The 56,207-nt window shown below is 60.7% G+C and carries 55 protein-coding genes and 1 pseudogene; 23 read left to right on the top strand and 33 right to left on the bottom strand.

From position 1 onward, the window contains the following. The 11 genes from AC1DNW_RS31945 to AC1DNW_RS31895 form a co-directional block, all read right to left on the bottom strand. Positions 1-464, bottom strand: a 464-nt coding sequence (locus AC1DNW_RS31945; RefSeq protein WP_477855425.1) for a F0F1 ATP synthase subunit B, incomplete at its 3' end; no start/stop codon positions are given. Positions 465-467: 3 nt separating this feature from the next. Continuing rightward, positions 468-1,088, bottom strand: a complete 621-nt coding sequence (locus tag AC1DNW_RS31940) for a F0F1 ATP synthase subunit B (protein ID WP_113308191.1) — start codon at positions 1,086-1,088, stop codon at positions 468-470. Between the two features lie 78 nt (positions 1,089-1,166). Continuing rightward, positions 1,167-1,394: a F0F1 ATP synthase subunit C gene (locus AC1DNW_RS31935; RefSeq protein WP_015338972.1), complete on the bottom strand. Its 228-nt coding sequence runs from the start codon at positions 1,392-1,394 to the stop codon at positions 1,167-1,169. A 66-nt stretch (positions 1,395-1,460) separates the two neighbouring features. After that, positions 1,461-2,213, bottom strand: coding sequence for a F0F1 ATP synthase subunit A (locus AC1DNW_RS31930; protein ID WP_113295156.1), 753 nt, complete (start codon positions 2,211-2,213; stop codon positions 1,461-1,463). A gap of 59 nt (positions 2,214-2,272) precedes the next feature. Continuing rightward, positions 2,273-2,611, bottom strand: a complete 339-nt coding sequence (locus AC1DNW_RS31925) for an AtpZ/AtpI family protein (protein WP_113295155.1) — start codon at positions 2,609-2,611, stop codon at positions 2,273-2,275. Positions 2,612-2,894: 283 nt separating this feature from the next. Continuing rightward, positions 2,895-4,073 carry a cell wall hydrolase gene (locus AC1DNW_RS31920; protein WP_113308190.1) on the bottom strand — a complete coding sequence of 393 codons (1,179 nt, stop codon included), beginning with the start codon at positions 4,071-4,073 and terminating at the stop codon, positions 2,895-2,897. A 217-nt stretch (positions 4,074-4,290) separates the two neighbouring features. Beyond that, the gene (locus AC1DNW_RS31915) at positions 4,291-6,189 is read right to left on the bottom strand and encodes a potassium transporter Kup (protein WP_477855424.1); all 1,899 of its coding nucleotides are present in this window, start codon (positions 6,187-6,189) and stop codon (positions 4,291-4,293) included. A gap of 18 nt (positions 6,190-6,207) precedes the next feature. Continuing rightward, a complete protein-coding gene (locus AC1DNW_RS31910; protein ID WP_113295179.1) occupies positions 6,208-7,185 on the bottom strand; it encodes a magnesium transporter CorA family protein in 978 nt (325 codons plus the stop codon). Positions 7,186-7,543: 358 nt separating this feature from the next. After that, positions 7,544-8,698 carry an Mrp/NBP35 family ATP-binding protein gene (locus AC1DNW_RS31905; RefSeq protein WP_113308189.1) on the bottom strand — a complete coding sequence of 385 codons (1,155 nt, stop codon included), beginning with the start codon at positions 8,696-8,698 and terminating at the stop codon, positions 7,544-7,546. 559 nt (positions 8,699-9,257) lie between these two features. Beyond that, positions 9,258-9,989, bottom strand: coding sequence for a helix-turn-helix transcriptional regulator (locus tag AC1DNW_RS31900; protein ID WP_113308188.1), 732 nt, complete (start codon positions 9,987-9,989; stop codon positions 9,258-9,260). 257 nt (positions 9,990-10,246) lie between these two features. After that, positions 10,247-11,059 (bottom strand): IclR family transcriptional regulator, encoded by an 813-nt coding sequence (locus tag AC1DNW_RS31895; RefSeq protein ID WP_477855426.1) that lies wholly within the window; start codon positions 11,057-11,059, stop codon positions 10,247-10,249. Positions 11,060-11,193: 134 nt separating this feature from the next. Between AC1DNW_RS31895 and AC1DNW_RS31890 the strand changes: the two genes are divergently transcribed. From AC1DNW_RS31890 to AC1DNW_RS31870, 5 genes are all read left to right on the top strand, one after another. Beyond that, a complete protein-coding gene (locus tag AC1DNW_RS31890) occupies positions 11,194-11,955 on the top strand; it encodes an SDR family NAD(P)-dependent oxidoreductase (RefSeq protein WP_477855423.1) in 762 nt (253 codons plus the stop codon). Next, complete coding sequence (locus AC1DNW_RS31885; RefSeq protein ID WP_113308186.1) at positions 11,955-12,872, top strand: 2-dehydro-3-deoxygalactonokinase; 918 nt, start codon at positions 11,955-11,957, stop codon at positions 12,870-12,872. Before AC1DNW_RS31890 ends, AC1DNW_RS31885 begins: the two co-directional genes overlap by 1 nt. A 14-nt stretch (positions 12,873-12,886) precedes the next feature. Beyond that, positions 12,887-13,519 carry a 2-dehydro-3-deoxy-6-phosphogalactonate aldolase gene (locus tag AC1DNW_RS31880; protein ID WP_113308185.1) on the top strand — a complete coding sequence of 211 codons (633 nt, stop codon included), beginning with the start codon at positions 12,887-12,889 and terminating at the stop codon, positions 13,517-13,519. A 4-nt stretch (positions 13,520-13,523) separates the two neighbouring features. After that, positions 13,524-14,411, top strand: a complete 888-nt coding sequence (locus AC1DNW_RS31875) for an SMP-30/gluconolactonase/LRE family protein (protein WP_113295147.1) — start codon at positions 13,524-13,526, stop codon at positions 14,409-14,411. Between the two features lie 223 nt (positions 14,412-14,634). Continuing rightward, on the top strand, positions 14,635-15,264 hold the full coding sequence (locus AC1DNW_RS31870) for a PRC-barrel domain-containing protein (RefSeq protein ID WP_113308184.1): 630 nt from the start codon (positions 14,635-14,637) through the stop codon (positions 15,262-15,264). Between the two features lie 64 nt (positions 15,265-15,328). On the opposite strand, the gene AC1DNW_RS31865 is transcribed toward AC1DNW_RS31870, so the two are convergent. Together AC1DNW_RS31865 and AC1DNW_RS31860 are read right to left on the bottom strand one after the other, a co-directional pair. Then, positions 15,329-16,696 (bottom strand): EAL domain-containing protein, encoded by a 1,368-nt coding sequence (locus AC1DNW_RS31865; protein WP_113295145.1) that lies wholly within the window; start codon positions 16,694-16,696, stop codon positions 15,329-15,331. A 128-nt stretch (positions 16,697-16,824) separates the two neighbouring features. Next, positions 16,825-18,540, bottom strand: a complete 1,716-nt coding sequence (locus AC1DNW_RS31860; RefSeq protein ID WP_113308183.1) for a response regulator — start codon at positions 18,538-18,540, stop codon at positions 16,825-16,827. A gap of 183 nt (positions 18,541-18,723) precedes the next feature. Here AC1DNW_RS31860 and mutL point away from each other — a divergent pair, with 183 nt between their 5' ends. Beyond that, a complete protein-coding gene (mutL, locus tag AC1DNW_RS31855) occupies positions 18,724-20,538 on the top strand; it encodes a DNA mismatch repair endonuclease MutL (protein ID WP_113295143.1) in 1,815 nt (604 codons plus the stop codon). Between the two features lie 67 nt (positions 20,539-20,605). Then, the gene (locus AC1DNW_RS31850) at positions 20,606-20,833 is read left to right on the top strand and encodes a DUF2093 domain-containing protein (RefSeq protein ID WP_113308182.1); all 228 of its coding nucleotides are present in this window, start codon (positions 20,606-20,608) and stop codon (positions 20,831-20,833) included. 97 nt (positions 20,834-20,930) lie between these two features. Here AC1DNW_RS31850 and lpxK read toward each other — a convergent pair whose 3' ends face one another. The 6 genes from lpxK to AC1DNW_RS31820 all read right to left on the bottom strand — a co-directional run bounded on the left by lpxK (position 20,931) and on the right by AC1DNW_RS31820 (position 26,784). After that, complete coding sequence (gene lpxK / locus AC1DNW_RS31845; protein WP_477855422.1) at positions 20,931-21,974, bottom strand: tetraacyldisaccharide 4'-kinase; 1,044 nt, start codon at positions 21,972-21,974, stop codon at positions 20,931-20,933. A 105-nt stretch (positions 21,975-22,079) separates the two neighbouring features. Beyond that, entirely contained in the window at positions 22,080-22,802 is a 723-nt protein-coding gene (locus AC1DNW_RS31840) for an HAD family hydrolase (protein WP_113295140.1), read from the bottom strand. A gap of 9 nt (positions 22,803-22,811) precedes the next feature. After that, the gene (waaA, locus tag AC1DNW_RS31835) at positions 22,812-24,131 is read right to left on the bottom strand and encodes a lipid IV(A) 3-deoxy-D-manno-octulosonic acid transferase (protein ID WP_477855421.1); all 1,320 of its coding nucleotides are present in this window, start codon (positions 24,129-24,131) and stop codon (positions 22,812-22,814) included. A gap of 167 nt (positions 24,132-24,298) precedes the next feature. Then, complete coding sequence (locus tag AC1DNW_RS31830) at positions 24,299-24,547, bottom strand: DUF4170 domain-containing protein (RefSeq protein ID WP_113295138.1); 249 nt, start codon at positions 24,545-24,547, stop codon at positions 24,299-24,301. Positions 24,548-24,608: 61 nt separating this feature from the next. Continuing rightward, positions 24,609-25,418 (bottom strand): 3'(2'),5'-bisphosphate nucleotidase CysQ, encoded by an 810-nt coding sequence (locus tag AC1DNW_RS31825; protein ID WP_477855420.1) that lies wholly within the window; start codon positions 25,416-25,418, stop codon positions 24,609-24,611. A gap of 16 nt (positions 25,419-25,434) precedes the next feature. Continuing rightward, positions 25,435-26,784, bottom strand: a complete 1,350-nt coding sequence (locus AC1DNW_RS31820) for a TldD/PmbA family protein (protein WP_477855419.1) — start codon at positions 26,782-26,784, stop codon at positions 25,435-25,437. A gap of 114 nt (positions 26,785-26,898) precedes the next feature. Here AC1DNW_RS31820 and AC1DNW_RS31815 point away from each other — a divergent pair, with 114 nt between their 5' ends. After that, positions 26,899-28,710, top strand: a complete 1,812-nt coding sequence (locus AC1DNW_RS31815) for a monovalent cation:proton antiporter-2 (CPA2) family protein (protein WP_113308180.1) — start codon at positions 26,899-26,901, stop codon at positions 28,708-28,710. Positions 28,711-28,725: 15 nt separating this feature from the next. Here the strand turns inward: AC1DNW_RS31815 and AC1DNW_RS31810 are convergent, their stop codons facing one another. The 3 genes from AC1DNW_RS31810 to AC1DNW_RS31800 are packed head-to-tail and all read right to left on the bottom strand — an operon-like array spanning position 28,726 to position 32,337. After that, positions 28,726-29,607 (bottom strand): patatin-like phospholipase family protein, encoded by an 882-nt coding sequence (locus tag AC1DNW_RS31810; RefSeq protein WP_113295135.1) that lies wholly within the window; start codon positions 29,605-29,607, stop codon positions 28,726-28,728. 20 nt (positions 29,608-29,627) lie between these two features. Next, complete coding sequence (gene rsmD / locus AC1DNW_RS31805) at positions 29,628-30,188, bottom strand: 16S rRNA (guanine(966)-N(2))-methyltransferase RsmD (RefSeq protein WP_113308179.1); 561 nt, start codon at positions 30,186-30,188, stop codon at positions 29,628-29,630. Further along, positions 30,169-32,337: a pseudouridine synthase gene (locus AC1DNW_RS31800; protein ID WP_477855418.1), complete on the bottom strand. Its 2,169-nt coding sequence runs from the start codon at positions 32,335-32,337 to the stop codon at positions 30,169-30,171. The genes rsmD and AC1DNW_RS31800 overlap by 20 nt, the downstream gene beginning before the upstream one ends. Before the next feature lie 90 nt (positions 32,338-32,427). Here AC1DNW_RS31800 and AC1DNW_RS31795 point away from each other — a divergent pair, with 90 nt between their 5' ends. After that, positions 32,428-32,865: a nucleoside deaminase gene (locus AC1DNW_RS31795; RefSeq protein ID WP_113295132.1), complete on the top strand. Its 438-nt coding sequence runs from the start codon at positions 32,428-32,430 to the stop codon at positions 32,863-32,865. Between the two features lie 27 nt (positions 32,866-32,892). Beyond that, on the top strand, positions 32,893-33,168 hold the full coding sequence (locus tag AC1DNW_RS31790) for a hypothetical protein (protein WP_113308177.1): 276 nt from the start codon (positions 32,893-32,895) through the stop codon (positions 33,166-33,168). A gap of 51 nt (positions 33,169-33,219) precedes the next feature. On the opposite strand, the gene AC1DNW_RS31785 is transcribed toward AC1DNW_RS31790, so the two are convergent. Both AC1DNW_RS31785 and ileS read right to left on the bottom strand, forming a co-directional pair. Continuing rightward, positions 33,220-33,849, bottom strand: a complete 630-nt coding sequence (locus AC1DNW_RS31785) for a hypothetical protein (RefSeq protein WP_113295130.1) — start codon at positions 33,847-33,849, stop codon at positions 33,220-33,222. Positions 33,850-33,980: 131 nt separating this feature from the next. Then, entirely contained in the window at positions 33,981-36,887 is a 2,907-nt protein-coding gene (gene ileS, locus AC1DNW_RS31780; RefSeq protein WP_477855417.1) for an isoleucine--tRNA ligase, read from the bottom strand. A 68-nt stretch (positions 36,888-36,955) separates the two neighbouring features. Here ileS and AC1DNW_RS31775 point away from each other — a divergent pair, with 68 nt between their 5' ends. Continuing rightward, complete coding sequence (locus tag AC1DNW_RS31775; RefSeq protein ID WP_162747013.1) at positions 36,956-37,252, top strand: hypothetical protein; 297 nt, start codon at positions 36,956-36,958, stop codon at positions 37,250-37,252. Positions 37,253-37,312: 60 nt separating this feature from the next. Continuing rightward, positions 37,313-38,527: an MFS transporter gene (locus AC1DNW_RS31770; protein ID WP_113308175.1), complete on the top strand. Its 1,215-nt coding sequence runs from the start codon at positions 37,313-37,315 to the stop codon at positions 38,525-38,527. A 60-nt stretch (positions 38,528-38,587) separates the two neighbouring features. On the opposite strand, the gene AC1DNW_RS31765 is transcribed toward AC1DNW_RS31770, so the two are convergent. After that, complete coding sequence (locus tag AC1DNW_RS31765; protein ID WP_113308206.1) at positions 38,588-39,571, bottom strand: bifunctional riboflavin kinase/FAD synthetase; 984 nt, start codon at positions 39,569-39,571, stop codon at positions 38,588-38,590. 14 nt (positions 39,572-39,585) lie between these two features. Further along, complete coding sequence (locus AC1DNW_RS31760; protein WP_113308174.1) at positions 39,586-40,434, bottom strand: TIGR01459 family HAD-type hydrolase; 849 nt, start codon at positions 40,432-40,434, stop codon at positions 39,586-39,588. A gap of 410 nt (positions 40,435-40,844) precedes the next feature. Between AC1DNW_RS31760 and groES the strand changes: the two genes are divergently transcribed. From groES to AC1DNW_RS31745, 3 genes are all read left to right on the top strand, one after another. Further along, positions 40,845-41,141: a co-chaperone GroES gene (groES, locus tag AC1DNW_RS31755; protein WP_007814205.1), complete on the top strand. Its 297-nt coding sequence runs from the start codon at positions 40,845-40,847 to the stop codon at positions 41,139-41,141. A gap of 56 nt (positions 41,142-41,197) precedes the next feature. Next, on the top strand, positions 41,198-42,835 hold the full coding sequence (groL, locus tag AC1DNW_RS31750) for a chaperonin GroEL (RefSeq protein WP_477855416.1): 1,638 nt from the start codon (positions 41,198-41,200) through the stop codon (positions 42,833-42,835). 774 nt (positions 42,836-43,609) lie between these two features. Beyond that, complete coding sequence (locus AC1DNW_RS31745; RefSeq protein WP_477855415.1) at positions 43,610-44,056, top strand: hypothetical protein; 447 nt, start codon at positions 43,610-43,612, stop codon at positions 44,054-44,056. A gap of 66 nt (positions 44,057-44,122) precedes the next feature. Here AC1DNW_RS31745 and AC1DNW_RS31740 read toward each other — a convergent pair whose 3' ends face one another. Then, positions 44,123-44,833 carry a glutathione binding-like protein gene (locus tag AC1DNW_RS31740; protein ID WP_477855414.1) on the bottom strand — a complete coding sequence of 237 codons (711 nt, stop codon included), beginning with the start codon at positions 44,831-44,833 and terminating at the stop codon, positions 44,123-44,125. A gap of 204 nt (positions 44,834-45,037) precedes the next feature. Between AC1DNW_RS31740 and AC1DNW_RS31735 the strand changes: the two genes are divergently transcribed. Next, the gene (locus tag AC1DNW_RS31735; protein ID WP_113295123.1) at positions 45,038-45,487 is read left to right on the top strand and encodes a DoxX family protein; all 450 of its coding nucleotides are present in this window, start codon (positions 45,038-45,040) and stop codon (positions 45,485-45,487) included. A gap of 128 nt (positions 45,488-45,615) precedes the next feature. On the opposite strand, the gene hisG is transcribed toward AC1DNW_RS31735, so the two are convergent. From hisG to hisS, 3 genes are all read right to left on the bottom strand, one after another. Further along, positions 45,616-46,311: an ATP phosphoribosyltransferase gene (gene hisG / locus AC1DNW_RS31730; protein ID WP_477855413.1), complete on the bottom strand. Its 696-nt coding sequence runs from the start codon at positions 46,309-46,311 to the stop codon at positions 45,616-45,618. After that, positions 46,308-47,429, bottom strand: coding sequence for an ATP phosphoribosyltransferase regulatory subunit (locus AC1DNW_RS31725; protein ID WP_477855412.1), 1,122 nt, complete (start codon positions 47,427-47,429; stop codon positions 46,308-46,310). The genes hisG and AC1DNW_RS31725 overlap by 4 nt, the downstream gene beginning before the upstream one ends. 144 nt (positions 47,430-47,573) lie before the next feature. Continuing rightward, positions 47,574-49,097, bottom strand: a complete 1,524-nt coding sequence (hisS, locus tag AC1DNW_RS31720) for a histidine--tRNA ligase (protein WP_477855411.1) — start codon at positions 49,095-49,097, stop codon at positions 47,574-47,576. Between the two features lie 136 nt (positions 49,098-49,233). On the opposite strand from hisS, the gene AC1DNW_RS31715 reads away from it, so the two are divergent. From AC1DNW_RS31715 to copM, 3 genes are all read left to right on the top strand, one after another. Beyond that, complete coding sequence (locus AC1DNW_RS31715) at positions 49,234-49,992, top strand: hypothetical protein (protein WP_477855410.1); 759 nt, start codon at positions 49,234-49,236, stop codon at positions 49,990-49,992. Positions 49,993-50,032: 40 nt separating this feature from the next. Further along, positions 50,033-50,398, top strand: coding sequence for a hypothetical protein (locus AC1DNW_RS31710; RefSeq protein WP_477855409.1), 366 nt, complete (start codon positions 50,033-50,035; stop codon positions 50,396-50,398). 71 nt (positions 50,399-50,469) lie between these two features. Continuing rightward, on the top strand, positions 50,470-50,829 hold the full coding sequence (gene copM, locus AC1DNW_RS31705) for a CopM family metallochaperone (protein ID WP_477855408.1): 360 nt from the start codon (positions 50,470-50,472) through the stop codon (positions 50,827-50,829). Positions 50,830-50,896: 67 nt separating this feature from the next. Here the strand turns inward: copM and AC1DNW_RS31700 are convergent, their stop codons facing one another. Next, on the bottom strand, positions 50,897-51,946 hold the full coding sequence (locus AC1DNW_RS31700) for an aldo/keto reductase (protein WP_477855407.1): 1,050 nt from the start codon (positions 51,944-51,946) through the stop codon (positions 50,897-50,899). A gap of 247 nt (positions 51,947-52,193) precedes the next feature. Here AC1DNW_RS31700 and AC1DNW_RS31695 point away from each other — a divergent pair, with 247 nt between their 5' ends. Next, complete coding sequence (locus tag AC1DNW_RS31695; RefSeq protein WP_113308168.1) at positions 52,194-52,898, top strand: HAD family hydrolase; 705 nt, start codon at positions 52,194-52,196, stop codon at positions 52,896-52,898. Between the two features lie 69 nt (positions 52,899-52,967). Here AC1DNW_RS31695 and AC1DNW_RS31690 read toward each other — a convergent pair whose 3' ends face one another. Then, a complete protein-coding gene (locus tag AC1DNW_RS31690; protein WP_477855406.1) occupies positions 52,968-53,453 on the bottom strand; it encodes a hypothetical protein in 486 nt (161 codons plus the stop codon). Beyond that, on the bottom strand, positions 53,450-54,079 hold the full coding sequence (locus AC1DNW_RS31685; RefSeq protein WP_477855405.1) for a DNA-3-methyladenine glycosylase I: 630 nt from the start codon (positions 54,077-54,079) through the stop codon (positions 53,450-53,452). Before AC1DNW_RS31685 ends, AC1DNW_RS31690 begins: the two co-directional genes overlap by 4 nt. A 210-nt stretch (positions 54,080-54,289) precedes the next feature. Between AC1DNW_RS31685 and AC1DNW_RS31680 the strand changes: the two genes are divergently transcribed. From AC1DNW_RS31680 to AC1DNW_RS31670, 3 genes and pseudogenes are all read left to right on the top strand, one after another. Beyond that, complete coding sequence (locus AC1DNW_RS31680; RefSeq protein ID WP_113295114.1) at positions 54,290-55,042, top strand: L,D-transpeptidase; 753 nt, start codon at positions 54,290-54,292, stop codon at positions 55,040-55,042. Positions 55,043-55,179: 137 nt separating this feature from the next. Then, positions 55,180-55,851 (top strand): L,D-transpeptidase, encoded by a 672-nt coding sequence (locus AC1DNW_RS31675; protein ID WP_113295113.1) that lies wholly within the window; start codon positions 55,180-55,182, stop codon positions 55,849-55,851. 120 nt (positions 55,852-55,971) lie between these two features. Beyond that, positions 55,972-56,207, top strand: a pseudogene (locus AC1DNW_RS31670) (lipid A oxidase); the annotation flags it as partial.

Here is a 56,207-nt window from a genome sequence, read left to right as displayed (position 1 = left end):
ACGGCCTGACCGAAAAGCTCGGACTGAACCTTGCCATCAGCCTGTTTGCCGATAACGGATTCAGCGGCTGCGATGGCGAGATCGACTGCAGCAGAGCGAACAGCCTTCATTGCGTCGGCTTCGGCCTGCTTGATCTTCTGCTCGGAAAGAGCCGTGCGATTGGCGACGAATTCTTCCGTTTTCTTCTTCGCTTCAGCGGTCAGCATTTCGGCTTCGCGCTCGGCAGCTGCCACGATGTGCGCGGCTTCAGCTTCGGCTTCCTTGCGCTTGCGCTGGTATTCGGCGAGCAGGTGCTGGGCTTCCTCGCGCAGACGCTTGGCTTCAGCCAGCTCGTTGCGGATCTGGTCGGCGCGATCGTCAAGCGACTTCGCCATCAAGCCCGGAACCTTCAGGTAAACAATCAGCGCCAGGAAGAGAACGAGGCCAACGAAGGCGAAGAAAGTTGCATCAAAAGCAAATTCCATCGATCAAGCCTCCTTCTTGACTGCTGCAACGGCAGCAGTGACATCAGACTGGGCAACCGAGCCGCCGATGAGCTGCTCGACAACAGCTGCTGCGGTTTCCTCGGCGATGGCACCGACATCGGCAAAGGCCTTTGTCTTCACGTCGGCGATACGGGCTTCGGCGGCCTTCAGCTTTTCGGTCAGGCTTGCTTCGACCGCGCGACGATCGCCCTCAGCCTTTACCTTGGCAGCATCGCGAGCGGCAGTGCCGATCGAGTTTGCCTTGGAACGGGCAGCGGCGAGTTCGCCTTCATAGGTTGCGACTGCGGCATCAGCTTCCGCCTTCAGGCGGCCGGCTTCTTCGACATCCTGCGAGATGCGGTTGTGACGCTGCTCGAGGATGGCACCGATGCGCGGTGCGATGACCTTTTGCATGAGCAGGTAGAAAATGACGAACGTGATCACCAGCCAGAGAAGCTGTGATGCATAGGTCGACGTATCGAAAGGCGGGAAAGGTCCGCGTGCGTGGCCGCCTTCGGCGACGCCAGTCTCGGTATGGACCTCGCCGGCAGCCGGAGCGGCATGCGCATCCGTCGCGGTTCCCGCCGGTGCCTCTTCAGCGTAGGCCGGGGTCACAAAGTACATGCTCACCTCCAGGTGTACTGCAAATGCAAAGGATCACGGCTCGCTGTTCGCAGGCCGTGATCCATCAATCCACCGATATTAAACGGCGAAGAGGAGGAGAAGAGCGACGAGCAGCGAGAAGATGCCCAGAGCTTCCGTAACGGCGAAGCCGAATACCAGACGGCCGAACTGGCTGTCAGCGGCAGACGGATTGCGCAGAGCGCCGGAGAGGTAGCTGCCGAAGATGTTGCCGAGGCCAAGAGCCGTACCGGCCATACCAAAGCAAGCCAGACCTGCACCGATGAACTTTGCTGCTTCCGCGTCCATGTTGAACTCCTTTAAATGGTTGTTGCGGCGAATGACTGACGCCCTTTGACGTCGATGTCGTTATCCTTAGTGCCCGCCCGGATGGATCGCGTCATTGAGGTACATGCAAGTCAGCACCGCAAAGACGTAAGCCTGAAGGAAGGCGACGAGGAACTCGAGACCGGTCAGGGCGACGGTCATGATGAGAGGAAGTACGGCTCCACCGACACCGACTGCACCGAGGGCTCCAAGCGAGGCGACAAAGCCTGCGAACACCTTCAATGTGATGTGACCAGCGAGCATGTTTGCGAAAAGACGAACAGAGAGCGAAATCGGGCGGGACAGGAAGGAAATGATTTCGATCGAGACGACCAGCGGCAACAAAATGCCCGGCACGCCCGAGGGCACGAAAACATTGAAGAAGTGGAAGCCGTGCTTATAGAAGCCGTAGACGAGAACCGTGCCGATGACGAGGATCGCCAGCGCAAAGGTGACGATGATCTGGCTGGTAATCGTGAAGAAATACGGGAACATGCCGAGCAGGTTTGCCGTCAACACGAACATGAAGAGCGAGAAGACCAGCGGGAAGAACTTCATTCCCTTGGTGCCTGCGCCTTCCTTCAGCATGCCGGCGATGAACTCATAGGACATTTCGGCGAGCGACTGCGAACGGCCCGGAACAATGGCGCGATTCGTGGTCGAGAAATAAAGGAAGCCAGCAGCGACGGCAGCCGAAGCCACCATGAAGAGAGATGCGTTGGTGAACGAGAAATCAATCCCGCCGATCTCGATCGGCACAATCTTGAAGATCTGGAACTGATGAGTCGGATCGTTTGACACCGGTTGCTCTCTCTCTTTGGCCCGCCCGAGAGGCGGAAATTGCACTGGGCCAGACGGCCCTATTTATCAGCGTTTTGGCGATCAAGGGGTTGGGCAACCTTCCCCGCAGCGCGCAAAACATTCAAAACGCCGGCACAGAATCCAAGAAGCAGAAGAACAATCAACCCCCAAGGCGTCGTGCCAACAAAATGGTCGAAGAGATAGCCGAGCACAGCACCGACAACGATGGCGGAAATGAATTCGCTGGAGAGTTTCATCGCCTGGGCATAACCTTTACGGCTCTGCTCGGCGCTCGCCTCTCTTGCCTCTTCTTTCCTGTCATCGACACGCTTGGAGGCGAGTTCCGCTCCCAGCTGCCGACGGCGCTGCTCAAGACTTTCTTCGCGGTCATCCGCCATCGTGCTCTCCTCCGCTCCCGTCGCCCGCAATCCCGCTACCCCGGTTTTCCGGACCACGGACGCAAAGGTTAAAGAACCTTCCGGCCCGTTCTGAAGTCGCGCGCAACATAGTTTTAGGGATTAGCATAGTCAAGGCGTAGAGAGCTTGTGTCCAGCCATAAAATAACCAAAAGAAATCAAAGCCTTAAACGGAATTTTGTCACTCTGAGCCGATTTCACCGAAAGAATCCGTCTTCGAACGGCGCCGGACGGCAAAAAATCGGCAATCAGCGGCCGTTTTGCCTCAACTCCAGCCACCGCCATAGGTGCGATAGAAGACATGCATGCCGATGCGGCCGACTTTTTCCATGCTTCCGGCCCAATTCGGCCGGACGTAGACAGCATGATAATGCGTGGCCGAACCGACCTGCGGCAGCCAGATCCTGCCGGCGGTTACGGCCATCGCCACATCGCGGGCGACGCGCCAGTGATACTGCGAATTCACACGGTCCTTGATGCTGTCGCAGGCGAAGGAAAACTGGCAGCGGTTGCGCCAATCTTCGTTCTGATAGACGACGCCGCAGATGGTCTTGGGATAGGCCGGGTTACGGACGCGGTTGAGGATGACCTGCGCGACAGCCGCCTGCCCTTTCACGGATTCACCGCGCGCCTCGAAATAGATGCCTGAAGCCAGGCATTGCTGCTCGCCGGCAGAAAAGACACCGGGCGGCAGGACGCTCGCGGCCCAGGCATGGTCCTTCGGGCCGATCTGCGGCACGAAACGGCCTTCATCCGTGTCGGTCAGGATCGAATCGAAGGGCGACTGGCGGGAATAATCCGGCGCTGCAGGCGCATAGGCCGTCGCCAGCACATCCGCCTTGTTGCTGGTCACGAGGCTTGCCAGCATGGCCGGCATGGCATTGTCCTGCTGCGGAACCGGCTCCTTCTTATAGAAGGCCGTGGCGATTTCGATTTCCTTGCCCATGATCTTGGGCTTCACGAAAGCGGATTTGTCCTTGAGATCGAAGTCCGGGCGGAAGAGAAGCTTGGTGCGCTGAAGGATAGAGCCAGCCGAGAAATCCTTCGGCGGCTGCATCTTTTCCACGGCGACGACACGCCCCTTCTTGGCATTGCGATTGACTCGATCCTCGTCCGGGGTCTCCTCATTGCCCTTCTCACCAGCAACGAAGGCAACCTTGCGGCCGTCGGGCAGCACCATGCCGGCACCGGCTGCGATCGAGCCGGTAGCAGCGGGATCAGCAAAGGCAAGTTCAGCCTGGTGGATTGAGCCAGCCGGCGAATTGGTCAGAACCATGCGCCAGCTTTCGCCGTCATTGTCGAGACCGGCGAGCATAGTGGCAAGATCGGCGTGAGAAGCAACGCTCGGGAAGATCAGCCATCCGGCCATGCCGAAAATCGCTGGAGAGACCCAGTTCTGGGGCAAGAGACGCAGCTTGCTGCGGGAGCGGCCATTTCGACGCAACGCGGACTCCAGGCATGGGACGCAGGAACAGTCCCAAGAAAATCTCGCATTAACCTTGATAGCTGGTTAACGAGCCATGCCGGAATATGCCCATGAGGATTTTCGCATGTTCTAATGCGGCTGATATTTTCGTGAGATGGACCACCTCACCCGGGTGCTTCCCATGCCGGTCACAGAAATCGGAGAGGGCAAGATGGCGCCCTCTCCTTCCGTCCCATCAAATAATGACGTGCGAACCCAATTCCACCACGCGGTTGGCCGGCAGGCGGAAGTAGTCGGAGGGGTTGGCGGCAGCGTTGGCGAGCGCGATGTAAAGGCGGTCCTGCCAGTATGGCATGCCGGACTTGGCATCGGGCACCAGCTTGCGGCGGCCGAGATAGAAGGACGTCGTCATAATGTCGAACTTCAGGCCCGTCTTGCGCAATGCCGCCAGCGCCTGCGAGACATTCTGCGATTCCATGAAGCCGAAGAGCAGTTCTACACGCGAGAAACGCTCGGAGATCTGCTCGACCTTGTAGCGCTCCTGCGGCGAGACACGCGGTTTGTTGACCGTGCGGATCGTCAGGATGACGTTGCGGTCATGGAGCACGTGATTGTGCTTGAGATTGTGCAGCAATGCGGCGGGTGCGGAATCCGGATCGCTGGTCAGGAAGATCGCGGTGCCCGGAACATGGGCCGGCGAATGCTCGCTCTTGCGCTCGATGGAGCTGACGAAGGAGGCAAGCGGAATATCCGTATGACGGGTCTTTTCCGTCAGGATCGCCGTGCCGCGACGCCAGGTCCACATGATGACGGTGAAAGCGGTCGCAATCATGATCGGGATGTAGCCGCCATCATGGATCTTCAGGAGGTTGGCGCCCAAGAAGATCAGCTCGAGAATGACCAGCGGCAGCAGCGCGATGATGGCAACCGGAAGCGACCAGTTCCAACGGACGCGGACGAATTCGAAGGCCATGATTGAAGTGACGACCATCGCGCCGGTGACCGAGATGCCGTAGGCGGTCGCCAGAGAATCCGAGGTCTTGAAGCCGAGCACGAGGAAGATGACGCCGAAGAACAGCACCGCGTTGACCGAAGGCACGAAGATCTGCCCGGTATTGGTCTCAGACGTGAAGAGAATTTCCATGCGCGGCAGGAAGCCGAGGTTGATTCCCTGACGTACGAGCGAGAAGGCGCCGGTGATGACGGCTTGGCTGGCGATGATCGTCGCGCAGGTCGCGAGGATGACCACCGGCAGTAGCGCCCACTTCGGATACATGAGGTAKAAGGGATCGGACATCGTCATCGGATTGCCCAGAACAAGCGCGCCCTGCCCCAAATAGTTCAGCGTCAGCGACGGGAAGACCAGCGCGAACCATGCCCACTGGATCGGGCGGCGGCCGAAGTGGCCGAGATCTGCATAGAGGGCTTCCGCGCCGGTGACGGTCAGGAAGACGGCACCGAGAACGACGACGCCATAGAAACCCTCGTGTAGCAGGAAGCTGATTGCATAATAGGGGTTGAAGGCGGCGAGGATGCCGTAGTCATCGGAGATATGAGCGATACCGGCGGCGGCCATGACGAGGAACCAAAGCGCCGTGATGGGGCCGAAGAATCGCGCGACCGCCCCCGTGCCATGCGACTGCACGACGAAGAGCAGTGCCAGAATTGCTACCGATATGGGCACGATATATTCCGACAGCTGCGGCGTGACGAGCTTGATACCTTCGACCGCTGACAGAACCGAGAGCGCCGGGGTGATCATGGCGTCGCCAAGAAAGAGCGCCGCGCCCATGAGGCCGAGCAGCATCAAGAGCGCGGTGTGGCCATTGGCGGTTTTCATCAGCAGGGCGAGCAGCGACAGCGTGCCGCCTTCGCCGTCGTTGTCGGCGCGCAACAGGAAGAGCACGTATTTGATGGTGACGATGATGGTCAGCGCCCAGATCATCAGGGAAATGAGGCTGATCACCTCGAAACGGGTAAGACCATCATGAGCAACCGGCTTCAGCGCTTCGCGGAACGCGTAAAGCGGGCTCGTGCCGATATCCCCGTAAACGACACCTACGGAGCCTAGCGCGAGATAAAAGAGCTTGCGCGGCGTGAGGTTGCGTTCTTGAGAATGGCTTTCTTCAGACATGAAGCAATTACRGGCTCCTCAGAGCCAGCCTTTCCAGCGGAAAAAGAAGAAGGGAATGACGGCGGAGATCACCATAAGGCCCAGCGAGTAAGGATAACCCGCGGTCAGGTGCAACTCCGGCATGAACTCGAAATTCATGCCGTAGATGGAGGCGACCAGCGTCGGCGGCAAGAACACGACAGAAGCGATCGAAAAAATCTTGATGATGGCGTTCTGCTCAATGTTGATGAGGCCGAGCGAGGCGTCGAGCAGGAAGGTGATGTTGCCGGCGACGAAGGAAGCATGTTCCGAAAGGGACTGGATATCGCGCGAAACGGTGCGGCAGAGTTCCTTGGTCTCCTGGTCGTGCTGCACGGCAGGGATCGTGTAGAAGAAGGTGAGAAGGCGCGAGAGCGAACCGAGACTGTCGCGCAGCTTGCTGATCATCCGGTGATGGCCGGCAATGTCCTTCAGTTTCTCTTCGAGGTAGTTCGAGGGCTTGCGCACCTTCTTGGCACGGTCGCCGAAGACGTGGACCGACAGGATATCCAGCCGGGAAATCGAGACTTCCAGCACTTCTGCCGTACGGTCGACAATCGTTTCCAGCAGCTTGGCAAGAAGGGCCGCGCCGCTGCGCCATTGCTCGGGTATGCGATGCAGGGCGGCGATGAAGAGCGCGAAGGATTTCGGATGGGCGTAACGGATGGTTACCAGCTTGCCGCCCGCGAGAATGAAGGCCACATCCGTCAGGGTCGGGGCTTCCGTTTCCGCTTTCCATATCAGCGAAGCGGTCATGTAGACGGCATTATTTTCGACGTAGAGGCGTGCCGACGGCTCGATTGCCCTGAGATCGTCCCTGGTCGGCACTTCGATGCCAAGGATCTTTTCGACATGGAGTTCCTCCTCGCGAGTCGGCTCGATCATGTCGATCCATACCACATCCGCCGGAAACTCCGGAGGGTTCGCCAGATCACGAAGCTCGACCGACTTGCAGTTGGAACAGTATGCGGTAATCACAGTCCGCATCTCCGGCGCCATATAGGCGCGAGCAGGGATACGCCCGGGGCGCTCGTCATCGACCGTAACGGAAGCGGATAAAGAAAGTTCATACAACTCCGGCCATATCCGGCCTTTCCGGCCGGGTTGCTCCACCGCATCGCAGTCACCAATCCTTCGATCGACAAGTCAACTCTGAACATGCAGAGAGGCCGGAACCTTCATCGACAGGCGGCCACCATAGAGCATTCGCAGACGCGCCATCATGACGCCGGCGGCATATGAAGCAAAGCCTGAAAATAATCAAGACATCTTACGTGAACGGCGCCTATTCATCTCATTTCGCCCACAATTTGAGGTGACCGGCTTGTGATTCGCACTATTCGAAGATGATCGCAGGTGCGGCGCGCAGCGGTTTTTCGCCGACCTGTTCCCAGACCTTGGCGGCGATAGCACGGTAGATTCCGGCCACGATGCCGTTCGGATCGGAGGCAACGAGCGGCGTTCCGGCATCCGAAGTCTCACGGATGTTCATCGTCAGCGGCACTTCGCCGAGGAAGGGCACGCCGATGCGCTCGGCTTCCTTGCGTGCACCGCCGTGGCCGAAGATATCGTAGCGCGTGCCGGTATCTGGTGCGACGAAATAGCTCATGTTCTCGACGATGCCTAGAACCGGCACTTCGACCTTGCGGAACATGTTGAGGCCCTTGCGGGCATCGATCAGCGCCAGATCCTGCGGCGTGGAGACAATCACGGCGCCGGCGAGCGGCACCTGCTGGGCCATGGTGAGCTGGGCATCGCCGGTGCCGGGCGGCATGTCGACGACGAGAACGTCAAGCTCACCCCAGGCGACTTCTCGCAGCATCTGCAGCAGCGCCGACTGAACCATCGGCCCGCGCCAGATCATCGCGGTTTCCTCATCGACGAGGAAGCCCATGGACATGACCTTGAGGCCGTAATTTTCCATCGGATTGATGATGCGGCCATCGATCTGCGTCGGGCGGCCGGATATCTTCAGGAGGCGCGGCATGGAAGGGCCGTAGATATCGGCATCGAGGATGCCGACGCGCAAACCATTCGCAAGGAGGCCGAGTGCCAGATTGACCGCAGTTGTCGACTTGCCGACGCCGCCCTTGCCCGATGCGACGGCGATAATGGAGCCGATGCCGGGAACGCCGATCTTGGCCGTGCGCGGCGGCTGTTGCTGGGGGGCATGGGAGTGGCCGTGATGGCTATGGTCAGCCTGCGGTGCGGGGCGCGCTGCAGGTGCATTTGCGGCGGCCTTCTTGTCTGCCGTCAGCGCCACAAGCGCACCTTTCACACCCGGCATTTCCTTGATGACACGCTCGGCGGCGAGCCGCAGCGGCTCCAGCTCCTTGGCGCGTTCGGCCGGCACGGTGATGGAGAAATAGACCTTGCCGTCGGAAATGAAGACGTCGGAGATCATGCCGAGTTCGACAATATTGTGCTCCAGATCCGGCCCGCGCACGGTCTTCAGCGTTTCCAGAACCTGTTCCTTGGTGACCTCGGTCATACCACCCTCACTGCTTTTCCTTGTCAGTAAATAGTGGAGGCCGGCAGCTTCGCCAAACAAAATCGAGTGGCAGGCACATCTCATATTTAAGGAAAGGCAACGGGTTCTCTCTCCGTTGCGGCCACCAAGTCCGCCGGGCTTTCGCCCTGATGGCCGCAACGGCTCCCCGAGAACCGGCGCAATTCGGGGCGAAGTAGAGCAAGCGGAAAAAAACGCCAGAAAAAATCGAAAGAAATCGTCCGGTTTCGGAACAGCGGCTAAAGGCGGTTGCCTAAACGCAACAACCGCCGCCAACATCGTAGAGCCGGGAGAAAAGCGGCAACGACATCAGACGGCGGCGTGTCGGTCGCACCATTGAACTGGCGCTGTTAAAGTCCCCTCTGGACCTCTGCAGGTAATGATGCACGAAGCATGCCAACTGCGGAATCCGGTGATAAAGATGATAATTGTCAGTCCGGGACCGCCTGCAAAGGGAATGGCGCTCACATATTGAGCACGATGGCAGCTACTGACGTTATTTTAGGCCGGCATGCCTACTAATCCGGAGCCACTAATGGAGCTACTTGATAAGGCCGATGCGCAGCGCCTTGGCGACCGCCTGCGTGCGGTTGACCGTATCAAGCTTCTTGGTAGCGCGGTTCAGATAGTGATTGACCGTGTGTTCCGAGAGTTCGAGGATTTCGGCTATCTCGGCGCTCGTCTTTCCTGCTGCGGTCCAGTTGAGGCAATCGATCTCGCGGTCGGTCAGTGTATCGGTCATGCGCGTATCGAGATTGCGGATCTCGGCGAGCCGGTCGAAGACGTGGATGGCGATGTAGCTGAGTTCGCGCATCTCGGCAGGCGTATAAGGTTCGCGATCGCCGGCGAAGGAGACCGCGCCGCGCGCGCCAGACGGTTCGTGGGTCGGAAAATAGGCGCAGCGCATCATCTTGAAGCGTTCGAAAAGGGTTGCCACGAGGCCCGACTTACCGTCGTCGCGCGGCCAGTTGGCCCGTGCCGTGTCGTGGAAGAAAGGTAAGGTCGAGGTGCGCAGCCGTCGCAGGACCGGACTGTTCATCATCAGTCCCTCCTGATCATAGATGGACAGCAGTTCGGCCGGCCAGCTCGTGATGATCGTATTGCCCTGGAGGTCGAAGGAGGTGATCGGGGGCAGGTTCAGAACCATGAAGGCCCGGCCCCGATAGGCCTCCGTCACCCGCTTCATGAAGCGGAAGATGTCGAACTGCGTCTTTAGACTGGCGACCTCCTGGACATAGGCGTCTTCCACCGAAGTTTGCGGTAAGCTTGCCATCAGATTTTTTCGCCTTCGAACCGGGCTTTGGGTAAACCGCTGGCAGCCTGTTTGGGAGGTCAGGTACAGGGTGGGTTACACAACGCCCGTCAGATCAATAGGATCAGCCTCGGCGCGCAGCGCGGTCGGCCGGTGATTTGTCGATGATTTCGCGGACGACCCCAGTTGGCGTGATTCGCCGTCAAATCTCAATAACGCACTCATCATAAGCATGCTATGTATACGACGTCCAGCAATTGCCCGGGGTCAAATCGGTTTCAACGCCTCGGCCCGAGGCGGATGCGCATTTCGTCTATGATTTTCCGTGCTGTCACCTGAACCGGAACGGCCCATTCGTGAAGAAGTTCCATCGACAGGCGGTAAGCTGGACCGGTGACAGAAACCCCACCGATGAAGGAGCCGTCGTCCGACCAGATGGGAGCGGCGACACAGCAGATACCCGCCTCATGCTCCTCCCGGTCGAAAGCATGACCGGCTGAGGCGATTTCGCCGATCTCTACCAGCAGGGTTTCAGCGTTCACATGCGTCGCCGGAGTGAAGCGGGTGAAGCGCAGGCTCGGAAGCAATTCGCGGAGTTTGTCTGATGGCAGAATTGAAAGGGCAGCTTTGCCGACACCGGTGCAATAGCAGGGCGAAGCATTGCCGATCTGTGAATACATGCGCACCGGCTGGTGCCCTTCGACCTTGTCGAGGTAGATGATGGAGGAGCCGCGCAGCACGCCGAGATGGACGGTCTCACCGGTCCTCCGATGGAGGGCGGCGAGATGCGGCGCGGCAATCAGGCGGAATTCGTTGCGCGCCCAGCTTCGTGAGGCAAAGTCGAGCAACCGCAGGCCGGGCGCATAACGCCCCTCGGCATCGAGCTCGAGAAGTCCCTCCTCCAAGAGATGACCGAGCTGGCGGTGCAGTGTGCCGCKCGGCTGGTTGGCAAGCGCGAGGATATCGGTGAAGCGCAAGGGAGCATCGGCATGGGTGACGAGATCGAGCAGCACCATCAGCTTGCCGAGCGTGCCGGTGTCACGCGGCGTGCCGGTGTCGCGCAACATGCTTTCGTCATCTGCCTGCGCCATGCTGTCGCCGCTTGATATCATCGCCTTTCCCGCCCTTGACAGGAACGGCAGCCTAATCGGATAATTCCATATAGTCAAATTAAGTTCCAAATAATGGAATTCACAGCATGCCGGGAGGAGAAACGGTGAGCGCTATGTCTGCACAATTCCCCGAATTCAAGGACCGCACGGTGCTGGTGAGCGGCGGCGGTTCCGGCATCGGTGCTGCCCTCGTCGAGGGTTTCGCAAGGCAGGGCGCGAAGGTTTCCTTCCTCGACATCGCCGAGGCTGAAAGCCGGGAACTGGCTGGGCGGCTTTCCCGCGAGAATGCGCATCCGGTCAGCTTCTACCACACGGACCTGCGCGATATCGACGCCATCAGGCGCACGGTGAACGCGGTTGTCGAAAAGTCCGGGCCGATCCGGGTGCTTATCAACAATGCAGCCTGGGACGACAGGCACGAATTCGACGATGTGACCGAGGACTATTGGGACAATAACCAGGCAGTCAACCTTCGGCATGTCTTCTTCACCTCGCAGGCAGTTGTACCTTCGATGCGGGCGGCCGGCGGCGGGGCGATCATCAACATGTCGTCTATCGCCTTCAAATTGAACATGGGCGTTTTCCCCGCCTATGCTGCGGCCAAAGCCGCAGTGGTCGGCCTGACAAAGAGCATGGCCGGAAAGCTCGGCGCTAACGGTATMCGMGTCAACTGCATCCTGCCCGGCATGGTGGTGACCGAGCGACAGATGAAGCTGTGGCTGACGGAGGAGAGCATTGCCCGTTCCGTGCAGGGGCAGTGTCTGAAAATCGTATTGAAGGCGGACGCGATCGTCGGTCCCGCCTTGTTTCTTGCATCCGACTGCGCAGCCGCCATGACCGCGCAGTCCCTAATCGTCGATGGAGGCGTTCTCTGATGGCAAATCCCGCTTATATTGCGGTGGACTGGGGCACAAGCAGCTTCCGGCTCTGGCTTATCGGTGCGGACAGCAGCATTCTTGCCGAGCGCCGCAGCGGCGAAGGTATGACGACCGCCGCCAAGACCGGCTTTTCCCAAGTTCTCGCTGGACATCTCACAGCCGTCGAAGCGCCCGCGGACCTGCCGGTCATCGTCTGCGGCATGGCGGGCGCCCGGCAGGGCTGGGTCGAGGCTGGTTATATCGATGTGCCCGCCTCCCTCTCCTCGATTCTATCAGGCGCAGTGTCCGTGCCGGGCGAAAACCGCGATGTGCGCATCCTRCCCGGTCTTGCCCAGCGCGATGCGGTGGCGCCCGATGTCATGCGCGGCGAGGAAACGCAGCTTCTCGGTGCGCTCGGGCCCGACAGCAAGGGTGCACAAGCCGTCTGCATGCCCGGCACCCATTCCAAGTGGGTCCATGTTGACGACGGTACGGTCACCGGCTTCTCCAGCTTCATGACCGGCGAGCTTTTCGACGCCGTCACCAAGCATACGATCCTCATGCATGCCGTTGCCGGCGCCGAGGACCAGCCGGCCGATGCCGCAGCCTTCGAAGCAGCAGTCGCGGCCGCCTTCAAGCGGCCGGCGCTCGTATCGAACCTGATTTTCACCGCGCGCTCAGGCCAGCTTCTGCACGGTATTTCGGCTGCGGCCGCACAGGCTAAACTCTCGGGCACCCTGATCGGCCTCGAAATTGCCGGCGCGCTGCAGGATGCCGGCAAGGATACGGCCATCACGCTCGTTGCGTCCGGACGCCTGCAGGCGCTTTACGAGCAGGCCTTCCGCACGCTCTCCCTTTCCTTCACCGCCGTCGATGCCGATGCCGCCGTTCGCGGCGGGCTTTCGGCCGCTGCCCGGGCCATCTGGCCGAACTGAGAAAGACATCTCCCATGAACCGTATCCCCTTCCCCGATATGAAGCGCCCGTTGATTGCCATTCTGCGCGGCATAAAGCCCGAAGAAACCGAGACCGTGGTCGGTGCGCTGATCGAAAACGGCCTGACGGCGATCGAAATCCCGCTCAACTCGCCGCAACCCTTCAAGTCTATCGAGATTGCTGCCAAGATGGCACCTGATAACGTGCTGATCGGTGCCGGCACCGTGCTCACCACAGAGGCCGTCGACAGCCTGCATGCGGCGGGCGGCAAACTGCTGGTGACCCCGAATGTCGAACCCGACGTGATCATCCGCGCACGCGACTACGGCATGGTGACAATGCCTGGCGTCTTTACGCCGACGGAAGCACTGCAGGCCGCCCGCGCGGGTGCAACCGGCCTCAAGTTCTTCCCCGCCAGCGTTCTCGGCCCTTCCGGCATCACCGCAATCCGCGCCATCCTGCCTCCGGAAATGGTAATTGCGGCGGTCGGCGGCGTATCGGACAAAAACTTCTCCGATTATACCAAAGCCGGCATTCTCGCCTTCGGCCTCGGCACCAGCATTTACAAGCCCGGAATGACTAATGCAGAGGTTGCCGAGCGCGCCAAGGCAACCATCTTAGCCTATGACGCGGCCATAGGAGCATAGGCATATGACTGATATTTATGAATTCGAGGGCAAAACACTTTGCAATACCAATTCGGTTCTCGGTGAGGGGCCGACTTACGATCCCGTTTCCAACTCCGTCTGGTGGTTCAACATTCTCGGCAAGGAGCTTCACGAACTCAATCTTTCGACGGACGAGAAGAAGGTGCATTCGCTGCCCGTCATGGCAAGCGTGCTTGCGCGGATCGATTCTGAGCGCCAGCTACTGGCGACCGAAGAGGGGCTTTTCGTGCGAGATATCGCCAGCGGCAAGCTGACTTTCTATGCAGCGCTCGAAAATGACAGGCCGGAAAACCGCTCCAACGACGGCCGCACGCATCCCTCCGGCGCGTTGTGGATCAGCACGATGAGCAAGCGCGCCGAGCAACAGGCGGGCGCGATCTACCACGTCGCCGCCGGCAGGGTGACGAAGATCTTCGGTGGCATCAGCATTCCGAACTCTATCTGCTTTTCGCCTGACGGTACGACCGGCTATTTTACCGATACCCGCCTCAGCCGTCTGATGCGCGTCATGGTCGATCCGCAGACCGGCCTCCCCGCCGGTGAACCGATCGTGATGGTCGATAGCATGGACGAACCCGGCGGGCTCGACGGTTCGGTCTGCGATGCCGATGGCTACATCTGGAATGCCCGCTGGGGCGCTGGCGTCGTCGACCGCTACAGCCCGGATGGCCTGCGTATCGCCCGCTACAAAGTGCCAGCCGCCCAGCCTTCCTGCCCGGCCTTCATCGGCGCCAATGCCGACCGGCTGGTGGTGACGACAGCCTGGGAGGGGCTTGACGAGGATGCCCGATCCGCCCAGCCGAGCGCCGGCGCGCTGCTCGAACTCGGCATCACAGTGAAGGGCGTTTTCGATCCTGCCTACGTAATCTAAAGGCAAAGGCCTCGAATTCAGAAGGCGCTCCATTGCGGGGCGCCTTTGCTTTTTCGGGCTGTTTTCCGCTCAAGGTTCCGTGAAAATCGTAAAATTTTCCGTGTCTTCGCCCGGAACCAATAGGCACACCGGTCATTTCATTCGTGAACCGGCGTGGCAGAAATGCCTGAAAAAACAGGCGCTGCCGGGCCTGGATCACTCATGAAACAAAGGTAGGTTCGATATGACACGCAAACTTCTGACGACCGTTGCCGCTGGCGCCCTGTTTGCCACGGCCTTCGCACCGGCGGCATTTTCACAGACGGCTCCGCAGCCAGCTAACCCCGCTGCTCCGACGCAGTCTGCGCCCGCCGACCCGGCATCGCCGGCGCCGGCCGAGCCGGTGAAGCCGATGGCTCCGGCAGGTGATGCCGCGCAGGCTCCGGCGCCCGCTCCGAGCACCGATACAGCTCAGGCAGGTGGTGACAGCTACCTGACCCAGCAGGCCCCGGACCAGATCAGCGCCAATACCTATATCGGCCAGTCGGTCTATAACGGCAACAATGAGAGCATCGGTGACGTCAACGACCTGATCCTCAAGAAGGATGGCGGTATCGTAGCAGCGATCATCGGTGTCGGCGGCTTCCTTGGCATCGGCGAAAAGAACGTCGCTGTGCCGATGGAAAAAGTCACTGCCGCCCAGAATACGCAGGACGGTTCCGTCAAGTTGACGACCACGGAAACCGCAGAATCGCTGAAGGCGGCACCGGAGTTCAAGACACTGCAGATGCAGTCGGCTGAAAAGGCTCCGGCAGCGACCGGCACGGCGATGCCGACRGACAGTACGTCCACCGGCTCGACCACCAACAAGTAATTCAGCGGAGAGTAGAGCGTAGGCGATGGCGTCCCATGGGGCGCCATCTTTTTTTGCGCATGGCCTATGCGCTGGCGCGTTCCGTAGCACTCGTGTCGTAGTAATAGTTCTCGTGCAGGAAGCGCAGCGTGGCGATGCCATCGGCCGGCCGGCCGAAATGATAGCCCTGTCCCATGCCGCAACCGAGCATGCGCAGTTTGACCGCTTCCGAATAATCCTCGATGCCCTCAGCCACGACCTCGAGGTCGAGACCTTCGCACATGGTAAGGATCGCCTTGATAATGTGTTCGGAGGCGCGGTCGGAATTGATGCGGGAGACAAAGGCACGGTCGATCTTGATCTTGTCGAAGATGAAATCGCGCAAGCGCCCGAGGCTCGACTGGCCGGTGCCGAAATCGTCCAGCGAGATGCGCACGCCGGCAGCTCTCAAATCGGCAATGATTCGGTGCGCCGTGTCGGCCGAACTCATGACAGCCGTTTCGGTGATTTCCAGCTCGAGACGATGCGGGTCGAAACCGACACGGCCGAGGATCGACAGAATGCTGCTGCTCGTGCCCGGATCCATAAGCTGGGCGGAAGACAGATTGAAGGACAGGAAGAGTTCACGCGGCCAGGAGAGTGCCGCTTCCGCAGCCTTGCGCAGCAGCGCTTCCGACAGGGCATCGATGAAGCCACGCTCTTCGGCGAGCGGCACGAAGACGCCGGGGGAGACGAAGCCGAGATCGGGATCGTTCCAGCGGGCCAATGCCTCGAAGCCCACCACCTGATTATTGGCAAGCGAGACGATCGGCTGGAAATGCACGTCGATGACATCGGAGATGATGGCGTTTCTGAGCGCCTGTTCGAGCTGGGTCGCCCGTTTCATCTCTTGGGCGATCTCGCGCGAATAGACGGTAATCTGCCCGCGGCCGCGACGCTTGGAACGGTAGAGCGCGGTTTCGGCGCTCTTCAGCAGCTCCTCGCAGTCCTCGCCGGCAAAGGGATAGATCGCAAAACCGAAGGAAGCAGAAAGGCGGACGTTGCGGTCGCCGAGATCGTAGGGAGCCGACAGGACCTCACGGATCATCTGGCCGAATTTCTCGGCACTGGCGCGCTCGAAGATCAGCGGCAGGACAAAGGCGAACTCGTCGCCGTCGTGACGCGTCACGATAGCGCCATCCGGGATGCAGGCCTTCAGGCGATGGGCGACCTGGCACAGGATTTCATCGCCGGCGGTGGAGCCGAAGAGATCGTTGATCGGCTTGAAACTGTCGAGATTGGCAATGCCGATGGTAAAGGGTGCCGGATCGCTGGCGCGCTCGGCAGAAATCTGCATCACCTTGTCCCGCATGCGATGCCGGTTTCCCAATCCGGTCAGCGGATCAGTATAGGCCATCGCCTGGAGCTCGTTCTGACTTACCGTCACGAATGGTATTTCTGCCGACACCATCACTCCAAACCCAAGGTTTTCCTCCGCACCCTGGTGAAGAATGACCGGCAAATCTTAACAATTCGATAGTAAATCGGCCGCGATACAACCCGAAGCATTCCCAAAATCTGGGGAGTTGACCGATATTTTATTTAGTTTCGGGCCTTGATCGGCTCATCCATCAGGTACTTCTGAAATACCGTTTCAAGGATGTCCGGGCTGACCGGCTTCATGATGACGTCATCCATACCGGCATTGGCGCATTCCGCACGATCACGCTCGAAGGCTTGTGTCAGCACGCCGATAATCGGCGTCCGCGTGCCCTGCCCCGCTTCCATCTGGCGAATAAGGCGCGAGGCTTCAAAGCCGTTGAAGACCGGCAGCGAAATGTCCATCAGCACGATCTGCGGCCGGTGTTCGGCCCAGAGGCGAACGACCTCTTCGCCCGTTGCCGCGATCCGATGGCGGTAGCCGAGACCTTCGAGAATTTGCGTGAAGACGATCTGGTTGATGTCGTTGTCCTCGGCGACGAGAACCTGGAGGCCGACGTTTTCTTCAGTCGTGGTGATTTCCCAGTCGCCTTCAGCGCCGCCGCCGCGTCCGTTGCGGTTGAAGTGGCGGGCGATCTGGAAGGTCAACTCGTTGGCGATCTGGAAGCCATCCATGACAAGGGCGGGAATGCCGTATTGTTCGGCGAGCTCCAGACAGCGCATGCCCATCTGATTATCGATGATCAGAAGATCGAGCGAGATGCCGGAGGAGCTCGCAATCTCGAGGAAACGTTCCTCCTCATCCTCGCCGCGGACGGAGCAGGATTCGAAGCCGTATTTGGCAAGCGTGCGTAGCGCGGCCGTCTCGGCGGCGAAATCCGAGGTGACGACGAGGATCTTTCGGCCAGAGAAGTTTTCCGGAACGATTGCCTCCATCGCCGCCGGCTCGCGGCGCTGCGATGCGTTCGGCGCGGGAACATAGGCGCGCCGGTAGGTCTGGTTGCTGGAAGTGGTGATTTCCGAGGCTTGATTGAATTCGTCGAGATCGTCGCCGTCGCGCGGCAGATCCTGCATGGTCGAGACGAGAAAGTAACGTCCCGGCTTACCGATCCTGTGCTTGCGGCTGACGATGTCGCGCTCGGTGCCGTCACGGGCGATCTGGCGCTGGCGGGCGACCGACATTTCGCCGGTTTCCAGCACATGGCGGTCACTCTCCTCGAAGCGCTTGGCGATGTCGGGCGAAAAGAGTTCGCCGCTCTTGCGGCCGAGAACTTCATCCGCCGTCGTCTGGTACTTCTCGCAGAAAGCCTTGTTGACGGCGACGTAGGTGAGATTGCGATCCTTGACGAAGAGCGGGAACGGCAGATGGTCGAGGATGTCCTCGGTGAGTTGCACGCGCTCCAGATCGTAGCGCCACTGTTCCTCGCGCTTACGCGCTTCGGAAATATCGGAGATGATGGTCACGCCGTAGCCGTTCGGTAGCCGGCGCTTCAAAAAGCGCACCCAGCGATCGGTGCCGTGGCGCTCGACGGATTCGAAACGTTCGCGCCAATGGGAGGCGATGCGCTGCGACAGCCAGTCCTCGCGGCCGAGCGAACCCGCCTGGCGCACGAGGGTCTGCTCGCGGATGCCGGTATCGTAGACCGCACCCAGGAAATCACGAAGCCGGGCGCCCGGCCGCAGCACATCTTCGGGGACCGGAAAGAATTCCATGACCTGGCGGCTGGCGAAGATCAGAAGATCGTTGCGGTCATAGATGACGAATGCAGCAGAAAGACTGTCGCATGCCGCGTCGAAAAGCACCGTCTGAAGATCGGCCTCAGGCGGCAGCGCGTCACTCGCAGATGATGTGTCCGCCTTTTCGAAGCCGGCACTCATTCTTTCACATCCCACATCTGTCCGATTTTCGCAGTTTCGGAGGCATATGAATAAAATGCCGTTTTTGTCTTAAAGGCCGCTTAACAGTAGTGACCCCCAAATTTGGGGGAGAAGCTTCCAGTACTTGGCTCCCGCCTGATGAAAGCCCTTTCCTCCCGGCCGCGAATCCCCGAAAATAGGCGCATGGCCATTAGACAGCTCTCCGAAACGCTCATCAACCAGATCGCCGCCGGCGAGGTCATCGAACGGCCGGCGAGTGCTGCGAAAGAGCTGATCGAAAACGCACTGGATGCGGGCGCGACGCGCATCGAGATCGCAACCGCCGGCGGCGGCAAGGCACTCTTGCGCGTAACAGACAACGGTGCCGGAATGGACGCTGCCGATCTGGAACTTGCCGTGAGACGGCACTGCACCTCGAAGATATCGGATACGCTCGACGATATCCGTACGCTCGGCTTCCGCGGCGAAGCATTGCCGTCRATCGGTTCGGTGGCGCGGCTCAGCATCGCAAGCCGCAGGCGTGATAGCGCTGCAGGTACCGAAATTTCGGTTGCCGGCGGCAAAATCGTGCATCTGCGCCCGGCAGCCGCCAATCCGGGAACGATCGTCGAAGTGCGCGACTTGTTCTTCGCCACACCGGCGCGACTGAAATTCCTGAAAACGGAGAAGGCGGAAGCGGCCGCAATCACCGAGATCGTCAAGCGCATGGCGATCGCTTTTCCGGGCGTGCGCTTCGTGCTGTCAGGCCCCGACCGTTCGACGCTGGAATTTCCGGCAACCGGCGAGGATCATCTGGCGCGTATGGCGCAGATACTCGGCAAGGACTTCCGCGACAATGCGATCGCCATCAACGCCGAACGTGAGGATGTACAGCTGACCGGCTTTGCCGGCGTGCCGACCTTCAACCGGGGCAATTCGGCCCATCAATATGCTTTCGTCAACGGCCGCCCCGTACAGGACAAGCTCATCCTCTCGGCGATCCGCGGCGCCTATGCCGAAACGATCCCGGCCGGCCGCTATGCAGTCGCGGTGCTGTCGATCACGCTCGATCCGGCGCTGGTGGACGTCAATGTGCATCCGGCGAAATCCGACGTCCGCTTCCGCGATCCGGGACTGGTCCGCGGGCTGATCGTCGGCGCAATCCGCGAGGCGCTGGCGCGTGACGGCAGCCGCGCGGCAACGACTGGTGCAAACGACATGCTGCGCGCCTTCCGCCCCGGATTCCAGGCGGCACCACAGCGGCCGCAGGCGCCATGGTCTGCGGCAACTTCCCCTTCCCGGCCATACCAGCCGACAGCCGGTTTCGGTGAAAGACCACAAGCTTCCTTCGACGGGCTCGTCCATCCGACAGCACGTTCGGAGGCGGTTTTCGAGCCCGCGCCGCAAGCGCAGACAGCCGCCGCCGAACCGGTGGCGCGCTATCCGCTCGGTGCCGCAAGGGCGCAGATCCACGAGAACTATATCATTGCCCAGACAGATAACGGCATCGTCATCGTCGATCAGCACGCGGCCCATGAACGGCTGGTGTTCGAGGCCATGCGCAAGGCGCTGCATTCCAAGCGACTGGCTTCACAGGTCCTGCTGATCCCTGAAATCGTCGACATTTCCGAGGAGGATTGTGACCGGCTGATGGTGCATGCCGCGGAGTTCGCCGAACTCGGCCTGGCGATCGAACGTTTTGGGCCGGGCGCCATTGCCGTGCGCGAAACGCCGGCTATGCTCGGCGAAGTCGACACGCAGGGATTGATCCGGCAGCTTGCCGACGAGATCGCCGAATGGGACACGGCATCCGGCCTCTCCGCCAAGCTCGAATATGTGGCGGCAACCATGGCCTGCCACGGCTCGGTGCGATCGGGACGACGGCTGCGGCCGGAAGAAATGAATGCGCTCTTGCGTCAGATGGAAGTGACGCCGGGCTCCGGCCAGTGCAATCATGGACGCCCGACCTATATCGAACTCAAGCTTGCCGATATCGAGCGGCTGTTCGGCCGGAGCTGAAAAAGCTGGCAAAATCGCCTCTCGCGGAGTATGGCAGACAGATGGCAGGCCGCAGGGAATGGAGCGAATGAACTTGTTCGAAGGACACGGAAACCGCGAGGCGAAGATCCGGTATCTCGACGGCGATTTCCAGATTCTGTCACCTGGCTCCTATGTCGTCTGCGCACTCACCAGCAAACAGATCCCGCTCGACGAGCTTCGCTATTGGAGCGTGGCGCGGCAGGAGCCCTATGCCGACGTCGCCTCGGCCCTCGAAGCCGACCGTCGCGCCGGCGTTCTGCCGACCCAACGGTAGAGCATTTCCACTTTTCTTCGAAGCGCGTAAATGCGCTAACTTCTTGTTTTCACGCAATTCCGGACGCAAAATCGCGTACATTTCTGCTGGAATTGCTCTAGGCTTTCGCCTTCGCTTCCTTGAGCCGCCGCTCGCGGCAGGCTTCGAACGCACGGTCGATGATGAGACCGGGGGCACGAGGATCCATAAAGGCCATCTCCACCTCCACGACGTGGCAGCGGGCCGCAAGCTGTTCCGCCTTTCCGTGATGGCCGGCCAACCGCACGAAGTCCTTCGAGGTCGTGACGATCGCCAGGTTCTGCTGGTCCGCAGTGTTCAGAAGACCGTCGATCTCTTCTTCGCTCAGGTGCTCATGATCGCCGAAGGAGGTCGCGACCTCGATGCTCGCGCCAAGTGAACGCACAGTGCGGAAGAACTTTTCGGGATCGGCGATGCCGGCAAAGGCGAGCACCTTGAGCCCGGCAAGATGGTTTTCGCCCGGCACCTTCAGCGCCGCGGTGAAATAGGGTTTTGCCGCGCGGGCCGCGATACGGACAATGCGGTCGGCCGCGTTGCCATCGCCGACCTTCAGGAGTGCGGTTGCCTGGYGCAGTTGTAGGCGCACCGGAGCACGGACCGGTCCGCTTGGCACGATATAGCCATTGCCAAGGCCACGCGTCGCATCGATCACCAGAAGTGCATAGTCGATCGTGAGGCGTGCGCTCTGGAAGCCGTCATCCATGATGATGAAATCGGCGCCTTCTTCGACGAGCCTGAGAGCACCGTCGACCCGACGGCGGGAGATTACCGTCAGTGCTTCCTGCGCCAGCAGCAGCGGTTCGTCGCCGACGGCGACAGCGCGGTGATGCGCGGGATCGACGACAACAGTCATATCGAGCGAACCGCCATGGCCGCGACTCAGGAAACCGGGCTTCAGGCCCTTGGCTTTGGCGGCACGGGCAATGGCGATCGCCGTCGGCGTCTTGCCGGCACCGCCGACGGTGAAATTACCGACGCAGACGACGGGGATTGGAACCGAGGCGCGGCGCGCATGAACCATACGGTAGCCTGCCACGCGGCCATAGAGGAAAGAAAGGGGCGATAGGACCCAGGCCTGCCAACCTGCCCGCCTCCACCAGAAAGGCGGCGCTTCGGATATCATGATGCCGTCCCGTTCCCCTTGCCCTCACCCCCCACGGCGAGGTTTCCCAAAATCGACCGGGCGGATTGAGAAGCTAAAAATCATGAAAATGCAAGTCTTTGCGCGTCACGCCGGCTGCAGATCGGGCAGCAGAGCCTCGATGTGGGTGATGTCGTCGAAGACGTGATCTGCCGCTCCGGATAGAGATTCACGCGAGCCGGTGCCTGTCAGAACTGCAATCGTCAGGCCCACTTTCGCATTCCTGCCCATATGGAGGTCGTGATTGTTGTCGCCGACCATCGCGACCTCTTCTGGCGACAGGCCGGTCGCGGCACAAAAACCAAGCACCATGCCGGGCTCCGGCTTGCTGCCGAAGCCGCTGTCGTAACCGGCGATGTAATCGACATATCCGGAAATGGCGAAGCGTTGCGCCGTCTGGCGGATCGAGCGCTCGTTGTCGCTCGAGGCGATGCCGAGTTTGAAACCGCGCTTGTGAAGACGCCCGAAGAAGGCTGCGAGATCGGTGACCGGCACGGAGAATTCGGCGGCATTGGCAAAGAGGTTGTCGAGCTTGATCGTCAGCTCGATGACCTCGACCTTCGAGCCGGCGGCGATGAGGCCTTCGGCGATCTGGCGGGTATTGCCGGCGGCAAGCAGGCTGTCGGGAACGATATGCCCCGTCACCGGATCCATGCCGCATGCGGCAAGCAGGTGATCGGCAAGAGCCGCGTCACCCTCGGCGGCGATACGAGCCAGCTCGCGGTTCACCGGCAGCCAGCTTTCATCATAATCGAGGAGCGTACCATCCTTGTCGAAGAGGATGCCCTTGATCTTCACCTCTGCCGACATGACAGTTCCTCAGGCCTGCGCCGCGGCCTTGGGCAGCAGGCGCGCCTTCACCGTCAGCGGATTGATATAGGGCTCCAACCCCTTCAGGGTGGCCGTCAGTGCGCCGCGCATTTCATGCACGGTAGCGATGCCAGCCTGGATCATATTGCCCCGCGCCTCATCATTGGTCAGCAGGTAATGCACGYCCTTTGCCAGCATTTCGGTATCGCGCACCATGCGGGCGCTGCCGCTGCGGGCAAGCTTCTGATAGGCCTCGCGGAAGTTCTGCACGTTGCCGCCGGACAAGATGGCGCAACCGAGCATGGCCGGCTCMAGCGGATTCTGACCGCCTTCGGCGAAAAGCGAGCGGCCGACGAAGGCGACCTCCGTCAGGCGAAGATAGAGGCCCATCTCCCCGATCGTATCGCCGAGGAAGATATCGATATCGGGGGAAAGTACATCGTCGCGCGTGCGGCGGGCGACCTTCAGCCCCTGCTTGACGAGCGCGGCCTCGATCTCGTCGCCGCGCTCGGGATGACGCGGCACGATGATCGTCAGCTGCTTGTCACGATCGCGCAAAGCGCGGTGCACGATGCCGGCGGCATTCTCCTCGCCGTCGAAGGTGGAGATCGCCGCCCATGTCTTGCGGTCACCGATCTGCTTCCTGTAGCGGGCAAAGACTGCGCTGTCATAGGGCGGCGCGTCCGTATCGACCTTCAGATTGCCTGACGTGATGACCGGCACGGCGCCAAGATCGCGGAAACGCTCGGCATCCATATCCGACTGGGCGATGACGAGCGCGAGATTTTCGAAGAGCGCTTCTGCAATCGACGGGCGACGGCGCCAACGGGCGAAGGACCGGTCCGACATGCGGGCATTGACTAGGATCTGCGGAATGCGGCGACGGCCGAGTTCCAGCACGGTCGCGGGCCAGATTTCAGACTCGGCGATAATGGCGCAGTCCGGCTGCCAATAGTCGAGGAAACGGCCGACCGAGGGCTTCAGGTCGAGCGGGACGTATTGATGGATCGCGTCGTTGCCGAGACGTTCGGCGGCAAGCTTTGCCGAGGTGATGGTGCCTGTCGTCAGGATGACATTGATGTCGCGGCGTCGAATTTCGCGGATCAGGGGAATGACAGCATTGGTTTCGCCGACGCTTGCCGCGTGGAACCAGACGAGCGGGCCTTGCGGGCGGTTGGCGCTTGCATAGCCGAAGCGTTCCAGCCGGCGGGCGCGGTCTTCCTTGCCCTTGGCCGTGCGGTAGGTGATGTAGAGGCCGACGACCGGCGACGCCACGGTTCCCGCCAGACGGTACGCGTTCAGACCGATCCGCGCCATCCGGGAGCTCATTCGGCAGACCTCCGATCCATGCAGATCGACATCAATCCAATTCCCCAATTATCGTTGCGGCCGCAATGACCGATCAATTTGTTCAGAATGCGTCGATCAAGGGCAAGGAACCGATGCGCAAAGGCCTCCGCTGTGGACAGCGGAGAGCCAGCGGCTTGCTGCGCGGGTCACTTGCTCCCGGTCGTATCCTGCGGGTCGAGCAGACGATGCATGTGGACGATGAAATAGCGCATATGCGCATTGTCGACCGTCTGTTGTGCCTTGCCCTTCCAGGCCGTCAGTGCCGTAGCGTAGTCGGGGAAAATACCGACAATATCGAGATCCTTGAGATCCCGAAACTGGATACCTTCGAGGCTTTCGAGTTCGCCACCGAATACGAGGTGCAGGAGCTGCTTTTTACCGCCGGAGTCCGTCATTTTTATTCTCTTTTCTGCCTATTCTCCTCCGGCCCTCATCTGAGGGATTTTGACGGAAACGTCAACCGTCTCTTAGCTGAGTGAACAAGTCCAGATATTCCCGGAGACGCGGAACGGGCGAGGCACAGAGCGCCTCGTGGCTGACTTTCGCCCTATTATACGTTGCCGGGTGACCCGAAAGGTCGACGAGGCCGCCACCGGCACGTTCCAGAATAAGATMGGCGGCCGCAATATCCCAGTCATGGGCACTCCGCCCGACAAACGTCGCATCCAGACGCCCATCGGCCACCATGGCGATGCGGTAGGCGAGCGAGGGAATGTGTTTGACACGCTCGCTGCGTTCGCGAACTGCCGTMGGCAGAACCTTGAACAACTCCTCGCTGACGGCAAGCTGGCTGATATCGCCTTCGCTTCGGCTGGATACGGAGATCGGCTCGCCGTTTTTCAGCGCCGGGCCACCTTCCGTCGCCTCGTAGAGTTCGTCCAGCGCCGGCGCAAAAAGCACGCCTGCCACGGGACGGCCGTGATGGACGATGCCGACGCTCACGCACCAGAGATCCTTGCCGGCCAGGAAAGCCCTCGTGCCATCGATCGGATCGACGATGAACAGCGTCTCATGCTGCAGACGGCCGGCATCGTCGTCGGTCTCCTCGGACAGCCAGCCATAGTCCGGCCGCGCCCTGCGCAGGATGGTTTCGAGCTTTTCGTTGGCGGCGAAATCGGCGGCGCTGACGGGCGAGCGGTCCTCGTTTTTCCACCAGACTTCCGGCGATTGATTGAAGAAGCCGAGTGCGACGGCGCCCGCCTGTTTCGCGGCATCGGCGATCAGCGCGAGATCGCTTTGCCAGCGGAACTGTTCCACATCGCTCATCGCATCGATCCGTTCGTCAGCGACCGGCAAGCGTCATGCCTTCAATCGCGAAGGTCGGAGCCGCCACACCGAACTTACGGTCGATGTCGTTGGCGAGCGTCAGCCTCATGAACATGTCCTTGAGGTTCGAAGCGATCGTCACCTCCGATACTGCGAAGGTGAGTTCACCGTTTTCGATCCAGAAGCCGGTCGCACCGCRGCTATATTMGCCGGTTATCATGTTGACGCCCTGGCCGATCAGCTCGGTCACGTAGAAACCGTTGCCAACGCTACGGATCAGCTCTTCCGGCGAGATGTCTCCGGGTTCCAATGCCAGATTGGTGGAGGCGGGCGTAACGGAGGTGCCGCCGCGCACGCCGCGGCCGTTGGTTTCGAAACCGCCGATTTCATTTGCGGTGGAGGTGGACAGGAACCAGTGCTTGAGCACGCCGTCCTCGATCATCACGAGCCGCTCGCCGGAAACGCCTTCGCCGTCGAAGGGACGGGAGGACGGCCCACGCACGATCAGCGGATCGTCTGATATCGACAGGCCGGCTTTCAGCACCTGCTGGCCCATCTTGTCGCGCAGGAAGCTCGTCTTGCGGGCGACGGATGCGCCGTTGATGGCGCCGGCGATATGACCGACGAAACCACGGGCAATGCGAGGATCGAAGATGACGGTAATACCCTTGCCGGTCGGCACCTGCCGGGGATTGACGCGCTTGATGGCGCGTTCGCCGGCCCGGCGGCCGATTTCGGCGGGATCATCCAGTTCAGAATAATAGAGGCGGCTGTCGAAATCGTAGTCGCGCTCCATGCCGGTGCCTTCACCGGCGATCACGCTGACGGAGTTGCCGAAGCGCGACGCCATATAGCTGCCTTCGAAGCCATGCGAAGTGGCGAGCACAAGACCGCCCATACCGGCCGAAGCGCCCGCACCGGACGAGTTGGTGATCCCTTTTACGGCAAGAGCTGCGGCTTCGGCAGCAAGAGCTGCCTCCCGCAACTGATCGGCGCCGACCTCGGTCGTGTCGAGCAGCTGCAGATCGGGATAGGTTCTGGCAAGGCGGTTCTCATCGGCGAGGCAGGCGAACGGATCTTCCGGCGACACCTTGGCCATGGCGACGGCGCGTTCGGCCAGCGCCTGCAGGTCGAAGCCCGGATTGGCGGAAACGCTTGCCACCCGCTTGCCGATGAAGACACGCAGCGAGAAGTCGTCGCTTTCGGAGGACTCCGTCCCTTCGACCTTGCCTAAGCGAACGCTGACCGATTGGGCGCGCGAGCGGACGACGACTGCGTMGGCAGCATCGGCACCTGCCTTTTTCGCCAGATCGATCAGTTGACTTGCACGGGAAAGAAGTGTCGAGGAATCGATTTCAGAGGACATGATTTGGCCTTTCCTTCCAGTTCCATTTATTGTGCACTCCCGAAAGCATCAAGGCCGTGGATGCCGATTCTTTTCCTGGCTGCCTGCTTGCCCTGCCATCGAAAGAAATGAAGCATGTCCGCACCCAACGCGCTTTTCTCCGAAACCATCCTGCTGCTCGGCGGCGCCGTCGTCGCYGCACCGATCTTCAAGAAGCTCGGGCTCGGCACAGTTCTCGGCTATTTGGCGGCGGGTATCGTCATCGGGCCGGTCTTTCACGGCATCACCGATGGCGAGCAGATCCTCAATGTCGCCGAACTCGGCGTCGTCTTCCTCCTCTTCATCATCGGGCTCGAACTGAAGCCTTCCCGCCTCTGGCAGATGCGGCGCGACATTTTCGGCCTGGGCACGGCGCAGGTGATGGTGACGGGCCTGGCGCTGACCGCACTTGCCTGGGGTTCCGGCGTCCTCGACTGGCGCGGCAGCATCGTTGCTGGCTTCGGGCTGGCGCTCTCCTCCACCGCCTTTGCCATGCAGATCCTCGAAGGCGACGGCGACGTGAATACCCGCTACGGGCAGCGCTCCTTCTCCATGCTTCTCTTCCAGGATTTGGCTATCGTGCCGCTTCTGGCCGTCGTCACCGTCCTCGATGGCGGCAAGGGCAACGGCGATCCGCTTGTCGATTTCGGCATCTCGATTGCGGCGGTCGGCGGGATGATCGTCATGGGGCGCTACCTGCTGACGCCGCTCTTCCAGATCATTGCCCGCACTGGCGCCCGCGAGGCGATGATCGCGGCGGCCCTTTTCGTCGTGATGGGTTCGGCAAGCCTGATGCAGCTTGCGGGACTTTCCATGGCGATGGGCGCCTTCCTTTCCGGCGTCATGCTGGCCGAATCCTCCTACCGGCATGAGCTGGAAGCCGATATCGAGCCATTCCGCGGCGTGCTTCTCGCCATCTTCTTCATCGCCGTCGGCCTRTCGCTGCAGCTTCAGGTGCTGCTCGACAACGTGCTCTTCATCATCATGGCCGTGCCGATCATCATGGCCGTGAAGGCGATCATCATCTATGCGCTCTGCCGCATGACGGGCTCTTCGCATGACGATGCCGTGCGCATCGCCTTCCTGCTGCCGCAGGGCGGCGAGTTCGGGTTCGTCCTTTTCACCGCCGCCGCTGTTGCGGGCCTGATGCCGAACACGACCGCCTCGCTTCTCGTTGCGATCGTCACCCTCTCGATGGCGCTGACGCCGCTGGGTGCGGCCCTTTCCAAGCGGATGCTGACGGGAGACGCACACGAGGAACTGGACGAGGATTTCGAGGGTGCGGGCGCCGACGTGCTGATGGTCGGCTTCTCGCGTTTCGGCCAGATCGCCGCACAGATCCTGCTTGCCGGCGGCCGAAGCGTGACCGTCATCGACTTTTCTGCCGACCGTATCCGACAGGCGTCGTCCTTCGGCTTCCGCATCTATTTCGGCGACGGCACCCGCAAGGACGTGCTGCGTTCGGCCGGCATCGACAGGGCCAAGATCGTGCTCGTCTGCACCCAGAAGAAGGAGATCACCGACAAGGTGGTCGAACTGATCCAGGCAGACTATCCGCACACGACCCTCTTCGTGCGCTCCTATGACCGTATTCACTCCATCGAGCTGCGCAACAAGGGCGTCGACTACGAGCTGCGCGAAACGCTGGAATCCGGCCTGCTCTTCGGCCGGCGCACGCTGGAAACGCTGGGTGTCGCCGAAGTCGATGCCTATGAAATCGGCGAGGATATCCGCAAACGCGACGAGGCGCGGCTGGTGCTGCAGGTCTCCGAGGGATTGCAGGCGGGACAGGATCTTCTGTTTTCGACACCGATCAAGCCGGAACCGTTGGTCAAACCGAAGCGTGCGGCCGATCCCTTCAGCGGTGATCCGCTGGCAAACAGGGCCGACGTGACGGCGGATGCCTGAACGCGATTTCCGGAACTAGCGCTTCAACCGCGCCTCGATTTCCCGATCGAGCGCGTATTTCAGTTCGTCCTTGACGCCGACGGACATGGCAAGCACGTCGCGCGCCTTCAGGAAATCCATGACGCCGGTACGTCCAACGATGGGACGCAGGAAAATATGCGGTCGCAGGAGTTTGAGTTTTAGCGAAATCGCCGCCTGCATCATCAGCTGGCCGGAGCCGAAGATGCTTTCCATGCGGTTCGGGATATGGGTTCCGTCACCCTCTGGTGCACCAACGACATCGATGCCGATGACGATATCGGCGAGGTCCATCAGGCATTCGTAGGGAACGGGGTTGGCAATGCCGCCATCGATCATTACCCGGCCGTGCAACCTGACCGGCATGAAGACGGCAGGAATGGCCGATGATGCGGCGAGTGCCGGAAAAAGCTGGCCCTGTTCGATGATGACTTCGGCCTGACCGTAATAATCGGTGGTAATCACCTTCATCGGCACCAGCAGATCCTCGAAGCGCGCCGGAAGCTCCGAGGGCAGGAAGGCCTTCAGGATGCGCTCGAGATTGAACTGGCCTATCCGGATGCCCTTGGCTACGGCATCGCGCACTGTGGTCGGTCGCAGCCCCCAGATACGACTGACAACGGCAGCCCTGTTGCCGACCGTTGCCAGCGCATGTTCACGGATTTCCGAACCTGACATGCCGGCCGCCATGCCAGAGCCCATGATGGCACCGATTGAGGAGCCCGATATCGCCACCGGGCGGATGCCGAGTTCATCCAGCGTTTCGATGACGTGGATATGCGACAGGCCACGGGCACCGCCGCCGCCGAAGGCAACGGCTATCGTCGGGAGATCGCTGATCGCAGGCGATTTCGGACTGATGATTTCCGCCTGCGGCACGATCTGCCCCCACGTGCCGACTAGTGCGGCTGATACCGGAAGAAATGCACTCTKGTGTCGCCGAATATCCGGCTTTCGAGGAAAACATAGGAGGGATGCACCGAAACGGCAATATCGGAGCGCTCTTCAAGAACGGTGATCGCGCCCGGTTTCAGCCAACCGCCTTCTGCGGCAGCCGCGAGCGCCTTCTCGCCCAGTCCCTTGCCATAGGGCGGATCGGCGAAAAGCATGTCGAAAGGCTCGAGATTGCCGATGCTGCCGAGATCAGTCGCATCCCGACGCAGGATGCGCGTGCGGCCGTGCAGGCCGAGCGCATCAATGTTTTCCCAGAGAAGCGCCCTGCCCTCCACGCTGTTTTCGACAAACAGCGCATGGCGACAGCCGCGCGACACGGCTTCGAGGCCGACCGCGCCGGTGCCAGCGAAAAGATCGAGAATCCGGGTGCCATCAACGCATTCCGGATAGGCATGGCTCAGAATGTTGAACAGGCTCTCACGCGTCCGGTCCGCAGTCGGCCGGATGTCGTTGGATTTTGGTACGGCAAGCGGCCGTCCGCGAAACTCACCGCCGACGATCCGCACCGCGCGTCATTCCCTTACCTTTCGCACCACCTCTGGACGGCCCGCCACTCGGCTTGCCACCACCACCCGGCCGATCGCCCTTCGGCTTGCCGGAAAAACTCTTTGCCCCGCGGGGTTTGTCACCGGAGGGCTTTTCGCCGCGCGGACGCTCCGAACGGCCTTCGCTGCCAAAGCTTCTGGCCGGGCGCGAAGCACGTTCGCCTCCGTCCTCACGCGGGCGGTCACGTGGGGAACGCGGACGTTCTTCCCCCTCCGTGGGCGGACGACGTTCGCCACGCGGCTTATCGCCGAAAGGTTTGTCGCCGCGGGCACGCTCGGAACGACCTTCACCGCCGAAGCTTCTGGCCGGACGGGAAGCACGTTCGCCACCTTCCTCACGCGAGCGGCTGCGGAAGGGACGCGAGCCCTCTTCGCCTTCCGCGCGTGGACGACGCTCGCCACGTGGCTTGTCACCAAAGGGTCTGTCACCGCGCGGACGCTCCGAACGGGCTTCGCCGCCGAAGCTTCTGGCCGGACGGGAGGCACGTTCACCGCCATCCTCACGCGGGCGGTCACGGAAGGAACGCGGACGTTCTTCTCCCTCCGCACGCGGACGACGTTCGCCACGTGGCTTGTCACCAAAAGGCTTGTCGCCGCGAGGACGGTCGGAGCGGCCTTCGCCCCCAAAGCTTCTGGCTGGACGCGAAGAGCGCTCGCCACCCTCTTCGCGCGGACGGTCGCGGAAGGAGCGCGGACGCTCCTCGCCATCCGAACGCGGGCGACGTTCGCCACGCGGCTTATCGCCAAAGGAGCGCTTGCGGCCGAAACCTTCATCCTCATCACGCTTGGCAGGCGTGTCACTCGAGCGGATCCACTCGCCATCCTCTTCATGGACGCGATTGATCTGCGGGCGCAGCCGATCGGCTGCAGGATCGAAGCGCTGCTCCTTCACTGGCACCGTTTCACCGCGACGGCGGGCGGTCTGGACATTCTTGGCAGCCTTGGCGGCTGCCTTCTCGCCGAGCGGACGAGCACCGGGTGCCATCCACACATTGGCATTGCGGCGGCTGCCGAGCGCCGGGCGCTTCGGCCGGTCGTCTTCGCTGCGGCGGTCGTCCCTTCGATCGTCTCGGCGATCATCCCGACGGTCGTCGCGCTTGGTATCGAGGCGGCTCAACGCGCGTTCGCGCTTGTCCTCGTCGCGACGGGGACGTTCGCGGCGCTCGGGCGCCGGCTCTTCGGGCTCTTCGGCGGCAACGGCCGGGGCATTATAGAGCGGCGCATCGAAATTCGCCTTGGCATCTTCGATGAGACGCGGGCCGAGCTGGTCGCGCAACGTGCGGCCGCGTACCTCGATTACATGCCCCTCGGGCAGTTCACCAAGCTGGAAGGGGCCGTAGGAAATGCGGATCAGGCGGTTGACCTCGAGACCAAGCGCGCCGAGCACGTTTTTGATTTCGCGATTCTTGCCTTCGCGCAGGCCCATGGTGATCCAGACATTGGACCCCTGCGTGCGGTCGAGCGTCGCTTCGATCGACCCGTAAAGAACGCCGTCGACGGCGATGCCATCCTTCAGCTTGTCCAGCGCGTCCTGATCGATATCGCCATGGGCGCGCACACGGTAGCGGCGCAGCCAGCCGGTGGTCGGCAGYTCCAGCGCACGGGCCAGCCCGCCGTCATTGGTGAGCAGCAGCAGGCCTTCGGTATTGATGTCGAGACGACCGATCGACATGACGCGCGGAAGCTCTTCCGGCAGATTGTCGAAGACGGTCGGCCGTCCTTCGGGATCGGAATTCGTCGTCACGAGGCCCTGCGGCTTATGGTAGAGCCAAAGGCGCGTGCGCTCGATGCCGCGGATCGGCACGCCGTMGACTTCGATCTTGTCTTCGAGCGTAACGTTGACGACGGGCGTGTCCAGGGGCTTGCCGTTCAGCGTGACACGGCCATCCATGATCATGCGTTCGATATCGCGACGGGAGGCGACGCCAGCGCGCGCCATCACCTTGGAGATGCGTTCCGCCTTGGCGTCGCCATCCGCTTCGTTAGCTGCAGCTTTCGCGGCAGCAGCCTTCAACGGCTTCTCGCTACCGGTCTTCGGGCCGCTTTTGGACCGGGCGTCACGCGCGGGGGCCTTGGTGCCAGGGCGTTTTGGCTTGTCTTTGGGTGTCATTTGTTGTTTGCCTGCCTTTTCGGCCTGTCTATCAGGTCATGCACCTGCGGTTAAGTGGAAATTCTTGCGAACGTGAAGACAAATCGATTTATGGAGATGGCACTCGAGGAAGCACGCGCCGCCGGGGAACGCGGTGAGGTGCCGATCGGCGCCGTCGTCGTCATCGATGGCGCGGCCGTTGCCGTCTCCGGAAACCGCACGCGGGAACTCAACGACGTCACCGCCCATGCCGAGATCGCCGCCATCCGCATGGCCTCGGACAAGCTAGGCCAGGAACGGCTCGCCGGCGCCGACCTCTATGTCACCCTGGAGCCCTGCACCATGTGTGCGGCCGCCATTTCCTTCGCCCGCATCCGCAGGCTCTATTACGGGGCGGAAGACCCGAAGGGCGGCGCGGTAGATAATGGCGTGCGCTTCTACGCACAGCCGACCTGCCATCACGCGCCGGACGTCTATTCCGGGCTCAACGAGACAGAATCAGCAGATATGCTGCGGGCATTCTTTTCCGAGAAGAGAGACCTGCCGTGATCATTGCCATAGGAACCGTCATACTTCATGGGCGTTCTTGCCGCTTACGCCAACCGGACGATCGCACCTGACGTAGCAAAGCTGCCGATGCACTGGTCGCTAACGGGAAAGGTGAACTGGGCGGCGGCGCGGGCAATCGCTTTCGCCTCCATTCCGGTGCTGGCCGCCGTCGTTYTGGCCGCGATCCTGCTGAGCGGCCGGGCGGGCAATGCAGACATCACCTTGATATGCGGCGTCTTTCTGGCCTGCCAGCTTCTGCATATCACGCTGACGAAACGCTGGTTCATCACGTCGCGCCGCTAGTTTTTTTACGCAAAACCGGTGAACACTTTCGCTGGAATTGATTAAATCGCCTTATTGAAGGATCTGCCACCACTTGGTGCCGCTGTTTGCGACTGCGGCATCCTTCTTGCGCTGCTTCGCCTTCTTCTGCTCCGGCGTGCCGAGGTCATCGAGCTTGGCCGCATCGTCGACGGCGCGATATTCGGTCGGCGGATCGGAAATGTAGCGGCGCTGGTCAATATAGGCACCCTTCTGCAGGGCACGCGCTTCGCGAAAGGCCTTGGCCTGAGCTTCGGTCGTCTGGCGGCCGCCTTCGATGGCAGAGCTGGCGAGCGGCGAACGATAGCTCGGATTGTCCGAGTTTTCGTCGGCTTCCTTGACGAGACGCGTACGGGCCTCTTCCGGCGATTCAACCCACTGCGGATTGTCCTTGTTGGCGACCGTCTGCTGCGGCTGCACGAGGGTTTCCTTCTGGGCCTGCGCCGGCATGACGAGCGTCGGGCGTGGGGTGTACTTCACGCCGGTATTCTTGGGGCCAGGCCCGGTCAGCGAAACGGACTGGCCGAGGTCGTCGGCAAGCTGTTCCATGGCGGTCTTGTCGGTGCCGTAGGTCGGGCTGCTGGCGCAGCCGGACATCGTGGAGCTTGCCGCCAGAACAAGAGACAGGCAGGCGCCCAAACGGAACCAATGCGTCGCTAACATGAAAACCCTTCCCGCATGCCGGAATCAGTACTGCCCACCGGACAATCGTCCCCCTGACGCAAAAATCCGGCCATTTTCAGGCAGCTTTTACCGGATGAACGCCATAAAGGCAATTCACCCGGTAAATATCTTCAGGCATGGATGCCGAGTTCGCGAAGTGCTGCAGCGTCACGCGCCGAAACGTCGGGATAATCAGGATCGGAACCGACATCGGTGGTGATGCGCCAGGAACGCGCGCACTTCGTGCCCTCTGCAAGCGCGGKAACGACAGCGACTTCGGCTACTTCAGCCAAACGGAAGGCCTCGGCCGGGCCTGCCGCGGCCTCGATCGTGATGCCCGAGGTGATGCAGACCTCACTGAAATCCTGCCCTTGGAGCACCTTGCGCAGTTCCGCATCGGCAACATAGACGACGGGGGCCGCTTCCAGCGACGAGCCGATGCGCTTGTCCTTGCGCTCGATTTCGAGAGCGCCCGTGACGACGCTGCGGATCGCGCGGATCTGCTTCCACTTTTCGGCCAGCGCGTCGTTGCGCCACTCCTTGGCGACTGGAGCAAACTGCTCCAGATGCACGGAGACGGCCGAAGGATTGCGCGAGAGCCAGGCTTCCTCCGTCGTAAACGGCAGCATCGGCGCAAGCCAGGTCACCATGCAATCGAAGATCATGCGGATGACATAGAGCGCCGAACGGCGGCGAAGGCTGGAGGGCGCATCGCAATAGAGCGCATCCTTGCGGATATCGAAATAGAAGGCCGACAGCTCGACATTGGCAAAGTCGATCAGTGCGCGTGCGATCTTCTTGAAGTCGAAGGCGTCGTAGTTCTCGCGCACGAGCTGGTCTAGCTCGGAGAGGCGGTGCAGCATCAGCTGCTCCAGCTCCGGCAGATCTGCCAACGCGATGACCTCGCCCTTGTCATGCGCCAGCGTGCCGAGCATCCAGCGGATGGTGTTGCGCAGCTTGCGATAGGCATCGACATTGGTCTGGATGATCGTCTTGCCGACGCGCAGATCGTCCGCGTAATCGGAGGTCATGACCCAGAGGCGCAGGATGTCGGCCCCAGCATCCTTCATGACTTCCTGAGGTGCTGTGACGTTGCCCTTCGACTTCGACATCTTCTCGCCCTTCTCGTCCATGGTGAAACCATGGGTGAGGACGGCATCATAGGGCGCACGGCCGCGCGTCGCAGCCGATTCCAGCAGCGAGGAGTGGAACCAGCCGCGATGCTGGTCGGAGCCTTCGAGATAGAGATCGGCCGGCCATTTCAGGTCCGGGCGGTCTTCCAGCGTGAAGGTATGCGTCGAGCCAGAGTCGAACCAGACGTCGAGGATGTCCATGACCTGCGCCCACTTGGCCGGGTCATGCTCGTTGCCGAGGAAACGCTCCTTGGCGCCTGCGGCAAACCAGGCGTCAGCGCCTTCGGCATCGAAAGCGTCGAGGATGCGCTGGTTGACGGCATCGTCCTGCAGCACTTCGCCCTGTTCATCGACGAAGACGCAGATCGGCACGCCCCAGGCGCGCTGACGGGACAGAACCCAATCCGGGCGCTGTTCGATCATGGCGMGCAGGCGGTTCTGGCCGGCGGCGGGCACAAAGCGGGTATCGTCGATTGCCTTCAGCGCACGGGTGCGTAGCGTCGTGCCGTCCGCCAGCGTCTTGTCCATATAGACGAACCACTGCGGCGTATTGCGGAAGATCACCGGCTTCTTGGAGCGCCAGGAATGCGGATACTGATGCTTCAGGCGACCGCGGGCAAAGAGTGCGCCGCGCTCGATCAGCGCCTTGATGACACGGTCGTTGGCATCGCCCTTCTTGCCGTTATCGTCGATGACGCGCGCGCCTTCGAAGCCGGGGGCATCAGCGGTGTAGAAACCGCCGTCGTCCACCGGGAACGGGATCTTGGTGTCGATGCCACGTGCCTCGAGCGAGCGGGCAGCCGACATCCAGGCGTCAAAGTCCTCACGGCCATGGCTCGGCGCGGTGTGGACGAAACCGGTACCGGCGTCATCGGTGACATGGTCGCCATCGAGCAAAGGCACGACGAATTCATAGCCGCCTCCGAGACCCTTCAGCGGATGCGCGCAGGCGATGCCGGCGAGATCTTCGACCGAGACGTCGGCGTGCCGCTTGTATTGCAGCTTTGCCTTGGCGAAGGATTCTTCAGCGAGCTTGTCGGCAAAGATCAGCTTCTCGCCCGGACGCGGACCAAAATCGTTCTCGGCAGCCGTCACTTCGTAAAGGCCGTAAGCAACACGCGAGGAATAGGCGATTGCCCGGTTGCCGGGGATCGTCCAGGGCGTGGTGGTCCAGATGACGACGAAGGCATCCTTGACACCAGCAGGGCCTTCCGCGACCGGGAACTTCACCCAGATCGTGTCGCTCTCGTAGTCGTGGTATTCGACTTCGGCTTCCGCGAGCGCAGTGCGCTCGACGACCGACCACATGATCGGCTTGGAGCCGCGATAAAGCTGGCCGCTCCTGGCGATCTTCAGCAGTTCGCCGGCGATGCGGCTTTCCGCATGGAAGTTCATCGTCAGGTACGGGTTTTCGAAATCGCCGACGATACCGAGACGCTGGAATTCGGCACCCTGGATGGCGATCCACTTTTCGGCATAGGCGCGGCATTCGCGGCGGAATTCGATCATCGCCGAGGGCTCGGTCAGGTCAGGCTTGGCCTTGCCCTTGGCGCGATAGTTCTCTTCCTCGATCTTCCATTCGATCGGCAGGCCGTGGCAGTCCCAGCCGGGAACGTAGTTGGAGTCGTAGCCGCGCATCTGGAAGGAGCGGGTGATGACGTCCTTGAGGATCTTGTTCAGCGCGTGGCCGATATGGATGTTGCCGTTGGCATAGGGCGGGCCGTCGTGCAGGACGAATTTTTCGCGGCCGGCGGCCGAGGCACGCAGTTTCTTGTAGAGATCCATCTGCTGCCAGCGGGCAACGAGTTCCGGCTCCTTCTGCGGCAGGCCGGCGCGCATGGGGAAATCCGTCTCGGGCAGATAGAGGGTCTTCGAGTAATCGATCTTTTCGGCTGTTTCGGTCATGTGTAACAATCGCTTCTGGCGGCCCGACAAGGGCTCGCGGATATGAAATCTGTGGTGACGGAAAGCGCTTGCTCAATCCAAGCGCCGAAAACCCGGACCTTCCGGCCGCTCAGCGCGCGCGGAAGACCGGGCCGATAATTCGTATCGAATGCGCCAGCCGGAATTTACTCATCGGGCCGGTTCATAAGCGCTTTTCAGCGGAAAAGGAAGAGGGATTTCGGACCCGCAACCTCGTGAAAAGCCGCAACCCGAATGCCTTCCGCATCAAAAAACGAACGGTAGGCATCCATGGCTACGGTTTTGCTACTCCCAATGCAAAAAATCCAAAACCCCTGTCGAATTCCCCTTTGTCCGAACGTCTTTGACACACGGGCAGCGAAAATTCATCATGCCGATCAAACCCGCCCGCAAGGAGTGATGAGGATATGAGCAGTTCCTATCGTTGGGTTATCGTCGCGGCCGGCGCACTGATGACGTGCGTGGCGCTCGGCGCCATGTTTTCGCTCGCCATCTTCCAGCAGCCGATCGCCGATGCCACCGGCTGGTCGCATGCCGGCATTGCCAGCGCCATGACGCTGAATTTCATCGTCATGGGTATCGGCGGCTTCTTCTGGGGCGCGGCCAGCGATCGCTACGGGCCGCGCCCTGTCGTGCTGATCGGCTCCGTCATTCTCGGGCTGGCACTGGTTCTCGCCAGCCGGGCGGAAACGCTCTTACAGTTCCAGTTGACCTATGGCGTGCTTGTCGGCCTCTCGGCCAGCGCCTTCTTCGCGCCGATGATCGCAGCGACCACGGAGTGGTTCGACGAGAACCGCGGCCTTGCCGTATCGCTGGTTTCAGCGGGCATGGGTGTTGCACCGATGACGATTTCGCCCTTCGCACGCTGGCTCATTACCGCCTATGAATGGCGACCGGCGATGATGATCATCGGCATCGGTGCGCTCATCCTGATGATCCCCGCGGCCCTGCTTGTGCGCCGCCGGCCCTCACCGCCCCAGGATACGCATGAGGTCATCGTCTCAACCGATGGCGGAACTCCAAATCTGTGGAAGGTTTTCCGCTCGCCGCAGTTCATCGTTCTCGGGCTTACCTTCTTTGCCTGCTGTGCTGCCCATTCCGGGCCGATCTTCCATATGGTGAGCTACGCGACACTCTGTGGCGTAGCTCCTATGGCTGCCGTCAGCATCTATAGCGTCGAGGGCCTGGCCGGTCTCGGCGGTCGCCTGGTCTACGGCACGCTGGCGGACCGGATCGGCGTGAAGCCGGTCATCATCGCGGGCTTGCTGGTGCAAGCGGCAGCCCTTGCCACCTATCTTGCCGTCAGCAAGCTCGGGGAGTTCTATGCACTCGCCGTGATCTTCGGCAGCGCCTATGGCGGGGTGATGCCGCTCTATGCGGTGCTTGCACGTGAATATTTCGGCCCGCGCATCATCGGCACGGTGTTCGGGGCGGCGACGATGCTATCCAGCATCGGCATGGCCTTCGGACCGCTGATCGGCGGCTGGATCTACGATAGCTATGCCAACTACTCGTGGCTCTTCATCGGCTCCGCGTTGGTTGGGCTCGGTGCGGCAGGCATTGCACTCGCCTTTCCACCACTCCCGCGCCAGAAGGCTCAGCCAGCGCTCGGCACGGCCTGAGCATGACCTTGTTATTATGCAATTCCGGACGCAAAACCGCTATGCACTTGCTGGAATTGCTCAGTCGAAACAGAGCTTCCGATCCAGCTCGCCGAGCGGCCGGACGCCTGACAGAAGCGCCCTCGCCTCCTCCTCGTCGCGCTTGATCTGCGCGACGAGCGGATCAAGCCCGTCGAACCTCAGTTCGGGACGCAGATGGCCGAAGAAGGACACCGAACAGGTCTGGCCGTAGAGATCGCCGCTGAAATCGAAGAGATAGGTTTCGAGCAGCGGCGCGCCGTTTTCCGTCACCGTTGGGCGGCGGCCATAGCTCGCCACCGCATTATGGAGCTTGCCGTTTTCGAGGCGGAAGCGGACGGCATAGATGCCTGCTGCAAGCTCCGCCTCTGGCGGCAGCCGCATGTTGGCGGTCGGAAAGCCAAGCTGACGGCCGAGCTTCTCGCCGTCAATGACCTTCGACTGCACGGTATAGCGATAGCCGAGCATGGCGGCGACCGAGGAGACATCGCCTTCCTTCAGCAGCGCACGAATATGACTCGAGGAGACGACGTCGGTATTCTCGTCGCGGAACGCGTCGATCAGAGTGACGCCGAACCCATATCTGTTGCCGGCGTCCATCAGAAAGGCAGGCCCACCCTCGCGGCCGCGGCCGAAATGGAAATCGAAGCCGGTCACCACCTCGGACGCGCCGAGCCAGTCCTTCAGGATGGAGTGGATGAACTCTTCCGCCGAGCGCTGGGAAAATTCGTAATCGAAAGGATATTCGATGACCGCGTTGAAGCCCAGCTCTTCCAGGATGCGCGCCTTGAGTGGCGCGGGTGTCAGCCGGAAGACCGGCGCATCCGGCTTGAAGACGGTGCGCGGATGCGGCTCGAAGGTCAGCACGAGAGCCGGCACCCCGCGCGCGCTGGCAATATCGAGCGCCCGGTTCAGCACCGACTGATGGCCGCGATGAACGCCATCGAAATTGCCGATGGCGATGACGCCGCCCTTCAAATGCTCGGGCAGCGGATCGCGGGTTTCATTGCGGTGGAAAACGGTCATCGGCTTGTTTTCTCTTATGCGAGGCGCGGCATCCACCACTTGGGTGCGGCTTTTTCCCGTTGGAGATAGGCGTTGAGGATCGCCTCGTCGGTTTCGCCGTTCAACGTATATTCCTTCGCGTGGATACCACCGCTGATGTAGAGAAGGTCGAGCCCATAATTCAAGGCGCCGCGGACATCCGTCGGCATGCCGTCGCCGATCGCCAACACGCGATCGATGGGGAAATCGCCGCGGACCTCGCGGGCAGCGACAAGCGTCGCCTCATAGATCGGCCGGTGCGGTTTTCCGGCAATGCGKGTGGAACCGCCGAGTTGTTCATAATAGGCGGCCATGGCACCGGCGCAGGGAATGATGCGGTGACCGCGCTCGACGACGAGATCGGGATTGGCGCAGATCATCGGCACGTTGCGAGCTTTGAAGTCCAGCAGTATGTCCGTGTAGTCCTCGGGCGTCTGCGTCTCGTCGTCGAAAAAGCCGGTACAGACAACGGAGGTGGCTTCGCCGGCAGCGGCGCGCTCGATATCGAGGCCTTCAAGGAGCGGGCTGTCGCGCTCGGGGCCGAGCAGGAAGACCTTGCGCGGACCTTCGGCAATCAGCGTACGCGTGACATCGCCCGAGGTGACGATGCGGTCATAGGCGCTGTCGGGCACGCCGATCTGGCGCAGCTGCTCGACGACCTGCCAGGAGACGCGCGGCGAATTAGTGATGAGAACGACGGTCAGGCCGGCCGCACGGGCTGCCTCCAGCGCCTCGCCCGCCTTCGGAAACGGATCGACGCCGTTATGGACGACGCCCCAGACATCACAGAGCACCACATCGTATCGATCGGTGATCTCGGAGAAGTTCGCAATCCGCTTTGCCATTCCGCTTTCCTGCTTCGCTTTCGGTCACCGGTGACATTGCAAAGGCGGGCTTCGATGGCAAGGCATTTCTACGTCAAGCGAAGAACGCCGCGAGCCACAGAAGCCAAGGCTCTTCACCATCTAACCTTGGAGCGGAACAGCGTGACGGAGGATGGCGAGCACTGCAGGACCAAGCGCGCGCCATCCCGACCAGCGCTGTGAGAAAGATGGACCAGCCGCGGCTCGGTAACGACGTCGGACAAATCCCGCCATCTCCACAATTCCGGCACAAAAATCCGTGAGGGCTCTTCTTGACTCCTTCTGGAGCCATCCCTAAATGCACGGCGCTAGCACTCACAGGAGTTGAGTGCTAACATCTCCATTGTGGGCCACCCCGGTCCGCGAATGTCATTTGATCGAGGGATTAGACAATGGCAAGCACCAATTTCCGCCCGCTTCACGATCGCGTCGTCGTTCGCCGCGTTGAATCCGAAGCCAAGACCAAGGGTGGCATCATCATCCCGGACACCGCCAAGGAAAAGCCGCAGGAAGGCGAAATCGTCGCCGTCGGCTCCGGCGCTCGTGACGAATCCGGCAAGGTCGTTCCGCTGGACGTCAAGGCCGGCGACCGCATTCTGTTCGGCAAGTGGTCGGGCACCGAAGTCAAGATCGACGGCGAAGACCTTCTCATCATGAAGGAAGCCGACATCATGGGCATCATCGGCTAATCAGCCGGATGTCTTTCACCTGTAATCGCTGACACCCCTTTTCAGGAGTTCTCAAAATGGCAGCTAAAGAAGTAAAATTCGGCCGCAGCGCGCGCGAAAAGATGCTGCGCGGCGTCGATATCCTCGCTGACGCAGTGAAGGTCACGCTTGGTCCGAAGGGCCGTAACGTCGTTATCGACAAGTCCTTCGGCGCTCCGCGCATCACCAAGGACGGTGTTTCGGTCGCCAAGGAAATCGAACTCGAAGACAAGTTCGAAAACATGGGCGCCCAGATGGTCCGCGAAGTTGCTTCGAAGACCAACGACGTTGCCGGCGACGGCACGACGACCGCCACGGTTCTTGCACAGGCCATCGTTCGCGAAGGCAACAAGGCTGTAGCAGCCGGCATGAACCCGATGGACCTGAAGCGCGGCATCGACCTCGCTGTTGCTGAAGTCGTCAAGGATCTCCAGGCCAAGGCCAAGAAGATCTCCACGTCGGAAGAAGTTGCACAGGTCGGCACGATCTCCGCAAACGGCGACAAGCAGGTCGGTCTCGACATTGCTGAAGCCATGCAGAAGGTTGGCAACGAAGGCGTCATCACCGTCGAAGAAGCCAAGACCGCTGAAACCGAGCTCGAAGTCGTCGAAGGCATGCAGTTCGACCGCGGCTACCTGAGCCCGTACTTCGTCACCAACCCGGAAAAGATGGTTGCTGACCTCGAAGACGCTTTCATCCTGCTGCACGAAAAGAAGCTCTCGAACCTGCAGTCCATGCTCCCGGTTCTCGAAGCTGTCGTTCAGACCGGCAAGCCGCTCCTCATCATCGCTGAAGACGTCGAAGGCGAAGCTCTTGCTACGCTCGTCGTCAACAAGCTGCGCGGCGGCCTGAAGATCGCTGCTGTCAAGGCTCCGGGCTTCGGCGACCGCCGCAAGGCCATGCTGGAAGACATCGCCATCCTGACGGGCGGCACTGTCATTTCCGAAGACCTTGGCATCAAGCTTGAGTCTGTCACCCTCGACATGCTCGGCCGTACCAAGAAGGTTTCGATCTCCAAGGAAAACACCACGATCGTCGACGGCGCTGGCGCCAAGTCCGACATCGAAGGCCGTGTTGCCCAGATCAAGGCTCAGATCGAAGAAACCACCTCCGACTACGACCGCGAAAAGCTGCAGGAACGTCTTGCCAAGCTCGCTGGCGGCGTTGCCGTTATCCGCGTCGGCGGCTCGACGGAAATCGAAGTGAAGGAAAAGAAGGACCGCATCGACGACGCTCTCAACGCGACGCGCGCTGCTGTTCAGGAAGGCATCGTCCCGGGCGGCGGTATCGCTCTCCTGCGCTCTTCCACGAAGATCACTGTCAAGGGTGAAAACCAGGATCAGGAAGCCGGCGTCAACATCGTTCGCCGCGCTCTGCAGTCTCTGGTTCGCCAGATCGCAGAAAACGCTGGTGACGAAGCTTCGATCGTTGTCGGCAAGGTTCTCGACAAGAACGAAGACAACTACGGCTACAATGCCCAGACGTCCGAGTATGGCGACATGATCGCCATGGGCATCGTCGACCCGCTCAAGGTTGTCCGTACGGCTCTGCAGAACGCAGCTTCGGTTGCCTCGCTGCTGATCACCACGGAAGCCATGATCGCCGAGCTGCCGAAGAAGGACGCTCCGGCAATGCCTGGTGGCATGGGCGGCATGGGCGGTATGGACATGATGTGATAGGCCAACGGCCTTTCACAGCATCGTCCGTAAAGCCGCCCATCATCCAAAGTGGTTCAGCGCGTCAAGCGCGCTGAACAGGCGGTATGGACATGATGTGATAGGCGAAAGCCGTCACTGACATCCATTCCGGTCTCCGGAACAGGAAGGGCGGTCTTCGGGCCGCCCTTTTCTTTATTCAGGCGATTCGAAAATATTTTATTTAACAGGATGCTTAAACGTTCAATCAACCAATCGGAAAGCCCGGTTTTCGTGCGAGGCTTTCGCGAAACTTGCGTGCCATGTATTTTTTCGGCCAGGGAAATTCGGTCTCCCAGCAGCCTAAATTATGAGAATTGCATGCTATGGTATGCGTGGAACCGTTTCCACAACGCATAAATGAGACTTTTCGTCACCCGACTAATCGGATAACGCGCAAATCCGCTCAAAATCCTGATCATAACGTCAGCCTAACGCCCCGCAAAAAGGCGTTGCCGTTTGCGCAGAAGCTCCTATAAATCCGCGCTGCAATTGACGTTCGCCCGGAGCAAATCTCGCCGCAGACGAGACCGGACCGCGCCAACGGCCATGCGTGAACATTCGGGCTTCGAAGGTCTCCGCTAACATATGAAAGTAAATCTTGCAGGACATAGTCGGGCGGCGACCCTGCGAGGCGCTGCCGGGTAGGTTCCGTAAGGTGGCAGGCACAGACATGAGGTCTGGCGCCAAGTGATCCTGTCTCTTTGTGTTTGCCGAGTGTGCGGCTGTCCAGCTGCACCCGAACTGGGGAACGCCTTGTTTAAAATCGCCAAAGCCAATGCTGCCGCACCCTTGATGCCGGGCTCGCTGGATTACACCAACCATAATCACGAAATGCTGGCGCAACTTTCCGTCTCCGAAAGCTGGATTGCAGACTTTTCGACTGGTGTGATCAGACTCGGAGAATGGAGCGCGATGCTGCACGGCCTCTCGATGCAGGAATGCGGCCTGTTGAGCCTGGTGCGCTGCTACGACGCCAAGGACCSCAACCACGTTCTGCAGCTCTTCGAACAGGCGGCGACGCTTTCCTCATCCTTCTGTTTTTCGACAACCATCATCATGCCGAACGGCTTCCGCCAGCCGCTCTTCTGCATGGGCGAATCCAATGGGCTGGAAGAAAAATACTGCGGCAGCATGGTCGGCGTCTTCGTCTTCCCGCGCTTCAAGCTGGAAGGCGCCAGCCAGATCACCAGCAGGCAGTAATCTGCCCGCAAGCCCTCAAGAAAAAGGCCGGTCCTGCGACCGGCCTTTTCTGTTTCAATCCAAAGATCAAGCTGGCTTGACCKGGATATTGAGCCCCTTCTCGCTTGCCGGCCGGGCGATACAGCGCTGCAGCCAGTCCATGACGGCGGGGAATTTCGCATATTCCAACACCTCGCGACCGCCATAGAAGATGTCGGCGCCGCGGATCCACGGGAAGGTGGTGATATCGGCGATAGTGTATTCGTCGCCCATGATCCACTGGCGGCCCTGCAGCCGGCTTTCCAGAACGCCCAGCAGGCGTTTGGCTTCATCGCGATAACGCTCCACCGGATAGGAATTGTTGGCGACCTTATCGGCTGCGAATTTGTAGAAATGGCCAAACTGGCCGAACATCGGGCCGATCCCAGCCATCTGGAAAAAGACCCACTGGATGGTTTCATAGCGGCCCGCGGCATCGGCCGGGATGAGCTTGCCGGTCTTCTCCGCGAGATAGAGCAGGATGGCACCGGATTCGAAAAGGCCGATCGGCTTTCCCCCGGGGCCGTTGGGATCGATGATTGAAGGGATGCGGCCGTTCGGGTTCAGCGAGACGAATTCCGCCGTCTTCTGATCGGTGGTCGCGAAGGAAACATAATGGGGCTCATAGGGCAGACCGAGCTCCTCCAGCGCCACGGAAATCTTCACGCCGTTCGGCGTCTGAAGAGAGTAAAGCTGGATAATGTCAGGGTTTTCGGCCGGCCAGCGGCTGGTGATCGGAAATGCGGAAAGATCTGCCATCAAGTTCTCCATAGTGAGGAGGCGACCATAGAAGAGGGTCGCCATACAAGGCAAGCCGCTCGATCGTTTCGTATTAGTGAACAAACTGTCCGCTACTGTTTATCTTTCCCTGACGCTAGAAAAAGGCGAAATACAGGGCATCCGAGGTCCCAACACGGTGCCGGGGCATCAAGACCTCAAGAGCCATTCAACGGAGAAACGTCCATGTCGAATACGAACAACGTCCTCATCCTTCTCGCCCGCATTCTTTTGTCCTTCATGTTCATCTTTGCCGGCTTCGGCAAGGTAACCGATCCTGCCGGCACTGCAGGCATGATCGCCGGCGCCGGCCTTCCGGCTTCCACCGCGCTGACCTATCTCGCAGGCCTCTTCGAACTCGTCATGGGCATTTCCGTGCTCATCGGCTATCAGGTCCGCTACACGGGCTGGCTGATTGCTGCCTTCTGCGTGTTCACCGGCATCGTCTTCCACCTGCCGACGGTCAACGTTCCTGACTTCCCGGCTGCTGCGAACGGCTGGATCAACGGCCTGAATTTCGTGAACTTCCTGAAGAACGTTACACTCGCCGGCGCCTACATCATGCTCGCCACCAATGGCGCAGGCGCTTATTCGCTCGACGCCCGCCGCGGCCTGCAGGCAGCCGCTGCCCGCTAAATTCGATATCCTTCCAGACATGCAAAACCCGCCGTCGAATGACGGCGGGTTTTCCGTTTTCAGGTCTTCGCCTCGCGMATATCGTTATCGCAAACCGCTGCACAGTTTTGCGCGACAAGCTCTAGAAATCAGAGAACCGAGCGGACGGCTTCGGCGATCGCTGCTACCGTCGGTGTATCGGTATGTGCATCCTTGCGCGCACGCACCAGGCAGGCTTCCGAGCGCAGGATGACGCCATCGGACAGCACCTTGAGGTGATTGGCACGCAACGTCGAACCGGTCGATGTGATATCGACGATGATATCGGCCGAGCCAGAAGCCGGAGCGCCTTCCGTGGCGCCCAGGCTCTCGACGATCCGATAGAGTTGGATACCATGCTGGCTGGAGAAGAACTGTTGTGTCAGGCGCCAGTATTTCGTGGCAATCGCCAGGCGGCGGCCATGGCGGGCACGGAAATCGGCGGCGACATCAACGAGGTCCGCCATGGTATCCACATCCAGCCAGATTTCGGGCACGGCAACAACGACATCGGCATGGCCAAAGCCTAGCCGGGCGCAGAATTCGACCCGCTTGTCCGCCTCGGCCAGCCCCTCGCGCACGAGATCTTCGCCGGTAACGCCGAAATCGATCGAGCCGTTGCCGAGCTCACGGGAGATTTCAGACGCAGACAGGAAAGCAATTTCCACATCGTCCCAGCCTTCGACGCGGCCGCGATAGGAGCGGTCGTTGCCGACGGCATAGATTTTCAGGCCGGCGCGCTCGAAGATACCAGAGGCGTCATCCTTCATGCGGCCCTTGGAGGGAAGCGCAATGGTGATCGTCATGCGGCGGCCCTTTCGGTTTCGATACGGTCGAGCCAGAGTGAGAAGCCGACGGCGGGAATGCGGTCCTTCGCGCCGAGGAAGGTCAACAGCCTGTCGAAGCGGCCACCACCGGCTAAAACCGCCGTGGAACCTTCAGCCATGACCTCGAAGACGAGGCCGGTGTAATAGTCGAGCGGGCGGCCGAAAGCGGCGCGATATTCGATCAGCGAAAGATCGACGCCGGCATTGGAGAGTGCCGCCACACGGCCATCGAAGCGTGCCAGCGCATTGCCGAGTTTCAGCCCTGCGGCATCGGCAAAATGCGAAAGCGCTGCCGATGCATTGACGAGCGGTACGTTGAGCGACAGGAATTGCTCCAGCAAGTGGAAGGCTGCATCATCGAGCCGCGTTTCGGACAGGACGAGCTTTTCCTTCAGCCGACGGGCAATCTCTTGCGGCGAGCGGCTGGCATTGGTGGAATAGCCGGTCGCCTGCATCGTCTCGTCGATATGGGAAATCAGCGCCGCCTCGTCCTCCAGGCCGACCAAGTGAGCAACTTGGTCATCAAGGCCGGTGACAAATTGCGGGCTGACGAGACTCGCCAGCAGAGCCTCCAGTTGCATCATATTGCCGAAGGCGTGGATCAGCCGCTTCTGCCAGCCGAGTGGCAGGCCGAGCGCCTGCACGACCGCCTCGAACACGGCCTGATCGCCTATTGTCACGGAGAGATCCCGGCCGGGCAGCAGGCGCGAGAGTATGCCGACGGCGTCACCGATCGCGCGGGCATCGGCACTGGCGAGATTGATATCGCCGAGATCCTCGATGCCGGCCTGATAGAATTCGTTGCTGCCGTCGCGGCGCTGGCGGAAGACTTCACCGAGATAGGAATAGCGCTTCGGCGTACCCGTGGCGCTCTCGATATGGCGCAGACAGACGGGAATCGTGAATTCCGGACGCAGGCAGAGACTGGCGCCCGTTTCGCTTTCCGTCATGAAGATACGCCGGCGAAGATCTTCACCGGCGATATCGAGGAATGGTTCGGCCGGCTGGATGACCGGCGTGTCGATACGCTCCGTCTTGCGGGCGGAAAATTCGTCCAGAAGCTCGCCGGAGAAGTCTGGAAGGTTAATCAGAGGCATAGCACTGCTCCGGGGTAAAGTCCCCTCCCCAACCCCTCCCCACAGGTGGGAGGGGCTAACCCGGAGCGCTCGCCCCGTAAAATCAGGATCGTCGCCATGCGCGCAAATGCTGCTTTGGGCAGGATGGTACCGTTGGGGAGGGGTCTACCGCGCATTCGCAGCCCTCTTCCGGTCCTCCGCCTGAGCAGCGAGGATTTCCTTCACCTTGGCGACGAGATCGGCTTCCGGCACGGTTTCCTGCGCCACGCGCGCCTCGCGCCAGGTCGTGTTGTCCTCGATCTCGCCGGAGAGGCGCTTGCCCTCGATGAGATCCTTGATCTGGACGACACCCTCAGCGCGCTCATCGCCGCCCTGGATGATGGCGATCGGGCAGCCGCGGCGGTCGGCATATTTCAGCTGGTTGCCGAACTTCTTCCAGTTGCCCTGGAACATTTCGGCGCGGATGCCGGCGGCGCGAAGCTCCTGCGTCAGGCGCTGGTAGCGGCCCATGGCATCGACATCGCCATCCATGACGGTGACGAGCACCGGTGCGATGATGTCCTGCTGGCCAAGCTTGCCGAGGTTCTTCAAAGCCGTCATCAGGCGCGAGACGCCGATGGAAAAGCCGGTTGCCGGAACCGGCTGGCCCATGAAGCGGGAGACGAGACCGTCATAACGGCCGCCGCCGCCAACGGAGCCGAAGACGACCTTCTCGCCCTTTTCGTTCGTGACGTCGAAGAGCAGTTCGGCCTCATAGACCGGGCCGGTGTAATATTCGAGACCGCGCACGACAGAGGGATCGATCTTGATGCGGTCGGACTGATAGCCGGCGCTGGTGACGAGCGCGCCGATGAAATTCAGTTCCTCGACGCCTTCGGCACCCTTCTCGGTGCCGGCGACCAGCTCAGCGAGCCGGACGGCACTTTCGGCATAGTCCTTGATGCCGACGAAGAAGAGGACCTTCTCGATCTGATCGTCGTTGAGCTTGGCGCCCTTGGTGAAGTCGCCGGATTCATCCTTGCGGCCTTCGCCGAGCAGCAGGCGCACGCCTTCGGGGCCGAACTTGTCGAGCTTGTCGATGGCGCGCAGCACGTTGAGACGCTGGCCGGCCTTGTCATCCCCGCCGAGGCCGATCGCCTCCAGCACGCCGTCCAGAACCTTGCGGTTGTTGACGCGGATGACATAGTCGCCGCGCTTGATGCCGAGCGCTTCCAGCGTATCGGACATCATCATGCACATTTCGGCATCAGCCTGGACGCCCGGTGCACCGACGGTATCGGCATCGAACTGCATGAACTGGCGGAAGCGGCCCGGGCCGGGCTTCTCGTTGCGGAAGACGTAACCAGCGCGATAGGTGCGGTAGGGAAGCTGGATTTCGTTGAAATTTTCCGCGACATGACGGGCAAGCGGCGCCGTCAGGTCGTAACGCAGCGACATCCACTGCTCGTCATCGTCCTGCAGCGAGAAGACGCCCTCATTCGGACGGTCGCTGTCCGGCAGGAACTTGCCGAGCGCATCGGTATATTCAAGCAGCGGCGTTTCGACCGGATCGAAACCATAGTGCTCATAGACCTCGCGGATCTTCACGGTCATTTCGTTGACGGCGCGGAGATCGGCTGCGGAGCGGTCGACAAAGCCGCGCGGAAGGCGGGCCTTGAGCTTTTGGGGTTTCTTCTGCTTGTCGTTCATTTCGGGGAAATTCCACATATGTGACAGTGGCGGTTTCCTAGCGGATTGGGCGGGGAGCGGCAAGGGTGAAGGGTCTTGATATGGCGACCAGAATCGATGGAACGATGAGGAAAGGACCAGACATCAGGATATCGCCATGATCGCGGAAGCGCTTCAATATCTCGCCACAGCCGCGCTCACGGGCAGCGAGTATCGCCGTTTCGTCCGTTATTCGGTCAATCTGTGGTCCCGCGCCGGCCGCTGCAGCAGGGACTGGGCGGCGCATGAAGAGAATAGCAAGAACGCTGTTCGCGCCGCCATCAGCGGGTTTTCACAGCGGCGGACGGCCGTCGTGCTCGGTTCCGGGCTGCTCCGGGATGTGCCGATCGAGGACCTGGCTGACAGTTTCGATACGGTCGTTCTCGTCGATCTCGTGCATCTGGCATCCGTGCGCCTACGGCTGAGGGGCAAGCGCTACCGGAACGTTCGGCTGATCGAACGCGACGTTTCCGGCTACGATGATCTCAAGAAAGGTGAGAATCCGGAACCACTCGGATTCTTGCGTGGCGTGCCCTATCTCGATTTCGTCGTTTCCGCCAATCTGCTGTCGCAGATCGGGCGCGGCGTCAAACGGCGATACGAGACAGAAGCATCATCCGGGATGCCTGCTGATACCGTCGAGCAGTTGATGGCCGCGCATATGCAGGGGCTAGCGGCCTTGCCTTGCCGCAGCTGCCTTGTGACCGACATTTCCTACGTGGTCATCGACCGCACGGGCAGGATGCAAGAGGAAGCAGACCTGCTCCACGGTATCGCGCCGCCCGAGGCAAAGGCCAGCTGGGACTGGCCGGTCGCACCGTTTGGAGAGGAAAGCCGCGACTACGAGATCGTTCACAAGGTGATCGCAGCCTGGTGAACCACTTGGCTTTTCGCCTGCGCTTGCCTATGTTTTTTCCATGCGCGCTTTGGCTCTCATCACGATGTTCTTCGGCTGGCTGGTCTACAGCACCATGTCGGCGTGGGCAGGCTGTCCAACCTGCGCATCGATGAACATGTCGGTTCAAGCCGACAGCAGCACGGCGCATCATCACATGGAGGGCATGGCTATGCCTGACATGGGGGCCAAGGGCGATTCAGCGAAAGACCCTTGCTCCACGGGCATCGCGCATATGCCGCTCTGCGCCGCCTGCATGGTGCTCCCCGCAACTGCAATGATACCCGATGGGGGCAAGCATGTTTTCGCCTATCCTGCTCCGGCCCTCGACCGGGCATTGAGAGACAACAGACCCGCCCCGCAGGCGCCGCCTCCCCGCTTCATCTGACAAACCCCTTGGCAGAACCGCAGCCATAGGMTGCTGCACCAACCTATCGTCAGACAGAGGAAGGAACTCTCATGTCTCTGAAAATCATCGCCCTTTCCGCAATCATCGGCTTTGCCGCCCCAGCCTTTGCCGAGGACATGCCGACCATGGACATGTCCAAGCACATGGGCGGCCACGGCCCATCCAGCCAAGCCTTCACCGAGGCTAACGACAGGATGCACAAGGATATGATGATCAAATTGAGCGGCGACACCGATGTGGATTTCGTCCGCAGCATGATCCCACACCATCAGGGAGCAATCGACATGGCGAGGATCGAGCTGCAATACGGAAAAGATCCTGAGATCCGCAAGCTTGCGGAGGGGGTCATCAAGGCGCAGGAAGCTGAAATCGCCGAGATGAATGCCTGGCTGAAGGCGCACGCCAAGTAAGCCGGCAGCACAGAACAAGAGGGCCGCCGTCGGAACGGCGGCCCTTTTCAATCAGGCCTTTGCTTGATCAGGCTTTGGGCTCGAAATCGGCCGGGCGGCGTCCGGCAGCCTGGCGGGAAAGCATCCAGCCCGGGTATTCCGGGGCCAGTGCGCTTACCTCATCGAGCCGCTTGATATCGTCGGCATCGAGCTTCAGCTTGACGGCGGCGAGGTTCTGGTCGAGCTGTTCGACACGCTTGGCGCCGATGATGACGGTCGTCACGAAGGGCTTGGCGAGGATATAGCCGAGCGCCACGGTGGCGACGCTCACGCCATGCTTTTCGGCAATCTCGCGCATGACGGCGACACAGGCCCAGGCGCGGTCCTTATCGACGGGCGGAAAGTCGAAGCTGGCGCGACGGCCTTCGCCATTGCCCGGTGCGCCCGGACCATACTTGCCCGACAACAGGCCGCCGGCGAGCGGCGACCAGACCATGAGGCCGAGCTTTTCTTCCTGCAGCAGCGGCACGATATCACGTTCGAGATCACGGCCGGCGATCGAATAATAGGCCTGCACGGTCTCAAAACGGGCATAATCCTTGCGCTCGGAAATGCCCAGCGCCTTGGCGATGCGCCAGGCCTGCCAGTTGGAAACGCCGACATAGCGCACCATGCCGCGGGCAACGAGATCATCGAGCGCGCGCAGCGTCTCGTCGATCGGCGTGACCGGATCGGTGGCATGGATCTGGTAGAGATCAATATGATCCGTCTGCAGCCGCTTCAGGCTGGCTTCGACGGAATCCATGATATGGCCGCGCGAGGCGCCGCGATCGTTCGGCTTGTCCCCCATGACGCCATAGACCTTGGTGGCGATGACGACATCCTTGCGCGGAACGTTGAGGTTCTTCAGCGCCTGGCCGAGCAGCCGCTCGGATTCACCTGATGAATAGACGTCCGCGGTATCGATGAAATTGACGCCGGCATCGAGCGAGCGCTGGACGATCTCATCGGCAGCCTTCTGGTCGACATCGGCGACGGCGCCCCACATGGTGCCTTCCCTGGCTTCACCGAAGGTCATGGTGCCGAGGCAGATTTCAGATACGAAAAGTCCGGCATTTCCGAGTTGATTATAACGCATGTCGAGAAATTCCCTTGTGTCTGCCGCAATAGGGGCTTGCGGACTGCTGAACTGTATTTTTTGATTATTGGCCTGCGCATGACAGGCACAGCCGGAGCTGGCTGCAAGGTGAGGCATCCTTGATGTAGGTCGCGGCCCGGCGTTTTTCAACGGAACACGGCCTCTGTTGAGACGCCCTTGTCTCGACACAGGCGGGGAATAGATTGCCCGCCCTATAGAGACAGGGCGTATTTCAAGAGGTGTGCATATGACCGCCCGACCATTGACCACGATCGGTTTCGATGCCGATGACACGCTCTGGCAGAACGAACAATATTACCGGCTCACGGAAGAGCATTTTGCCAGGCTTCTCGCCGATTTTGCCGAAGGATCGAGGATTTCCGAACGGCTGCTCGACGCGGAGAAACGCAATCTMGCGCATTACGGCTTTGGCATCAAAGGCTTTACGCTGTCGATGATCGAAACGGCGATCGAGATCACCGAAGGCAAGGTGCCGGCAAGCGTGATTGCCAAGATCCTTGATACCGGACGCGACCTTCTGTCCCATCCGGTAGAAACCCTGCCATATGTGCGCGACACGCTGGAGACGCTGGCCGGAAAATATCTGCTGGTGCTGATCACCAAGGGCGACCTCTTCGACCAGGAGCGCAAGCTTGCCCAGTCGGGACTCGGTGATTACTTCGATACGGTCGAGATCGTGTCGGACAAGACGGCCGTCACCTATCGGCGCATCTTCTCCAAGGTCGGCGACGGGCCGGAGCGGGCAATGATGGTCGGTAATTCGCTGAAGTCCGATATCGTCCCGGCCATTGCCGCCGGCAGCTATGGGGTTTTCGTGCCCCATGAACTCACCTGGGTGCTGGAGCGGGTGGAGGAACCGAAAGATGCGCCACGCTTTCGAAAGATCGGCCATCTCGGCGAATTGCACGGGCTGATCGACGGGTTAGGCTAAAGGATCTCTTTGTTTCTGCGCAATTCCGGACGCAAGACCGTTGCACAGTTTTGCTGGAATTGCTCTGGCCTATTTCCGCTTCGGAAAGAGCGACGGCTGCTCCGGCTGGGCAGGCGCCGGTTGCGTCGGCTGGGGCGCTGCGGCAAGCGGCTCGATAAGGATACTATAGGGCGCGCCCAACCCGCGGCGCGGGGATACCTTGGAATAATAGGGACGCAGCAGCCAAGTGGCGTTTTCCTTGACCGTTGTCTCGTAGCTCGTACCGTCCTCATCGGTGCCGAAAAACGCCTMGTCGTCCGGCTTCGACAGATCGAAGATCGCGAGAAAGGCATATTTGCTCTTCGTCTCGAAGCTGATTTTCACATGCTGACCGGCGCGCACCGGCAGAGTATAGACGTAGCTGTTGCCGAACTTGGTCCAACCCTTCAACTGCATGGTCACGGCGGGGAACTGCAGCTTTTCGATTTTCTCGCCGGGATCGAGTTGTGGCGTCTGCGCAAAGGCTGCGGAGGCGGACAGAAAAAGAGCTGAGGCGAATTTAACAATCGACTTCATGGACGTACCAATGCTGCGCGCATCGCCTCCACTTCCGGGCGGCAGAAGCAGCCGTCAAGATGATCGTTGACGAGACCCATTGCCTGCATGAAAGCATAAACTGTGGTCGGCCCGAAAAAGGTCCAGCCGCGCTTCTTCAAATCTTTGGAAATCCGTACCGACGTGGCAGTCGTCGGATTGGCGACGATGTGCTCGCGGTCGACGACTGCAGGCCGATCTTCCGGACGCGGTTCATAGCCCCAGAAGTAGCGGGAGAGAGAACCGAATTCGTTCCTGAGATCGATCGCCCGACGCGCATTGTTGATGGTCGATACGATCTTGCCGCGATGGCGGATGATGCCGGCGTCAACGAGGCAGCGGGCGATATCCTCATCGCCGAAGTGCGCCACCTTCTCGAAATCGAAGCCGGCAAAAGCGGCGCGGAAATTCTCGCGCTTGCGCAGGATCGTCAGCCAGGAAAGGCCGGACTGAAAACCCTCGAGACAGATCTTTTCGAAGAGCCTGATATCATCGGTCACCGGCCTGCCCCACTCCTCATCGTGGTAGCGCAGGTAGTCGGGCAGATTCGCGTGCCAGTGGCAGCGACTTTTGCCGTCCTCGCCGATGATGATGCCGGTTTCGCTCATGTTTTTATCTCGTTTTGCGCCTGCGAATCCGGCTTTACCATTTGCAAACCCTCTTTCCAAACCGAACGGTAACCCTGACGAAAAGTTTATCCGGTCGTTCGTCTTTTAATGAATCCGCATTTACCATTCGCTGGCGGACGCAGTGGCAGCATGACCGCAGGCGGGCAATTCCGCCAGCGCATTTTCGGTCATTTGTAGAGAGTCCGCCCGATGATGAAACCCCTTGTCCTTGCCGCAGCCTTGCTCGGCATTCTGTCCACGGCCGCCTTTGCAGACGACCGCTACGCCTCCCGCCCACCCGTAGTGCTGAGCCCCGATCTCACCGCCCCCTGGATCAACCAGCTCGGCGGTGGGTCGGTTCGCCCCGTCGTCTACCAGCGGCCGGTCGTCGTGCAGCAGCGCGGCCTCTTCCAGCAGCGCCGCACGATCATCCAGCGCACGCCGCAGCCGGCACCGCAGACGGTATCCGCCATTCGTCCCGGCGTGCCCGTCATCCGTGGGCAAGTCGATCCGCAATTCCTGCCACAGATCGTCGACTACGATACGAAGGAAAAGCCCGGCGCGCTCGTGATCGACACCAACAACCGCTTCCTCTACCTGGTCATGAATGGAGGCAAGGCTCGCCGTTATGGCGTTGGCGTCGGCAAACCCGGTTTCGAATGGGCGGGCGCCCACACGATCACCCGCAAGGCGGAGTGGCCGGGCTGGACCCCGCCATCGGAAATGGTGAGCCGTGAGGCCGCCAAGGGGCACTATCTTCCCGCCCGTATGGATGGCGGTCCTGAAAATCCGCTTGGCGCCCGCGCCATGTACCTCGGTTCCACCCTCTACCGCATTCACGGCACGAACGCGCCCTGGACGATCGGCAGCGCCGTCTCCTCCGGCTGTATCCGCATGCGCAACGAGGACGTGGTTGACCTTTACGATCGCGTCAACGTCGGCACCCGCGTCATCGTGATGTAAAGAGCAAATAATGGGCAGCGGACGGCAAGAACAGCCGCCCGCTGACCTACAAAAAAGCGTGTCCCCCATCTCTCCGACTTGAAATTCAAACCGATTTGACTAGCCTCTACGCGGTTCTGAAGGAGAGGGTATCKAAAATGAAGCAGTTTCTAAGGCTCGCAGCGGCGGCGGCCGTTGCGTTGTCCTGTACGGTTGTGACCGTCAGCGCTGAACCGGTCATGACGGCAACGGATGCCGTGCGCGGCGTCAAGCAGACACGCGAGATCAAGCAGCAGTTCCGCAAGCGCGTGGTCCGTCTTTCCACCAGCGAAAAGCCCGGCACCATCATCGTCGACACCAACAACAAGTTTCTCTACCTCGTAGAAGGCAACAACCGCGCCACGCGCTATGGTATCGGCGTCGGCCGCGATGGCTTCGGCTGGTCGGGTGTCGTGTCGGTCGGACGCATGGCCGAATGGCCGAACTGGACGCCGCCGGCAGAGATGCGCGCCCGTGAGGCCCGCGAGGGCCACAATCTTCCTGCCGTCCAGCCCGGCGGCCCGGACAATCCGCTCGGTGCGCGCGCCATGTATCTCTACAAGGGCGGCCGCGACACGATCTTCCGCATTCACGGCACAAACCAGCCCTGGACGATCGGCCTCAACATGTCCTCCGGCTGCATCCGTATGATGAATGACGATGTCTCGCATCTTTACAGCCGCGTTTCCGTTGGCACCAAGGTCATCGTCGTTGGCCCCGGCAACAAGCAGGGCAATGTCGCCTTTCAGGACAAGGGCATCGATATCCTGCGGACCATGTTTGGCGGTTGAGCAACACTTTCGGCAAAAAATGAAGGCGCACTCGATGCGCCTTTTTATCCTTTAAGAATGTGACACATGAATCTGCCAGAGAATTGAACTGATAGCCTTTTGGTACTTCGGGGATATTCGATGGCATATGCATTGCATCGTTCCACCGCGCTTCTGGTGGGCATTGCGTTTTCCGCGCTTGCGTCGGCGGCTGGCACGGCTTCGGCTGAAGATCTGGAATTCTCTATCTACGGCGGTTACCAGACGGCGCCGCACAGCGATGTCGACGTTTCCGACGGCACGTCCTTCAGGGCCGGCTGGGACGGCAAGTCCTTCGGCAGCCCGCCCTATTACGGCGGCCGCGTCACCTGGTGGCT

The sequence above is a fragment of the Rhizobium sp. 05L429 genome, assembly GCF_056397645.1.
The sequence above is the reverse complement of the archived record's forward strand: the minus strand, read 5'-3'. Positions and strand labels throughout refer to the sequence as shown.

Bases quoted from the DNA above. Each gene is read 5' to 3' on its own strand.
- AC1DNW_RS31940 (WP_113308191.1), bottom strand. From the start codon at position 1,088: ATGTACTTTGTGACCCCGGCCTACGCTGAAGAGGCACCGGCGGGAACC.
- AC1DNW_RS31935 (WP_015338972.1), bottom strand. From the start codon at position 1,394: ATGGACGCGGAAGCAGCAAAGTTCATCGGTGCAGGTCTGGCTTGCTTT.
- AC1DNW_RS31925 (WP_113295155.1), bottom strand. From the start codon at position 2,611: ATGGCGGATGACCGCGAAGAAAGTCTTGAGCAGCGCCGTCGGCAGCTG.
- AC1DNW_RS31905 (WP_113308189.1), bottom strand. From the start codon at position 8,698: ATGACCGAGGTCACCAAGGAACAGGTTCTGGAAACGCTGAAGACCGTG.
- AC1DNW_RS31900 (WP_113308188.1), bottom strand. From the start codon at position 9,989: ATGGCAAGCTTACCGCAAACTTCGGTGGAAGACGCCTATGTCCAGGAG.
- AC1DNW_RS31880 (WP_113308185.1), top strand. From the start codon at position 12,887: ATGAACCGTATCCCCTTCCCCGATATGAAGCGCCCGTTGATTGCCATT.
- AC1DNW_RS31875 (WP_113295147.1), top strand. From the start codon at position 13,524: ATGACTGATATTTATGAATTCGAGGGCAAAACACTTTGCAATACCAAT.
- AC1DNW_RS31860 (WP_113308183.1), bottom strand. From the start codon at position 18,540: ATGAGTGCCGGCTTCGAAAAGGCGGACACATCATCTGCGAGTGACGCG.
- AC1DNW_RS31850 (WP_113308182.1), top strand. From the start codon at position 20,606: ATGAACTTGTTCGAAGGACACGGAAACCGCGAGGCGAAGATCCGGTAT.
- AC1DNW_RS31840 (WP_113295140.1), bottom strand. From the start codon at position 22,802: ATGTCGGCAGAGGTGAAGATCAAGGGCATCCTCTTCGACAAGGATGGT.
- AC1DNW_RS31830 (WP_113295138.1), bottom strand. From the start codon at position 24,547: ATGACGGACTCCGGCGGTAAAAAGCAGCTCCTGCACCTCGTATTCGGT.
- AC1DNW_RS31795 (WP_113295132.1), top strand. From the start codon at position 32,428: ATGGAGATGGCACTCGAGGAAGCACGCGCCGCCGGGGAACGCGGTGAG.
- AC1DNW_RS31785 (WP_113295130.1), bottom strand. From the start codon at position 33,849: ATGTTAGCGACGCATTGGTTCCGTTTGGGCGCCTGCCTGTCTCTTGTT.
- AC1DNW_RS31770 (WP_113308175.1), top strand. From the start codon at position 37,313: ATGAGCAGTTCCTATCGTTGGGTTATCGTCGCGGCCGGCGCACTGATG.
- AC1DNW_RS31765 (WP_113308206.1), bottom strand. From the start codon at position 39,571: ATGACCGTTTTCCACCGCAATGAAACCCGCGATCCGCTGCCCGAGCAT.
- groES (WP_007814205.1), top strand. From the start codon at position 40,845: ATGGCAAGCACCAATTTCCGCCCGCTTCACGATCGCGTCGTCGTTCGC.
- groL (WP_477855416.1), top strand. From the start codon at position 41,198: ATGGCAGCTAAAGAAGTAAAATTCGGCCGCAGCGCGCGCGAAAAGATG.
- AC1DNW_RS31735 (WP_113295123.1), top strand. From the start codon at position 45,038: ATGTCGAATACGAACAACGTCCTCATCCTTCTCGCCCGCATTCTTTTG.
- hisG (WP_477855413.1), bottom strand. From the start codon at position 46,311: ATGACGATCACCATTGCGCTTCCCTCCAAGGGCCGCATGAAGGATGAC.
- AC1DNW_RS31725 (WP_477855412.1), bottom strand. From the start codon at position 47,429: ATGCCTCTGATTAACCTTCCAGACTTCTCCGGCGAGCTTCTGGACGAA.
- hisS (WP_477855411.1), bottom strand. From the start codon at position 49,097: ATGAACGACAAGCAGAAGAAACCCCAAAAGCTCAAGGCCCGCCTTCCG.
- AC1DNW_RS31715 (WP_477855410.1), top strand. From the start codon at position 49,234: ATGATCGCGGAAGCGCTTCAATATCTCGCCACAGCCGCGCTCACGGGC.
- AC1DNW_RS31710 (WP_477855409.1), top strand. From the start codon at position 50,033: ATGCGCGCTTTGGCTCTCATCACGATGTTCTTCGGCTGGCTGGTCTAC.
- copM (WP_477855408.1), top strand. From the start codon at position 50,470: ATGTCTCTGAAAATCATCGCCCTTTCCGCAATCATCGGCTTTGCCGCC.
- AC1DNW_RS31700 (WP_477855407.1), bottom strand. From the start codon at position 51,946: ATGCGTTATAATCAACTCGGAAATGCCGGACTTTTCGTATCTGAAATC.
- AC1DNW_RS31685 (WP_477855405.1), bottom strand. From the start codon at position 54,079: ATGAGCGAAACCGGCATCATCATCGGCGAGGACGGCAAAAGTCGCTGC.
- AC1DNW_RS31680 (WP_113295114.1), top strand. From the start codon at position 54,290: ATGATGAAACCCCTTGTCCTTGCCGCAGCCTTGCTCGGCATTCTGTCC.
- AC1DNW_RS31675 (WP_113295113.1), top strand. From the start codon at position 55,180: ATGAAGCAGTTTCTAAGGCTCGCAGCGGCGGCGGCCGTTGCGTTGTCC.